Source organism: Erwinia sp. JUb26 (assembly GCF_003751505.1).
Classification (GTDB): domain Bacteria; phylum Pseudomonadota; class Gammaproteobacteria; order Enterobacterales; family Enterobacteriaceae; genus Erwinia.
In genome coordinates this window covers 173,014-213,453 of the sequence record NZ_RJVB01000010.1, presented here as the reverse complement: position 1 = coordinate 213,453, position 40,440 = coordinate 173,014, and the positions used below count along the sequence as shown (strand labels likewise).

Sequence of the window (40,440 nt, the reverse complement as noted above, 5' to 3'; positions counted from 1 at the left end):
GTAGCTCAGGGTTTTCCCTTAGGGATGTTCCAAATTCACCCTGCTTCAGGTAGTGGTAGCTAACCACTACCGACTGCAATACTCAAGATACAAGGGATGTTGGCGTCAGGTGAAGCTGGGGCAGGGATGCACCATCTTCACCGATCCGACAGGCCGGATGCCGAAGCCGAAGGCACCGCACAGCGGCGCGAGGACCGCCCGGAAGCCGCAGAGGCTGTCCCCTCACCCTATAGTTACAGCGACATCAATACCCATTGCTCGATAAGTCAGTCTGCCCCCCAACCCAAAGCCACCCTCGACAATTCCTACCCTCACCCGTAATAAATCTGTTTTACTGATAATCTGCGCCAGCTGGCGTAAAATTCTAATTATGTGGTTTTAATTGTGGCGCAGAGGTTAACGCGTGGTTAATCTGTATGCGCTTTGCATGCATAGAAATCTGTCAGGAATGAATAATTATGAGTAACGCAGAAATCCGTATCGCCGTTGTGGGAGCCGCAGGGCGTATGGGGCGTCAGCTGATTCAGGCTGCTGTTCAGGCTGAAGGCGCGCGTCTGGGTGCCGCCGTTGTGCGTGCCGGTTCTTCACTGGTGGGCAGCGATGCCGGTGAACTGGCCGGCTGTGGCGTACAGGGCGTGAAGATCAGCGACAGCCTGGATGCGGTAGTGAATGACTTCGACGTGTTGATCGATTTCACCCGCCCGGAAGCGACGCTGAACTATCTGGAATTTTGCCGTCAGCATAAAAAAGCGATGGTGATTGGCACCACCGGTTTTGATGACGCCGGAAAAGCCGCGATTAAGGCCGCGGCTGAAGATATCGGCATCGTGTTTGCAGCCAACTTCAGCGTCGGCGTAAATCTGGTACTCAAGCTGCTGGAGAAAGCGGCCAAAGTAATGGGTGAGTACGCGGATATCGAAATCGTTGAGGCGCACCACCGTCATAAGGTCGATGCCCCTTCCGGCACGGCGCTGGCGATGGGAGAGGCAATTGCCGATGCGATGGACTGGGATCTGAATGAGCACGCGGTTTACACGCGTGAAGGAATCACCGGGGAACGTAAGGCGCAGACTATCGGTTTTGCGACCGTCCGCGCGGGCGATATCGTCGGTGAGCACACGGCGATGTTTGCAGATATCGGTGAGCGGGTAGAGATTACCCACAAGGCTTCCAGCCGCATGACCTTTGCTAATGGTGCGGTTAAAGCAGGATTATGGTTGGGTGCGCATAAATCAGGTCTGTTTGATATGAGAAGCGTGCTTAACCTTGATGATTTGTAAGTGTTGTAAACCATCGTGATGTGGTTATTTCAATCATAAGGTTATGATTGGGCGGGCAATAATTTTATTGCCCTTTTTATTTTTTAAAAATGACATCTTTTTGTCATTTATCGTTCGTAATCCATATAATATTGCCTTTACCCCTCCTGTGATCTCCTTTTTATAAGATTTTTGACCATTTGGTCCACTTTTTCACGTTTCGGCATCCGTTTTTATGCATTCACTGGCAGGCAACCGATTTTATTGCCAGGATATGTGTTGTTTTCAGCGTTAATCTTCTGATAAATCGACCAGTGAGTTAAAAAGTGAAGAAAAAGTGCCTCGCAGGGTAGACATTCGCGAGGGCGATCATTAGAATGCGCGCAATTTGCCAAAAACTGAGCAGTCAGGCAGTTTTTGCATTGATTCAGCTCTATTTCTGAATTAATATGCAGATATTGTGACTGTTTATTCCCTGGAGGATGTTTTGATTAAGTCAGCGCTCTTGGTTCTGGAAGACGGAACCCAATTCCACGGTCGGGCCATCGGGGCAACCGGATCGGCAGTGGGAGAAGTTGTTTTCAACACTTCAATGACCGGTTATCAAGAAATCCTCACTGATCCTTCCTATTCCCGCCAAATCGTTACTCTTACTTATCCCCATATCGGCAATGTCGGCACCAACGCCGCTGACGCAGAATCGACTCAGGTACATGCACAGGGTCTGGTGATCCGTGACCTGCCGCTGATTGCCAGCAACTATCGCAGTGAAGAAGGGCTGACCGACTATCTGGTCCGCAACAACATTGTCGCTATTGCCGATATCGATACGCGTAAGCTGACTCGTCTGCTGCGCGAAAAAGGGGCGCAGAACGGCTGCATTATTGCCGGAGATGCACCGGATGCTGCCGTAGCGCTGGAGAAAGCGAAAGCCTTCCCTGGCCTGAAGGGCATGGACCTGGCGAAAGAAGTGACCACCCCGGAAGCCTACGGTTGGCTGCAGGGCAGCTGGACGCTGGAAGGCGACCTGCCTGCGGCAAAAACGGAAGGCGAACTGCCGTTCCACGTGGTGGCCTACGATTACGGCGTGAAACGCAATATCCTGCGCATGCTGGTGGATCGTGGCTGCCGCCTGACCGTGGTGCCTGCACAGACCCCGGCTGAAGATGTACTGAAGCTGAACCCGGACGGTATTTTCCTCTCCAACGGTCCCGGAGACCCGGAGCCGTGTGACTACGCTATCAGCGCGATTAAGCGCTTCCTGGAAACCGACATTCCGGTATTCGGCATCTGCCTCGGTCACCAGCTGCTGGCGCTGGCCAGCGGTGCCAAAACCGTGAAGATGAAACTCGGCCACCACGGCGGCAACCACCCGGTGAAAGATCACGATAAAAATACCGTGATGATCACCGCTCAGAACCACGGCTTCGCCGTTGATGACAGCAACCTGCCAGCGAATCTGCGCGTGACCCATACCTCACTGTTTGACCACACGGTCCAGGGTATTCACCGCACGGATAAAGCAGCCTTCAGCTTCCAGGGACACCCTGAAGCGAGCCCGGGCCCGCACGATGCTGCACCCCTGTTCGATCACTTTATCGAACTGATTGAAGCTTACCGTTCCAGCGCGAAATAAGGTCAGGAGAGAGAGCAATGCCAAAACGTACAGACATAAAAAGTATCCTGATCATTGGCGCAGGTCCTATCGTTATCGGTCAGGCCTGTGAGTTTGACTATTCCGGTGCGCAGGCGTGTAAGGCGCTGCGTGAAGAGGGTTACCGCGTTATCCTGGTGAACTCTAATCCGGCGACCATCATGACCGACCCGGATATGGCCGATGCAACCTATATCGAGCCGATTAACTGGGAAGTCGTGCGCAAAATCATCGAAAAAGAGCGCCCGGATGCCGTGCTGCCAACCATGGGCGGCCAGACCGCGCTGAACTGTGCGCTGGAGCTGGAACGCCGTGGCGTGCTGGCAGAGTTCGGTGTGACCATGATTGGTGCCACCGCCGACGCGATTGATAAAGCAGAAGACCGTCGTCGCTTCGACGTGGCGATGAAAAGCATCGGCCTGGACACCGCGCGTTCCGGTATCGCACATAATATGGAAGAAGCGCTGGCGGTTGCCGCCGACGTGGGCTTCCCGTGCATTATCCGCCCTTCCTTTACCATGGGCGGCACCGGTGGCGGTATTGCCTATAACCGTGAAGAGTTCGAAGAGATCTGCGAACGCGGTCTGGATCTGTCACCAACCAACGAGCTGCTGATTGATGAGTCGCTGATTGGCTGGAAAGAGTACGAGATGGAAGTGGTGCGTGATAAAAACGACAACTGCATCATCGTCTGCTCGATTGAAAACTTCGATGCCATGGGTATCCACACCGGTGACTCGATTACCGTTGCGCCAGCACAGACGCTGACCGACAAAGAGTACCAGATCATGCGTAACGCCTCGCTGGCGGTACTGCGTGAAATCGGCGTGGAAACCGGTGGCTCCAACGTACAGTTCTCCGTTAACCCGGAAAACGGCCGCCTGATTGTTATCGAAATGAACCCGCGCGTATCACGTTCTTCCGCGCTGGCATCAAAAGCGACCGGCTTCCCGATTGCAAAAATCGCCGCCAAGCTGGCGGTGGGCTTCACCCTCGACGAGCTGACCAACGATATCACCGGCGGTCTGACCCCGGCGTCGTTCGAACCGTCTATCGACTACGTTGTTACCAAGATCCCACGCTTCAACTTCGAGAAATTTGCCGGTGCTAACGACCGTCTGACTACGCAGATGAAATCCGTCGGTGAAGTGATGGCGATTGGCCGCACGCTGCAGGAATCCATGCAGAAAGCGCTGCGCGGTCTGGAAGTGGGCGCTAACGGCTTCGACCCGAAAGTTGACCTCAACGATGCGGAAGCGATGACCACCATCCGCCGCGAGCTGAAAGACGCCGGTTCTGACCGTATCTGGTACATCGCCGATGCCTTCCGCGCCGGAATGACCGTAGAAGACGTGTTTGCGCTGACCAACGTGGATCGCTGGTTCCTGGTGCAGATTGAAGAGCTGGTTCAGCTGGAGCAGCAGGTAGCGAAAGTCGGTCTGAACGGCCTGACCTACGATTTCCTGCGCACCCTGAAGCGTAAAGGCTTTGCCGATGCGCGCCTGGCCGACGTTGCCGGTGTCACCGAGTCTGAAATTCGTAAACTGCGCGAGCAGCACAACCTGCATCCGGTGTACAAACGTGTGGATACCTGTGCGGCCGAATTCTCGACCGACACCGCCTACATGTACTCCACCTATGAAGAAGAGTGCGAGGCGAACCCGAATCAGGATCGCGACAAAATCATGGTGCTGGGCGGCGGTCCAAACCGTATCGGCCAGGGTATCGAATTCGACTATTGCTGCGTACACGCCTCGCTGGCGCTGCGCGAAGACGGTTTCGAAACCATCATGGTGAACTGTAACCCGGAAACCGTCTCCACCGATTACGACACCTCAGACCGTCTGTACTTCGAGCCGGTGACGCTGGAAGACGTGCTGGAAATCGTGCGCATCGAGAAGCCGAAAGGCGTCATCGTGCAGTACGGCGGCCAGACTCCGCTGAAGCTGGCGCGTGCGCTGGAAGCGGCAGGCGTACCGGTTATCGGTACCAGCCCGGACGCGATTGACCGTGCCGAAGACCGTGAACGTTTCCAGCAGGCGGTTGACCGCCTGGCGCTGAAGCAGCCGGCTAACGCCACCGTGACCACCATCGAAATGGCGGTAGAGAAAGCGGCAACTATCGGCTATCCGCTGGTGGTTCGTCCTTCCTACGTGCTGGGCGGCCGGGCGATGGAAATCGTTTACGACGAAATCGACCTGAAGCGCTACTTCACCACTGCGGTTTCCGTCTCCAACGACGCACCGGTACTGCTGGACCGCTTCCTGGATGACGCGGTAGAAGTCGACGTGGATGCGATCTGTGACGGCGAGCAGGTGCTGATTGGCGGCATCATGGAACACATCGAACAGGCTGGCGTTCACTCCGGTGACTCCGCCTGCTCCCTGCCAGCCTACACGCTGAGCAAGGAAATTCAGGATGTGATGCGTCAGCAGGTTGAGAAGCTGGCCTTTGAGCTGGGCGTACGCGGTCTGATGAACGTGCAGTTTGCGGTGAAGGATAACGAAGTTTACCTGATTGAGGTGAACCCACGTGCCGCTCGTACCGTACCGTTCGTCTCGAAAGCGACCGGTATGCCGCTGGCGAAAGTGGCCGCGCGCGTGATGGCCGGTAAAACGCTGGCTGCGCAGGGCGTGACCGAAGAAATTATCCCGCCGTACTTCTCGGTGAAAGAAGTGGTGCTGCCGTTCAACAAGTTCCAGGGCGTGGACCCTATCCTTGGCCCGGAAATGCGCTCTACCGGTGAAGTGATGGGCGTTGGCCGCACCTTCGCGGAAGCCTTCAGCAAAGCGATGCTGGGCGCGCAGAGCAACATGAAGAAGAGCGGTCGTGCGCTGCTGTCGGTGCGCGAAGGCGATAAGAAACGTATCGTTGAGCTGGCGCGCCGTCTGCTGGACTTCGGCTTTGAGCTGGATGCCACCGAAGGCACCGCTGCGGTGCTGAAAGCCGCCGGTATCGAAGTGCGTCGCGTCAACAAGGTGCATGAAGGTCGTCCGCACATTCAGGACCGCGTGAAGAACGGTGAGTACGTGTACATCGTCAACACCACCGCAGGCCGTCAGGCGATTGAAGACTCCAAGCTGATCCGCCGCAGTGCGCTGCAGTATAAAGTGCACTATGACACCACGCTGAACGGTGCCTTCGCTACCACCACCTCGCTGAACGCCAGCGCGATCGACCAGGTGATCTCGGTGCAGGAAATGCACGCGCAGATTAACGCGTAATCACCCTCTCGTTGGGACGGGTCAGGCATGCCTGACCGCTACGCAGGCGTTAAAGGGCGACCAGTTTTCTGGTCGCCCTTTTTTTAACCCATTTTTGCCAGCGTCTCCAGCGTGGTGGACTCATTCTCGATCAGGCGGATCAGTAAAATCGCCTGCTTATTAGGTTTTGCCCGCCCCTGCTCCCAGTTCTGATAGGTGGTCAGCCCGGTCTGCAAATACTGCGCAAATACCGCCTGTGAAAGCTGTAAATTTTCACGAATAGTGCGCAGCTCTTCCGGTGCCAGCACGATTTCGGCCCTGGCTGTCAGACGGTGGGTTTTCAGGGTTTTCTTGCCCTGCTGCTGTTCAGCCAGAGCGCCAAACCCTTCAACCAGTTCCGCGTAAAGATCGCGTTTTTCCATGTGATCATCATCCTTTCGTCAGGTATGTCAGCAACGCACGTAAGTGTTCGCGCTGGGACGGCGAGAGATCGCCCATCTCACCTTTGCTGTAAATGGTGAACAGCAAAAAATGTGCCTGTTCCTGCCACCAGTAATAGATTATCCGTGAGCCGCCGCGTTTTCCCTTATGGCGATGGCTGTCGCCCACGCGTATTTTACGCAGCCCCCCGGTGTGTTGGATCACATCACCGCAGGTGGGGCAGAGCATGAGCAAATTCTGCAAACTGCGGAACGCTTCGTCAGTGAGATAGTCAGCACGATGACGTGCAAACGGGGGAAGTTCTACAAAGATAGCATCCACTGCTGTTTCTCCAGGCTCTAAACTATGCCCAAATATGGGTTAGTTCAAGGTTTTTTTGTCGTTTTATTACACACCCTGATTCTGCTCGCTTGCCTCAGACATGTCTCTCACCTTGCTCAATCCCTGCGCAACGCCTCGCAATTCTGCACCTTTCCCGCTCAGAAGATTTTCTTATTAAAGATAAATAACGAGTTAAATCATGAATATAATTTTTGGCACTCTCTTTGCAATGTCTCTGACAGGTTGAGTTGTTGGACCAATTTCAGGAGGCAGCATGTCATTACTTCCCGCCGCACTGGCGCCGATAGCCGTACAGCATAGCGACGTGCTGGTGCTGGATGCGCTAACGCGCTACGTCGCGCAGTCAGGAATGCAGATCGGTGAGCGGCTACCGCCGGAGCGCGTTCTGGCAGAGCAGCTGGCCGTCAGCCGCAACACGGTACGCGAAGCGCTGAAGCGCTGGGAAACGCTGGGCATTATCGTGCGGCGTAAGGGCAGCGGCACCTTTCTGCAGGCCGAGGTCACCAGCAATGACAGCTTCCTGTCGCTGCGTTTTAAAAACGACTCACAAAACATGCTGCACGCGCTGGAGGTCCGCCGGATTATCGAGGCCGAATCCTGCTCGCTGGCGGCGGTGCGTGCCACGGTAGATGACTTGCTGCTGATTGAACGCCGGCTTCAGGAAATGGAGCGCGTCCACCTGGCCGTCGGTTCCGCCGGTGCGGAGGACTGGCTGTTCCACGCCAGTATTTACCAGGCGGCGCACAACCCGCTGTTACTGCATATGGTGGTGGGGCTGTACGACACCCTGCACGCCTTTTTTGAATCCCCGCCCGAGCAGGCGCTGTTCAGCGACTCATTTCCGCTGCACCGCACGCTGTTTGAGGCCATCCACCAGCGCGATGCCGATGAGGCTAAGCGCGTCAGCCATCTGATTCTCGACATAACCGAACGTGACATGAAGGACGTGATCCATGCAGCCAGAAAAGCGTAGTGACCAGACCCAGCTCACCCACGATGCCCGTCATGATAAAGGGGCCGTATCGCCGCCGATTTACCAGTCTTCGCTGTTCAGCTTCAGCGACTACGACAGCATGATTGCCCGCTTTCGCGGCGACAGCGACCAGCCGCTCTATTCCCGCGTGGATAACCCGACGGTCAAAGAGCTGCAGGAAAAAGTGGCGAAGCTGGAGCAGGGTGAAGCCTGCCTGGCGTTCAGCAGCGGCATGGCGGCGATCAGCAACGCCATTCTCAGCGTGGTGTCACCCGGTGACAAAGTGGTATGCATCAATCACGTTTACCCGGATACCTATCGTTTCCTGCGCGGCTTTTGCCAGCGCTTCCGCATCCGCAGCGAGTTCGTCGACGGCGAGTCGCTGGAGTCAGTAAAAGCGGCGCTCTCCGGCGCTAAATTGCTGTATCTGGAAAGCCCGAGCAGCTGGGTTATGGGCGAGCAGGACCTGCGTTCGCTGGCCGAACTGGCGCAGTCGATGGGCGTTACCACGATTATCGACAACAGCTGGGCGTCGCCGCTGTATCAAAAACCGCTGACGTTGGGTATCGATATCGTCGTGCATTCCGCCTCTAAATACATCAGCGGGCACAGTGATGTGGTCGCCGGGCTGGTGATTGCCAGCCGCGAGCGCATTGCCGCTATCACCAGCGGCGTCAGCCCGTTCCTCGGCGGCAAGCTGTCGGCTAACGAAGCCTGGCTGCTGATCCGCGGCCTGCGAACGCTGCCGCTGCGTATGCGTCAGCATCAGGAGAGCGCGCTGACCATTGCCCGCCAGCTATTGACGCATCCTCAGGTGACCCGCGTTTATCACCCTGGCCTGGAACCACTGTCTTCCTCCGCCCTCAGCGGCTACAGCGGGCTGTTCGCCTTCGAGCTGGATGAGTCGGTGGATATCCCTCGTTTCTGCAATGCGCTCGGCCTGTTCCATATGGGCGTGAGCTGGGGCGGTTTTGAAAGCCTGGTGATGCCGGCGATTTCGGTGCTGAACCAGGCCGGAGAATTTAATTCCGCTCGCGATTTTGGCGTATCGCCTCGCGTGGTGCGCGTCTCTATCGGTCTGGAAGAGACGGAAGAGTTGTGGCTCGACCTGCAGCAGGCGATTGCCGCCGCACGCTAACCCCGCCCGGCGGGATATTTCATCTAACCTGAGGTCATCATCATGCAACATCCTATGCGCGCTTTGTTATGCCAGTGCGTGGTCGCCGCCCTGGGAATGGGTGCCGCGGTCTGCAGCCAGGCCGCCACCAAACTGACGCTGGTGGAGGTGATCACCAGCCCGGCAAGGACCGCCGTTTTGCAGGAGATGCTGACGGACTATAAGAAGCAGCATCCGGGAACGGAAATCGAGGTGATCTCGCTGCCGTGGGGCCAGGCGTTTGAAAAGCTGGGCACCATGATGCAGAGCGGCCAGGTGCCGGACGTGGTGGAGATGCCGGATACGTGGCAGGGGCTGTACGCCAGCAACAACATGCTGGAAGACCTGGAGCCGCAGCTGAAAAGCTGGTCCGCCACGCCGCAGCTGACCGACAAGGCGCTGGCGATGGCGCGCGCCGCCAACGGTAAAGCGACGATGATCCCTTACGGCTTCTATCTGCGCGCGATGTTCTGGAACAAGAAATTGTTCCAGCAGGCGGGCCTCAGCGAAGCGCCGAAAACCATGGATGAGTTCGTGGCCGATGCGAAGAAAATCAGCGCGCTGGGCAACGGCATCAGCGGCTACTGCATGCGCGGCGGCGTGGGCGGCACCAACGCCTGGATGATGTTTATGGCGGCGATGAACGGATCGCCGGAATTCTTCGATAAGCAGGGCAACAGCACGCTGACTCAGCCCGGTGCCTTGAAGGGCGCACAGCTGCTGGTGGATATGTATCAGAGCGGCGGCGCGCCTAAAGACAGCGTGAACTGGGGCTTTAACGAGATCGTCTCCGGCTTCTACTCCGGTAAATGCGCGATGCTCGACCAGGATCCGGACGCGCTGATCGCCATCAAAAACAGCATGCCTGCTGAGGACTTTGCCGTGGCACCGATGCCGGTCGGCCCGTCGGGCAAAGCCTTCCCGACGATTGGCTACACCGGCTGGTCGGTGTTCAAGCAGGCGAAACAGAAGGATCAATCCTGGCAGCTGATCCAGTTCCTCAGCAGCGAATCAAACAACCTCACCTGGTCGAAGTTCGTCGGTACGCTGCCAATCTATAAGGGCGCGGAAAACGATCCTTACTACCATTCTCCGCAGTTTGCCGGCTGGTTTGCCGAGCTGAACAGCCCGAACTACGTGCCGCTGACCATGCCGACGCACCTGAAAGGCTGGGGCTACTTTAACTCGGTGATTGTGAAGGAAAGCTCGCAGGAAACCCTGCTGGATCAGAACGATACGGAATCCATGGTCAAGGACTGGGCGAAATACCTGACCAAAGAGCAGAAGGCCTGGCTTGCCACGCAATAACAGTGACTCCCGCGCAGGCGGGAGCCTTTACGGAGACGCCCTATGATGCTTGATACTCCCGCTGGCCGCGTCGCCAGCGCCCCGCGCTTTGCTCGTCTGCGCATGCTGGCCGAGCCGTGGCTTTACCTCAGCCCGACGCTGGTGCTGATCGGGCTGTTTATTTTCGTGCCGATGATGATCGGCATTTCCTATGCCTTCCAGAATATTCAGTTGCTGAATCCCATGGACAGCGGCTGGGTCGGGCTGGATAACTTCCGCCAGATGTTTGACGATCGGCGCTTCTTCAAGGCGCTGGGCCACACCGTCAACTGGACGCTGACCTCGCTGGCGCTGCAGTTCGCGCTGGGTCTGGGCCTGGCGCTGCTGCTGAACCGCGAGTTCCCGCTGCGTCGCTGGGCGCAGGCGCTGGTGTTTCTGCCGTGGGCGGTACCGGCATTTTTATCCGGCCTGACCTGGTCGTGGCTGCTTAACCCGGTAATCGGTATTTTGCCGCACTGGCTGGTGGATCTGCACGTGCTCAGCGAGCCGTACAATATCCTCTCCGACCCGCAGCTGGCACTGTACGGGCCGGTGATCGCCAACGTCTGGTTTGGCATTCCGTTTTTTGCCATCACCCTGCTTGCTGCCCTGCAGTCGATTCCGAAGGATCTCTACGAAGCTGCGTCGATGGACGGTGCCAGCGGCTGGCAGCAGTTTAAGCGCGTTACGTTGCCGTTCCTGGCCCCGATGATCGCCATTACCGTGATGCTGCGAACCATCTGGATCGCCAACTTTGCCGATCTGATCGTGGTGATGACCGACGGCGGCCCCGCCGGTTCCACCTCGATCCTCTCCAGCTATATCTTTACCACCGCCTATCGCAAGCTGGACTTCGGCTATGCCTCGGCGATGGCGGTATTCCTGTTGGTGCTGATGACCTGCTATGCGCTGGTACTGCTGCGCATCCGCCAGCGTCTGTTGAAATAAGGAGGCGACGATGAGTGCGCTGTTACGTTTGATGGGCCATCGTGCCGGTATCCTGTGCTATCTGATCTTTTCGCTGTTCCCGCTGTACTGGGTAATCAAAATATCGCTGACACCGGATGCGCTGCTGTTCAGCGAGGGCGTCCGGCTGTGGCCTGCGGCGCTGACTCTGGATCACTTTCGCCGGGTGCTGGTGGAGAGTGACTTCCCAACGTTTTTCACTAACAGCCTGATAGTTTCATTCGGTACCGCCGCGCTGTCGACGGTGGTGGCGGCCGCTGCGGGCTACGCGTTTTCCCGCTTTGGCTTTCGCGGCAAAACGGTGATGGCCGCGGCGCTGCTGTTTACTCAGATGTTTCCGCTGGTGATGATTCTGGCCCCGATTTACAAAGTCATGGCTCCGCTGGGGCTGACCAACAGCCTGCTGGGGCTGATCCTGGTTTACAGCGCGTTTAACGTGCCGTTTGCCACGTTTCTGATGCAGTCGTTTTTCGATGCCATTCCCAAAGATCTGGAAGAGTCGGCAATGCTGGAAGGCTGCACCCGTTTCCAGGCGCTGTATCGGGTGCTGATGCCGCTGACTCTGCCGGGCATGGCGGCCACGCTGGGGTTCGTCTTTACCGCCGCCTGGAGCGAGCTGCTGTTCTCGCTGATGCTGATTAATAAAAACGAAGTGATGACCTTCCCGGTCGGGCTGCTGAGCTTCGTGTCTAAATTCGCCGTTTCCTGGGGAGATATGATGGCCGCCGCGGTGCTGGCGCTGATCCCCGCCTGTCTGTTTTTCGCCTTCATTCAGCGCTACCTGATCCAGGGGCTGACGGCTGGCGCGGTAAAAGGATAATTATTATGGCTCAAATTTCTCTGTCACAAATCCAGAAGCGCTACGGCAACGTTGAGGTGCTACGCAATATCGATCTGACCATCGCCGACGGTGAGTTTGTGGTACTGGTGGGGCCGTCGGGCTGCGGGAAATCCACGCTGCTGCGCACCATCGCCGGGCTGGAGCTGGCCAGCAGCGGGGATATTCGCATCGGCAGTCGCCTGATGAATCAGGTGGCGCCGAAGGATCGTGATATCTCGATGGTATTTCAGAGCTATGCGCTCTATCCGCACCTGACCGTGGCGCGAAACATGGGCTTTAGCCTGGAGGTGCAAAAGCGCCCGAAGGCGGAAATTGAGGCGGCGGTGCAGCGCGCGGCGGAGATCCTCAGCCTGACGCACCTGCTGGACCGGCGGCCAAAAGAACTGTCCGGTGGACAGCGCCAGCGCGTGGCGATGGGGCGGGCGATTGTGCGCCAGCCGCAGGTGTTTCTGTTTGATGAACCGCTCTCCAACCTCGATGCCCAGCTGCGCGGCCAGATGCGGGTGGAGATAAAAAAACTGCATCAGCAGCTGAGCAACACTATCGTTTACGTCACCCACGATCAGGTGGAGGCGATGACGCTGGCCGACCGCATCGTGGTGCTGAATCACGGGGTGATCCAGCAGGTGGGCACGCCGCTGGAGCTGTATGACACACCGGCGAATAAATTTGTCGCCAGCTTTATTGGTTCACCGCCGATGAACTTTATTAACGGGCGGATGCAGCGGGGGGATTGCGGCGCGTGCGTGGAGGTTAATGGCCGGGTGGTGCTGCCGCTGGGCGAGCGCGACGACATCGTGGCAGGTAAAGAAGTGATTTACGGCATTCGCCCGGAAAACATCACGCTGTGCGATCTGGCCGATGAGGGGGCGCTGCCGCTCCAGGTGTCGCTGGTGGAGCCGACCGGGCTGTCCGAGCTGATACACGGTACGCTGCACGGCATTCCACTGATGATTTACAGCACGCTGCGCTCCGGCGCACAGGCCGGGGATACCCTCGGTATTGCGCTGGATGTGGCAAGAGTGCAGCTGTTTGATGCGGACAGCCAGGTTCGCCTGTAGCCGTCAGGAAAGCGCGACCTTGATGCCCAGCGCGATCAGTACGCCGCCCAGCAGTTTATCAACGATGCGCTGGGCTTTCGCCAGGCCGCGGCGCACCGGTGCGCTCTGGATCAGTACAACCAGCAACGGCCACCACAGTGTTGAAAGGCCGAGGATAATACCGGCATACAGTAGCTTTTCACCGATGTCGGAATTCACGTTCAGCACCTGGGTAAAAATCGACAGGAAGAACAGCGTGGCCTTGGGGTTCAGCAGATTGCACAGATAGCCCTGCAGGAAGGCCTTTTTCAGCGAAGCCTGTTCCGGGGCGACGTTGCTGAGGTCCATCTTGCTGCCGCCGCGCGAAATCAGCGCCTGAATGCCGATATAAATCAGGTAGGCCGCACCGGCGTATTTCAGCAGCATAAACAGCCACGGCGTGGTGGTGATCACCACCGCCAGCCCGGCGACGCAGTAGGCCATATGGGTGGCGACGGCGCAGTTGACGCCGAGCGCGCTCATCAGCGCCGCGCTGCGACGATAGCGGGCGGCGTTTTTGATAATCAGGAAAAAATCGGGTCCGGGAGAGAGCATCCCCAGTGCCGCAATGGTGGCGACAAATAAACTGGTTTCTAACATGAATGTGGTCTGCATCTTAACGAAAGCGGAATTTTAGCACGCCGTTGGGGAATTTCATGGTGAAAATCGCGGGGAAAGTGACGCAATCGATAACCTGATAAACCTTTACTGAATAAGCGACGCTTTGCTATCGACGAAACTTTCGCCTTTCCGTATGATGGCGCCAATTTTACCCCTGTTGAGTTTTATATGATGATTAGCCTGATTGCGGCCCTGGCGGCCGATCGAGTAATTGGGATGGAAAATGCCATGCCGTGGCATCTGCCGGCGGATCTGGCCTGGTTTAAGCGGCACACCCTGAACAAGCCGGTGGTGATGGGGCGTCGCACCTGGGAATCGATTGGTCGCCCGCTGCCGGGTCGTCTGAATATCGTGATCAGCAGTAAAAAAGGCGATGCGGAAGGGGTAACCTGGGTGACCTCTATCGACGATGCGCTGAAGGCTGCCGGTGAAGTCGAGGAGCTGATGGTGATTGGCGGTGGGCGTATTTACGAACAGCTGCTGTCGCGTGCCGACCGTCTGTATCTGACCCATATCGATGCGGAAGTGGAAGGGGATACGCATTTCCCGGACTACGAACCGGACGAATGGCAGTCAACGTTCAGCGAGTTCCACGATGCCGACGAGAAGAACTCCCACAGCTTCTGCTTTGAGATTTTAGATCGCCGCTAACGAACGCCGTTAATCGCGTGAAATAAGAAAGGGCGGACCGTGAGGTCCGCCCTTTGCTTTGATGAGGGCCGTACTTACAGGATCTCGCTTTCGCGGTTTGATACCTGAGTGAAAATCCGCTTATCTTCCCAGCGCAGCATGGTCAGCGTGCCGCCCCAGCAGCAGCCGGTGTCCAGACCGATAATCCCTTCCGGTGTGCCTTTGCCTTCCAGCGACGCCCAGTGACCGAATACGATGGTGTACTCACGCGATACCGGGCCAGGAATGTTAAACCAGGGTTTAAGCGGCGGTGGCGCGCTTTCCGGCGACTCTTTACTGATCATATCCAGCTGGCCGTTGGGGAAGCAGAAGCGCATCCGCGTCAGCGCGTTGCTGCTAAAGCGCAGACGCGCCAGGCCGGTCAGCTCCGGCGACCAGTTGTTCGGCATATCGCCGTACATCGCATCCAGGAACAGCGGGTAGGTATCGCTGCTCAGTACCGATTCCACTTCGCGCGCGCACATTTTTGCGGTTGCAATATCCCACTGCGGCGTGATGCCCGCATGCGCCATCACCAGCTTTTTCTCTTCATCGACCTGCAGCAGCGGCTGGCGACGCAGCCAGTTGATCAGCTCGTCGGCATCATCTGCCTGTAGCAGGGGAGTGATGCGATCTTTCGGCTTGTTGCGGCTGATACCGGCATACACCGCCAGCAGATGCAGATCGTGGTTGCCCAGCACCAGCCTCACGCTGTCGCCCAGCGAGCGCACAAACCGCAGCACATCCAGCGAGGCCGGGCCGCGTGCCACTAAATCACCGGTTAGCCACAACTCGTCCTGTTGCGGGTCGAAAGCCACCTGATCCAGCAGCGAGCGCAGCTCGTCATAGCAGCCGTGAACATCCCCGATTAGATAAGTACTCATGCATCTGTCCTGAAAATAAGCAAGCAGCCCTGGCGTTCCCGGCTGATAAGCAGGGCACTGCGGGCTGAAGGGAAAAGAGCGGATTAATGAATATGGCTGGCGATGGCCAAACGAAATACCGGAATATCCACCCGCAGTTTTTCGCCTTCGCTATCCACCATCTGATAGTGGCCCTGCATGGTCCCCATCGGCGTTTCCAGCACCGCACCGCTGGTGTACTGGTATTCGCCGCCGGGTTCAATATGCGGCTGTTCACCGATAACGCCTTCGCCCCGAACTTCGGTTTCCCGGCCGTTACCGTTGGTGATCAGCCAGTAACGGCCAAGCAGCTGAACTGAACTACGCCCCAGATTACGGATGGTGATGGTGTAGGCATAAACATAGCGATCTTCATCGGGCGCGGACTGCGACTCAATATAGACACTCTGCACCTGGACACATACACGGGGCGTATCATTCATTTTCAGCTCTCCTGCGGCTGTGGATTCGCAGATAACCAGTTAGCCAGCTGGCAGTACTGCGCCACCGTGATGTTCTCGGCGCGCAGGGTGGCATCGATGTTCATCTCTTCCAGCGCTTCCGCCGTGAACAGATGGCCCAGGCTGTTGCGCAGCGTTTTACGGCGCTTGCCGAAGGCTTCGGTGGTGATGCGGCTCAGCACCCGCACGCTCTCAACCGGATGTGGCAGCGTGGCGTATGGCATCAGGCGGACCACGGCGGAATCCACTTTCGGCGCCGGGGTGAAAGACTCCGGCGGCACTTCCAGAACCGGGATCACCTGGCAGTAATACTGCGCCATCACCGTCAGACGACCATACGCCTTACTGCCCGGACCGGCAACCAGACGATTCACCACTTCCTTTTGCAGCATAAAGTGCATGTCGCGAATGGAACCCACGTAGCTGAACAGGTGGAACATCAGCGGCGTGGAAATATTATACGGCAGGTTGCCGAACACGCGCAGCGGCTGACCTTTTTCTGCGGCGAGCGCCGCAAAATCAAAGGTCATGGCATCCTGCTGGAAGATTGTCAGCTTCGGGCCAAGGAACGGATGAGTCTGCAGGCGTGCAGCCAGATCGCGGTCAATTTCCACTACGGTCATTTCATCAATGCGCTCGCCAACCGGTTCGGTCAGTGCGCCAAGACCGGGGCCGATTTCAACAATCGCCTCGCCGCGCTGAGGGTGGATGGCGTTGACAATACAGTCGATAATATACTGATCGTTAAGGAAGTTCTGGCCGAAACGTTTGCGGGCAAAATGGCCCTGATGGACGCGATTATTCATTACTGCTCTTAATCATGGTGATGGCGAGGTTAAGCGCCGTTTTAAAGCTGCCCGCATCGGCCTGACCGCTCCCGGCCAGCTCAAGAGCTGTACCGTGATCGACAGACGTGCGGATAAATGGCAGACCGAGGGTGATGTTCACCGCGCGGCCAAAGCCCTGATATTTTAGCACCGGAAGGCCCTGATCGTGATACATCGCGAGCACGGCGTCCGCCTGTTGCAGATATTTAGGCTGGAACAGCGTGTCGGCAGGAAGCGGGCCGGTCAGGTTAATCCCACGCTGGCGCAGTTCGTCCAGCGCCGGGATAATGGTATCAATTTCTTCGCGACCCATATGGCCGCCTTCTCCGGCGTGGGGATTCAGCCCGCAGACCAGGATATGCGGCTCGCGGCTGCCAAACTTACTTTGCAGGTCGGCATGCAGGATCGTGATCACTTCGTGCAGGCTTTCGCGGGTAATCGCGGCGGACACATCCTTCAGCGGCAGGTGCGTGGTTGCCAGCGCCACACGCAGCTCTTCCGTTGCCAGCATCATTACCACGCGATCGCAGCCCGCGCGTTCGGCAAAGAATTCGGTATGGCCGCTGAACGGGATCCCGGCATCGTTAATCACGCCCTTGTGCACCGGGCCGGTGATTAGCGCGGCAAATTCACCACTAAGGCAGCCGTCACAGGCGCGGGCGAGGGAGGCCAGCACGTAATGGCTGTTGTCCACACACAGCTCACCGGCGGTTACCGCCTGCGCCAGCGGCAGGGGTAATACCGTCAGCGTACCCGCGCTTTGCGGCTGAGCGGGCGTGTCCGGCTGGTATTCACGCAGGGTCAGGGGTAAATGCAAAGCTGCCGCGCGGGTGCGCAGCAGCTCGGAGTCGGCACAGATAACCAGTTCAACCGGCCAGGCCTGCTGGGCCAGCTGAACGATTAAATCGGGACCAATCCCGGCGGGTTCGCCGGGAGTGATAACGACGCGAAGGTTATTGCGCATTGGCATCGAGAATCTTCACGTAGGCAGCGGCGCGCTCTTCCTGCATCCAGGTCTGCGCTTCTTCCGCAAACTTACGGTTGAACAGCAGGCGGTAAGCTCGCTCTTTCTTCGCCGCGTCGGTTTTATCAACCTGGCGTGTGTCCAGCAGCTGGATTAAATGCCAGCCGAAGGAGGAGTGAACCGGGGCGCTCATTTGGCCTTTTTGCAGACGCAGCAGCGCATCACGGAAGGCCGGGTCGAAGGTTTCCGGAGAAGCCCAGCCCAGATCGCCGCCCTGATTCGCCGAACCCGGATCCTGCGACAGCTGTTTCGCCGCATTTGCAAAGGTCAGCTTGCCGCTGTTGATTTCGTTAGCCACTTCCTGCAGCTTCTGGCGCGCCTGGTCGTCGGTCATAATCGGCGATGGCTTCAGCAGAATATGGCGGGCATGCACTTCGGTAACGGAAATGCTCTGGCTGTCGCCGCGCATGTCGTTCACTTTAAGGATATGGAAGCCGACACCGGAACGGATTGGGCCGATAACGTCGCCTTTCTTCGCGGTGATCAGCGCCTGACCAAACAGGGAAGGCAGCTCTTGAATACGGCCCCAGCCCATGTTACCGCCCTTCAGCGCCTGAGGATCGGCGGAGTAGGTGATGGCCATTTTGCCGAAGTCAGCGCCACCCTTAGCTTCTTCAACCAGCTTACGCGCCAGGGCTTCCTGCTCGTCAACCTGCTGCTGGGACGGATTTTCCGGCAGCGGCAGCAGAATGTGGCTGAGGTTCAGCTCGGTGCCCGCGTCGTTCTGCGCGGCCATCTGCGTTGCCAGGGAATCAACTTCCTGCGGCAGAATGGTCACACGGCGGCGCACTTCGTTATTGCGCACTTCAGAGGTCAGCATCTCTTTGCGGATCTGCTCACGATAGGTGGCGTAGTTGATGCCGTCATAAGCCAGACGGCTACGCAGCTGATCGGCGCTCATTTTATTCTGTGCGGCGATATTGCCAATGGCCTGGTCCAGCTGGGCATCGCTGATCTGCACGCCCGCCTGTTTAGCCATCTGCAGGAGAATGTTATCCATAATCAGACGTTCAATAATCTGATGGCGTAACGTTTTGTCATCGGGTAGCTGCTGTCCTGCCTGCTGTGCCTGACCTTTAACGGACTGCATCATGCCGTCCACATCACTTTCTAAGACTACGCCGTTGTTAACAACAGCAGCGACTTTATCAACTACCTGCGGGGCTGCGAACGCGGTGCTGGCTGTCAGAGCTGCACCGAGGATCAGCATTCTCCAGTTCTTCATACTTTTTCCATTCTTCCTATCCGCAATGCGGGTTGGCATATCAAACATTACAACATCAGAAAGCGCGTTGATAAGGCAGGATGCCCTGACGCAGCATTTGACCGGTACCTAAGCCATAACTCGGGCTGAGGCCACGCAGCTCAATGTTGAACGAGACTTTATTATCATACTTACTGCTGTCGTCTTCCCAGCTGGTGATTTTACGTTCATAACCGAGGCGAATCGCATAGCAGCATGAGCTGTACTGAATGCCCACCAGCTGATCGGCTGGCTGATTCGCTTTGGTATCGTAATACCACGCACCGACTACGGACCAGGCATCAGCAATAGGCCAGCTTGCTGTGGCACCCACCTGAGAAATACCTTCCTGGTACAGCGGGTTAGTATACTGAGTCAGCGTTTGCTGAATATACTCTTCGCTGGTATAGCGGTAGTTCAGCTGCACCATGCGGTCAGCATCCCGACGCCATTCCAGCACGGCGTTACCCTGTGAAACGTTGTCCAGACGGGTGTCATACTGCAGTCCACCGCGCGCTGCCCAACGATCGCTGATTTTCCAGTAGGTATCGCCGGCCCACACCAGGCTGCCTCGATCGTCATCATCCGTATAGTTTAATCCGGTGCGTGCCGGGGTAAACGAGTAGATTTGACCAATGGAAGCGTTAAAACGTTCAACCAGATCGTTATCAAAAATTCGCGTAGTCACACCGGTGGTCAGCTGGTTAGCCGACGCGATGCGATCCAGGCCGCTGTAGGTCTTGTCGCGGAACAGGCCGGTGTAGTCGCTTTGCAGCAGCGTGGAGTCATAGGCGTTGATGTTGCTCTGGTCGCGATACGGGATATACAGGTACTGCATCCGCGGTTCCAGCGTCTGCGTGTAGCCCGGCGACCAGTTCATATCGCGGTCAAAGACCATCTTGCCGTCGATCTTAAACTGCGGCATGACGCGGTTAACCGAGTTTTTCAGCTGGTTGTCTTTGTTCTGGCTCAGCGAGTTAAAATAATCGACGTCATTCTGCTCGTAGTGGGTGGCCAGCAGTTTGGCTTCGGTATTCAGGCTGCCCCAGCGGTTAGACAGCGGCAGACCGATGGTCGGTTCCAGATGTAAACGCGTGGCGTCGGGATATTCACCGTTGACGTTGGTGAACTTCACCGCCTGCGCGTAGACATGCGTATCGAACGGACCGATATCATTTTTGTAGTAGTTGAAGTCAAACTGCGGCTCCGCGCGGTAGATATTACGCGTGGAGTTGGTCGAGAAGATCTGGAACTGTTTGGTCGACAGCGTGGCATCCCAGTTCTTTTCCGCATAGCCCACGCTGAATTTCTGCGTCACGTAGCCGTCGGTGGTAGAACCGTAGGTGGAGTCGAGGTCGGTAAAGTAATACGGGTCGCTGACTTTGGTGTAGTCTGCGTTGAAGCGCCAGTTCTGCTCGTAAACGCCGGAATGGCGCCAGTGGAACAGCCAGCGGTTCGAATCTTTATCGTCCGCATGCTCACGATTGTAAACGTCATCGGAGTTCATGTAGTCGAATTCCATCAGGCCGGTGCCCACACCGGTCAGATAGCGGAATTCATTCTGCCACTGCATACCACGGCGGCTGATGTAGTGCGGCGTCAGCGTGGCATCGGCCTGCGGCGCGATATTCCAGTAGTACGGCAGCATAAATTCAAAGCCGCTGCTGCTGCCGTATTTTGCATTTGGGATCAGGAAGCCTGAGCGGCGTTTATCGCCCACCGGCAGCTGCAGGTAAGGGCTGTAGAACACCGGGACCGGGCCGATCTTAAAGCGGGCGTTCCAGATCTCAGCCAGCTGTTCTTCGCGATCGTGGATCACTTCTGAACCCACCACGCTCCAGCTGTTCTGGCCCGGAAGGCAAGACGTAAAGGTGCCGTTTTCCAGAATGGTGTAGCGGTTCTCACCGCGCAGCTTCATCTGATCGGCATCGCCGCGCCCCTGACGGCCCACCATCTGGTAGTTGCCGTTCCAGACGTTGGTGTCTTTAGTATTCAGATTTGACCAGGCTTTTGGACCTTTCAGGATCACCTGATTATCGTCATAGCGCACGTTACCGAGCGCATCCACGGTGCGGGTTGGCGTGGTCTGCCCCTGCACCGTTTTCTGGTGCAGCTGAACTTCGTCGGACTGCAGGCGGCTGTTGCCCTGCTGAATATCGACGTTACCGGTGAATACCGCGTTATCCGGGTAGTTTCCCTGTGCTTTGTCGGCATCAATGGTGACCGGCAGTTCGTTGGTTTTCCCCTGTACCAGAGGACGGTCGTAACTAGGTACACCCAGCATACATTGAGATGCGAGGTCATCGGCCAGTCCTTGCTGGCTGTACAGCGCTGAACCGATTAGGGTTGCCAGCAATGTAGGTAGACTTTTTTTCATACGCGGTATCGAAAATTCCGTGGTCACTGGCATCATGCCGACAAACCGTCAGAGACTAACGTACTCAACTGGATTGCGCCAGTCATACCCACCATCTTTCAGGAGGGCGGCCGCTCGCTTACGTTAACTCTTTGTCTGTCCGCTTCAACCAAACAGGGATACTTCTGGTTGTTTGACCGTGTTGCCAATAGGCTATGGGGTGAATGACAGGTATGATAATGCAATTTTTAGCCTTCAGCATGGCGAATTGAGGAGTATATGCGCTATTGGGGAAAAGTATTGGGTCTTGTGCTGGGTTTGTTATCCGGCGCGGGGTTTTGGGGACTGGTGATCGGTCTGCTGGTTGGCCATCTGGTTGACCGCGCGAGCGCGACCCGGCAGCAGGGATATTTTGCGAATCAGCAGACCCGCCAGGCGCTGTTCTTCCGCACCACCTTCCAGGTTATGGGGCATCTGACCAAGTCAAAAGGGCGGGTGACCGACGCGGATATCCAGATGGCTTCGTTGCTGATGGATCGCATGCAGCTACATGGCGAAGCGCGCACCGCCGCACAGCGTGCCTTTCGCGAAGGCAAAGAGGGCGATTATCCGTTAAGGGATAAGCTTCGCGAACTGCGCAGCGCCTGCTTTGGCCGCTTTGATTTGATTCGCATGTTTCTGGAAATTCAGATTCAGGCGGCGTTTGCCGACGGTTCATTGCATCCCAACGAGCGTCAGGTCCTGTACGTGATTGCAGAAGAACTGGGGATTTCCCGCGTTCAGTTCGATCAGTTCTTACGCATGATGGAAAGCGGCCAGCAGTTTGGCGGCGGTGGTTACCAGGGCGGCGGTTCGTCACAGGGCGGTTACGCACCCGGCAGCCGTGGGCCGACGCTGGACGATGCCTGTAGTGTACTCGGGGTGAAGAGCAGCGATGACGCCACCACTATCAAGCGCGCCTACCGCAAGCTGATGAGCGAGCATCATCCCGACAAGCTGGTGGCCAAAGGATTACCGCCGCAGATGATGGAAATGGCCAAGCAGAAAGCGCAGGAAATTCAGGCCGCGTACGACCTGATCAAGCGCGAGAAAGGATTTAAGTAGTTTTCAGGCCTGGGCGGTGTTAAAAATCCTCACGTACTCCGCATCAAAAATCGGCGGGCTGGCGGAAGGTCATCGGCGTGCCGAACTGCGGATGCGTGATGCTCAGGCTCTCCGCATGCAGCTGCAGGCGGGGGGCCATCTCTCTGGCCTCGTCGTGCGCGTAGAAGCGATCGCCGAGTATTGGGTGCCCCAGCGCCAGCATATGCACGCGCAGCTGGTGGGAGCGCCCGGTAATCGGTTTTAACTGCACGCGCGCGCTGTTGTCGGCAGCATAGTCCAGCACCTGATACTCGGTCTGCGCCGATTTTCCGGTTTCAAAACACACCTTCTGCTTAGGCCGGTTAGGCCAGTCGCAAATCAGCGGCAGATCCACCAGGCCGCTTTCCGGCTGCGGATGCCCCCAGACGCGGGCGACGTAGGTTTTCTGCGGCTCGCGTTCGCGGAACTGGCGCTTCAGCTCACGTTCTGCGTCCTTGTTAAGCGCCACGACGATCACACCGCTGGTGGCCATATCCAGGCGATGCACGGATTCTGCCGCCGGGAAATCACGCTGGACGCGCGTCATCACGCTGTCCTTGTGTTCCTCCAGGCGTCCGGGAACCGACAGCAGGCCGCTGGGCTTATTCACCACCATAATATGCTGATCCTGGTAGAGAATATGTAGCCAGGGCTCAAGCGGCGGGTTGTAGGGTTCCATCATCATTTCTCTGCCTGGGGCCAGCCGGGCTGGCCCGCTCTTTTGACTTACTGGTGGGTGACAACGATCAGACGCAACGCGTCCAGACGCCAGCCGGCCTGATCCAGATTCGCCAGCACCTGCTCACGATTGCTTTCCAGCGCATCAATCTCATCCTGACGGATATTCGGATTGACCGCGCTCAGCGCTTCCAGACGCGACAGTTCGGCGCTCAGCTTCTCGTTCGCTTCTACCCGGGCGGCATCGATCAGCTTGCGCGCTTCCACTTCGGCCTGCTCTTCAGAAAGCTTGATGATCTCGTGCACGTTCTGCTGCACCGCGTTTACCAGCTTGCTGCCGGTATGGCGGTTCACCGCGTTCAACTGGCGGTTAAAGCTTTCGAACTCCACCTTGCTGGCGAGGTTGTTGCCTTTGCTGTCAACCAGCATACGCACCGGCGTTGGCGGCAGGAAGCGGGTCAGCTGCAGATGCTTAGGCGCCTGGGCTTCCACTACGTAGATCAGCTCCAGCAGCAGGGTGCCGACGGGCAGCGCCTTGTTCTTCAGCAGCGACAGCGCGCAGCTGCCGGTATCGCCGGAGAGGATCAGATCCAGGCCGTTGCGGATGATCGGATGCTCCCAGCTGACGTACTGTGCATCTTCACGCGACAGCGCCTGGTTGCGGTCAAAGGTGATGGTGCAGCCGTCTTCCGGCAGCCCTGGGAAGTCCGGCACCAGCATATGATCGCCCGGGGTCAGCACGATCAGGTTGTCGCTGCGGTCTTCCTGATTGATACCGACGATGTCGAACAGGTTCAGCGCGAAGTTAACCAGCTCAACGTCATTATCCTGCTCGGAAATCAGGTCGGCCAGCGCCTGCGCCTGCTCGCCGCCGTTGGAGTTGAGCTCCAGCAGGCGATCGCGGCCCTGCTCCAGCTGGGATTTCAGCGCGTCGTGCTGCTTGCGGCATTCGTGGATAAAGTCATCCATGCCATCCTGATTTTCCGGTGAGGCCAGATAGGCGATCAGCGGATCATAGGCACTGTCATAAATGGTGCGACCGGTCGGGCAGGTGTGCTCAAACGCATCCAGCCCTTCGTGATACCACTTCACCAGCACCGACTGGGCGGTTTTTTCCAGGTAGGGAACGTGGATCTCGATGTCGTGCGCCTGACCGATACGGTCCAGACGGCCGATACGCTGCTCCAGCAGATCCGGGTTAAACGGCAGATCGAACATCACCAGCTTGCTGGCGAACTGGAAGTTACGGCCTTCTGAACCGATTTCGGAGCACAGCAGAACCTGAGCGCCGTCCTCTTCGGAGGCAAACCAGGCCGCCGCGCGGTCACGTTCAATAATCGACAGGCCTTCGTGGAAGACGGCGGCGCGAATACCTTCACGCTCGCGCAGCACCTGCTCCAGCTGCAGCGCGGTGGCGGCTTTGGCACAGATCACCAGCACTTTCTGGTCGCGGTTGCTGGTGAGGTAGCCCATCAGCCATTCAACGCGCGGGTCGAAGTTCCACCAGGTGCCGCTGTCGCCTTCAAATTCCTGATAAATCTGCTCCGGATACAGCATATCGCGGGCGCGTTCGTCGGCGGATTTGCGCGCGCCCATAATGCCGGACACTTTAATCGCCGTCTGATACTGGGTTGGCAGCGGCAGGCGAATTTGATGCAGTTCGCGTTTCGGGAAGCCTTTCACACCGTTACGGGTGTTACGGAACAGTACGCGGCTGGTGCCGTGGCGGTCCATCAGCATGCTGATCAGCTCTTTGCGGGCGGCCTGCTTGCCTTCGCGATCGCTGTTGGCAACCTGCAGCAGTGGCTCGATATCCTGCTCGCCCATCAGGTCGTTGATCAGGTTCATCTCAGCGTTGCCGATGGTTTTATCTGCCAGCAGCATCGATACCGCATCGGCGATCGGGCGGAAGTGCTTCTGCTCTTCGGCAAACTGCGCGAAATCATGGAAGCGGTTCGGGTCCAGCAGGCGCAGACGGGCGAAGTGGCTCTCCATGCCCAGCTGTTCCGGCGTGGCGGTCAGTAGCAGCACGCCCGGGATATGCTCGGCCAGCTGCTCAATCACCTGATATTCACGGCTTGGGGCGTCTTCTGACCACACGAGGTGATGGGCTTCATCAACCACCATCAGATCCCATTCGGCATCGGCCAGCTTCTCAAGACGCTGTTTATTGCGGCGCACGAAGTCCAGCGAACAGATAATCATCTGCTCGGTATCAAACGGGTTATCGCTGTCGAGCTGGGCTTCGGCATAGCGCGCATCGTCAAACAGCGCGAAGCGCAGGTTAAAGCGGCGCAGCATTTCGACCAGCCACTGATGCTGTAGGGTTTCCGGCACCACGATCAGGATGCGTTCGGCGCGGCCTGCCAGCAGCTGCTGGTGGATGATCATACCGGCTTCGATGGTTTTCCCTAACCCCACCTCATCCGCCAGCAGCACGCGCGGCGCATGGCGGCGACCCACATCGTGGGCAATATGCAGCTGGTGTGGGATCAGGCTGGTGCGCATCCCGCGCAGGCCGCTGGTCGCCAGGCGGTATTGCTCGCTCTGGTATTTGCGCGCGCGGAAGCGCAGCGCAAAGCGGTCCATGCGGTCAAGCTGCCCGGCGAACAGGCGATCCTGCGGCTTGCCAAACACCAGCTTGCTGTCCAGCATCACTTCGCTCAGGCGTACGTTTGTTTCACCGGTGTCGAGGCGGGTACCGAAATAACTCACCACGCCGTTATTGGTTTGCACTTCGTCAACTTCCAGCTGCCAGCCCTCGTGGCTGGTAATGGTATCGCCCGGATTAAATACGACGCGAGTGATAGGCGAATCATTTCTGGCATAAAGGCGATTTTCGCCCGTTGCGGGGAATAACAGCGTCACCATTCGGGTATCAACGGCAACCACAGTTCCTAATCCCAGTTCGCTTTCCGTATCGCTTATCCAGCGTTGACCAAGTGTAAAAGGCATAAATATTCGGCTCGATTTTCGTGTAGTCAGTTTCAGGCAATAGTATAACGCCCCGGCAGAATCTGCCCGGCGTGCATGTCAGAACGAGTTATTTGAGGAAGGGCGCTATGGTACTGGAAGGTGGCCCGTTCGTCACCTGTCAAAAAAGCCCCAGCTGTCCGGTGACCAGTGCAGCAAAGTCATCTTCGAGGAACGGCAGGATGCCATCGGCGACCGGCTGCAGCTGACGGGTCAGGTAGTGATCGTAGTCCAGCGGCGTGGTGCGTGCCTCCAGCGGCTCCGGGCCTGAGGTGGCAATCACATAGCGGATCTTGCCGCCGTTCTGATACTGCATCGGGTGCCCAAGCTTCTGATTTACGTCGTCGGCAATGCGGGCGGCGCGTACGTGCGGCGGCACATTTCGCTGATAGTCACCGAGCGGCCGGCGTAGCCGCTTGCTGTAAACCAGCTGCTCATCCAGCTCACCGTCCAGCAGTTTTCTGACCGTTTCGCGAATGTAATCCTGATAGGGCTGCTGTTTGAAAATTTTCAGATACAGCTCCTGCTGGAATTTTTGCGCCAGCGGCGTCCAGTCGGTGCGAACCGTTTCCAGACCTTTAAAAATCATCTTTTCGCCGCCGCTGTTTTTCACCATGCCGGCATAGCGCTTTTTACTGCCCTGTTCCGCGCCGCGGATGGTGGGCATCAGAAAACGGCTGAAGTGGGTTTCATACTCCAGCTCCAGCGCGCTGGTCAGGCCGTATTCCTCACTCACATGCTGCTGCCACCACTGATTCACTTTCTCCACCAGCCGCTGGCCAATGGCGCCGGCCTGTTGTTCATCATGTGGTGATTTCAGCCAGACGAAGGTCGAATCGGTATCGCCGTAGATGACGTCATAGCCTTCCGCTTCGATCAGCTCACGGGTCTGACGCATGATCTCGTGGCCGCGCAGGGTAATGGAGGAGGCGAGGCGCGGATCGAAGAAGCGGCAGGCGCTGGTGCCCAGCACGCCGTAAAACGCATTCATAATGATTTTCAGCGCCTGTGACAGCGGTTTGTTGCCCTGTTTTTTTGCCGCCTCGCGGCCCGCCCAAATCTGGCTGACGATGTCTGGCAGGCAGTGATTGCTGCGGGAGAAGCGCGCGCCGCGAAAGCCGGGCACGGAATCCGCATCGCCGGGATGCGCCATGCCCTCGACCAGGCCCACCGGGTCGATCAGGAAGGTGCGGATAATTGACGGGTACAGGCTTTTATAGTCCAGTACCAGCACAGAATCGTACAGGCCGGGGCGCGAGTCCATGACGTAGCCGCCGGGGCTGGCCTCCGGAGCTATCTCGCCGAGGTTAGGCGCAACGAAGCCGGCGCGGTGCATACGCGGCAGATAGAGATGGCCGAAGGCCGCTACCGAGCCGCCGTGGCGATCCACCGCCAGACCGTTGACCGACGCGCGTTCCAGCAAAAACGGCATCAGATCGGTGTGCTGGAAAATGCGCGTGACCAGCTCGCAGTCCTTGAGGTTGTAGTGCGCCAGCGCCGGTTTATCTTCGGCAAAACGCTGGTTGATCTCCTCCATGCGCTGCCAGGGATTGTTAATCGCCTTGCCCTCGCCGAGCAGCTCGCGGGAAACGGCCTCCAGGCTGAAGGAGTCGAAGTTCCAGAAGGCGGATTTCAGCGCTTCGATGCCGTCGATAATGAGCCGCCCGCTGGCCTGGGCGAAGAATACGCCGGGCTTGAAGCCGTGCTCGCGCCACTCCAGCACGTTACTGCTGCCACGCCCCAGGCGCAGCGGAATGCCGTAGCGGTCGGCGTGCTTTTGCAGCACCCGCAGATCGAACTGCACCACGTTCCAGCCGATCAGCACGTCGGGATCGTGGCGGGCAAACCAGTCGTTGAGTTTTTCCAGCAGCTGCGGGCGGCTGGAAACGTATTCCAGATTAAAGTCGAGCTGGCTGGCGTCGCCGTTCTCCGGGCCAAGCATATACACATCGCGCTGACCGCAGCCCTCAAGGCCGATGCAGTAAAGTTCACCGTGTTGTGTAGTCTCAATATCCAGTGATACCCACTTCAGCGGCGGGCTATAGTCGGGGTGGGGCTTTAAGCGGGTATTCACCAGCCGGGCACCGGCGGGCTGACCGCTGAACCAGACGGCGGCAGTAATAAAGCGCTCCATCAGAAAGCGCTCCGGCGGGCGCACATCCGCCTCAAACAGGGCAATGCCGTTCTCGCGCAGCAGCTTTTCCAGCTTAATCAACTGGCGATGCTGTTTGCAGTACAGGCCGACGACCGGACGCTGGCGGAAATCTTTCAGATTAAGCGGGCCAAAACGCCAGTCGCGCTCACCCACCAACAGTGCGCTGGCGGCAGCCTGCTGTTCGGCGGGGAGAAAGGCAACCGACTCCTGCGGCGGCAGCACCACGCACTGCGGGCCGCTGTCGGTGGCCAGCCACAGGGTGACTTCGCTGCCTGACGGCGTATCGCGCCAGTGGCGGGTTAACAGAAAGCCTGCTTGTGCGTTATTCACCCTGACCTCATCATGCTGTTCATTACGCTATAATAGCATGTTTATTTATACAGTGTTCGCCTGTGGGGCGCTTAATCTCTCGCCGCTATGCATTCTTATACAAATCTGGCCTTGACGCTTTTTAACTCTCTCAGGACAATCCGAAGTCCTGAAATCGGTTTGGAACATTATGGAAGCCTGGCTGCAACACTTAATTACCCAATCGCTGGCGTGGTCGCTGCTGGCCGTTGGGCTGGTGACTTTTTTAGAATCTCTGGCGCTGGTGGGGCTGCTGCTTCCCGGTACCGTGCTGATGGCTTCCTTTGGTGCGCTGATTGGCAGCGGACAGGTGGCGCTGTATCCCGCCTGGGCGGCGGGGATTATTGGCTGCCTGCTTGGAGACTGGATCTCTTACTTTATCGGCTGGCAGTTCAAGGGGCCGCTGCACCGCTGGTCGTTTATCAAACGACACCAGAAACTGATGGATAAAACCGAGCATGCGCTGCACGAGCACAGCATGTTTACCATTATCGTCGGTCGCTTTATCGGACCCACGCGTCCGCTGATCCCGCTGGTTGCCGGCATGCTGGAACTGCCGGTGCGCAAGTTTTTACCGCCGAATATCGTCGGCTGCCTGCTGTGGCCGCCACTCTATTTGCTGCCGGGCATTCTCGCCGGGGTGGCGATTGACGTGCCGAAAGATGCCAGCAGTGCGCTGTTCAAGTGGATTTTACTGCTGGTGGCGATGGTGGTGTGGCTGGGCTTCTGGCTGAGCTGGCGCTGGCTGCGGGTGAAAAAGCAACATGACTGGGCAACGCCGTATCTGCCTGCATCCCGTCTGCGCTGGCTGGCACCTGTTATGCTGGTGTTAGCCATCGGCAGCTTTATTGCCATTCAGTTCCACCCGCTGATGCCGGTGTTCCGTCATCTGCTGTGGCAGGTCTTCTTCTTACCGTGACGGGGATTAACGACGCGTAATCCCCAGAATCCCTGCTTCATCGACTTCGCCCTGCTGTAACTGCGCGGTGCTGCCGTCCCAGTAAACCCTGCCGTCAACAATCAGCAGGCTGCGCGGGGCGATGCGCGCCGCATCTTCAATGCTGTGCGACACCATCAGCAGCGTGATAGTGCGCTCGCTGCACACCTCATCCACCAGTTCCAGCATCTCCTTACGCAGCGCCGGGTCGAGCGCCGAGAAGGGCTCATCCAGCAGCAGGATCGGTTGCTGCCTGACCAGGCTGCGGGCGAGGGCGGCGCGCTGACGCTGGCCGCCGGAGAGCTGATGCGGCAGGCGCTGTAGCTGCTCTTCCAGCCCGACGCGGCGGGTAATCTCCTGCAGAACCTGCTTTTGCTGGTGGCTTAGCTTTAGCCCCGGATGCAGCCCCAGCCCGATATTTTGCGCTACCGTCAAATGTGGGAAAAGATTGTTCTCCTGAAACAGCATCGATACCGGGCGCCTGGCCGGGGGAGAATCACGGTGATCCTGACCATCCAGCAGCAGGCTGCCGCTGCTGGCCGGCAGAAAACCGGCAATCAGGCTGAGCAGCGTACTTTTCCCCGCGCCGCTGGGGCCGAGGATCGCCAGCCGTTCACCGGCCTGCGCGCTGAAGGTAAAGCGCATTGGCAGATGGTTGTAGAGATAGGTCAGATTAGTCAGGCTTAGCATGGCGCCCCGGCAGTTTTTCAATCAGGGTGAATAACAGGAAGCAGAGCAGCAGCAACAGCAGCGCGGTGACCGCGCCTTCGCTGCTGCGGTATGAGCCAATCTGCTGATGAAGATAAAACGGCAGCGTACGGAAGCTTTCATTCCCGAACAGCGCCACCACGCCAAAATCACCAATCGACAGCACGCAGGCAAACGCCAGCGCCTGGGCCAGCGGCCGCTTCAGCGCGCGCAGCTCAATCAGCCGCAGCCGGTTCCAGCCGCGAATATCCAGCGACAGGCACAGGCGGTTGTAGCGTTCGGCGATGTCGCGTAGCGGATTTTCCAGTACCTTCATCGCGTAGGGAATGGCCATCAGCGCGTTGGTAAAAATGACGATGCCGTCCGCCGACTGCGGCAGGCCTACCGTGGCGTTCAGCAGCAGGAAGAATCCGGTCGCCAGCACGATGCCGGGCATGGCGAGGATCAGCATCCCGCTCAGCTCCAGCGTCTGCCCCCAGCGCGTATGCTGGCGCAGGCGCAGTTCACGGCTGCTCCACAACAGCATTACCGTCAGCATCACGCTCAGCAGCCCGGCACCCAGCGCAATGCGCAGTGAAGTAAACGTTGCCTGCCAGAGCGTGGGCTGCACCAGCACGCCGCTCATGCCCTGGCGCAGTCCGTCAACGACGACCGCCAGCAGCGGCGGCAGGATCAGCAGTAGCGCGAGTGTAATCATCAGTCCGTCGAGCAGCCTGGCGCGGCGGCTGTCTTCCGGATTCCGCCAGCCGCCAAGGCTGTCGCTTCCCGCCGGCATCGCCTTGTTCAGCCGCTGACTGAGCAGCACCAGCCCCAGGCAGCAGATCATTTGCAGCAGCGCCAGCAGCGCGGCCCGGCCGGGATCGTAATCAAAGCTCAACGCCTGGAAAATGGCCAGTTCGATGGTGGTGGCGCGCGGTCCGCCGCCCAGCGACAGCACGGTGGCAAAACTGGCGAAACACAGCATGAAAATCAGCGCACCGGCGGGCAGGATCTGTCGACGCAGCCACGGCCATTCCACAATGCGAAAGTGTGCCCAGCCGCGCAGGCCGAGCTGGGCCGCGACCTGCCGCTGTTCACCGGGTATTTGCTGCAGCGCCTGTAGCAACAGCCGACTGGCCAGGGGCAGGTTAAAGAAGATATGCGCCAGCAGAATGCCCTGCAGGCCATACGGGGTAAAGGCGTAGTCAATGCCGATCAGCGCACAGAACTGTGCCAGCCAGCCGCTGCGGCCATACACGCTGAGGATGCCAAAGACGGCGACCAGCACCGGCAGCACCAGAGTCATGGCGCACAGGCGCAGAAGGCTGCTGCGGCCGGGGAAGCGGCGGCGATAGAGTGCGCGAGCCAGCGGGATGGCGGGCAGCACCGACAGCAGGGCGGAGAGCAGCGCCTGCCAGAACGAAAAGCGCAGCACGTGCCAGAGATAGCTGTCTGACAGAGTGCTACGCCAGTCGCTCTCCGGCGCGTTAAACCACAGCGACAGAAACGCCAGCAGGGCGATCCCGGCCAGCAGCAGCGCCGTCAGGCCGCCCGGGATTAGCCAGCCGGGGATCAGCGGCTGACGGCGCGTTGCCATTCACTAATCCACTGGCTGCGCTGGCTGGCCACATCCTGCGGGCTGTACTGCAGCGTGGTCGCCGGAACGGTGAGCGTATCAAAACCGGCAGGCAGGGTGGTTTTGATCGCCGGATACATCCAGTTGCCGGTGGCAATGGTGTTCTGGAACGCCGGAGTCAGCAGGAACTGCATAAATTCCTGCGCAAGCTTAGGCTGTTTACTGGCCTTGAGCTGACCGGCCACTTCCACCTGCAGATAGTGGCCTTCGCTGAAGTTGGCGGCGGCGTACTGGTCTTTCTTCTCTTCAATCAGATGATAGGCGGGGGAGGTGGTGTAGCTGAGCACCATATCGCTTTCGCCCTTTAGGAACAGGCCGTAGGCTTCGCTCCAGCCCTTGGTGACGGTTACCGTTTTCTGCGCCAACTTCTGCCAGGCTGCCGGAGCCTGTTCGCCATACACCTTCTGCATCCACAGCAGCAGGCCCAGGCCCGGCGTGCTGGTGCGTGGATCTTGATAAATCACTTTCAGCGGACGGTCGCTCTCGACCAGTTCCTTCAGGCTTTTCGGCGGGTTTTGCAGCCGGGTTTTGTCGTAGACGAAGGCAAACCAGCCGTAGTCAAAGGGGACGAAGGTGCTGTTTTTCCAGCCGCCGGGAACGCTGCTGCTATCGGTATTGACCTTACTGGCGGCAAACAGGCCGGTTTTTTCTGCCGCATCGAGCAGGTTATTGTCCAGCCCCAGCACCACGTCGGCCTGGCTGTTTTTGCCTTCCATCCGTAGGCGGTTCAGCAACGACACGCCATCCGCCAGCGCGACAAACTTCAGCTCGCAGTTGCACTGCGCCTCAAAGGCTTTTTTGACCGCCGGGCCGGGGCCCCAGTCGGCGGAGAATGAATCGTAGGTATAGACGGTCAGCGCGTCTTTCGCGGCTGCGGCGGGCAGCGAGAACAGCATTAGCAGAGGTAAGATTTTTTTTAACACTTTGCGTTCCTTGAAAAGAAGATGCGCAAAGGATCTGAGCAGACGGCACTCTCAAATCCCTACGCCGGTATGAGCCGGATCAGGTTCGACGGGTTTTCTCTCAGCGGTATCACTCTGCTGTTGCGCAGCAGGTCATCCGCACCCCGTTGAGAACGGCCTATTCTAGTGAGTTCACTCCGCTAACGAAAGCTTTCATGACTCGTCCGGCGGTGCAAACCAGGCGGATTTGAAATCGAACCAGCCCAGCGTGTTCATTCTCACGCCGCGCATGCTGCGCTGGCCATGCAGCTGCAGCCAGTGATGGAACAGGGGATGCAGATAATGGTTGTCGATCAGCCGTTTACTCCACTCGGCCAGCGGCAGCTTCTGCTCCCGCCACTGCTGCGCATCCTGCTGCCAGTCGATAGGGACGCAGTGGTGCATCAGCGGCATTTCGTACAGCAGTGAGAACAGCGAAAACTCCAGCGGCAGCGTAAAGTTGGCGCTGCCCAGCCAGATATCACTGTCGGCATTACCCTGATACCAGCTCTCATAGTCCAGTTCCTGCGTTATCAATTCCACGCCGTGGGCAGCAAGAATGGGCCCCAGCGCGTTGGCAATGCCCTGATGTTCAATCTGGTCGCTGTACCAGGTAATCGTCAGCGAATCCAGTCCCTCGGGCTTCTCGGCAATGTCCGTATCGTGGCGATGGTGCCAGCGCGGCAGCAGTCCCCAGGCCGGGAACCAGTAGCGCTGATAGGCGATGCCGCTGTGGTTAAGCAGGGTAATCGGGTTGAAGATCGCGCTGAGCCAGCGGCGGACGGCTTCGTTACTGCCCAGTGTGGAACGCTGGTCGAACAGCAGGAAATAGCAGCCTTCCTCCAGCCGACTCTCCTGGGGATGTTCATCGGTGTCGTCGCTTTGCAGCTTCACGCCCGAGTAAACCAGCTCGTCGCTGATCTCCGGCAGCACCCAAATATTGACCTCATCAATCAGCGCGCGGTAGCCAAAATAGTCGTCGAAGGCGCTGATGCGCAGCTGGCTTTGCTGGTTGTGCTCAACGGCATACGGGCCGGTTCCCGTCGGCTGGCGGGCGAAATTGCGCATAAACGGCCACTCCTTCGGCAGGATCATTGCGCTGACGCTGGCCAGCAGCCAGGGGATCCAGCTGTCCGGGTGCTTTAGGTGAATATCCAGCGTCCAGGGCGTTTTGGATTCAATATGAGCAAAGTGACTGAACAGCGGCTGATCCTTTAAGCGCTGCAGACTGGCGATAACGTCTTCCATATCCAGCTCGCGCCCGTGGTGAAAACGGATCGCCGGGCGCAGGAAAAACCGCCAGTGCAGTGGGGTCAGCTGCTGCCAGTGGTGGGCGATATCGGGTTCGGCTTCCCCGTTTTCCTCATTTATTCGCGCCAGGCCGCTGAAAATCTGGCGGGCCAGGTGGGTTTCCGATCGCCGCAGCGGCGTGCCCGGCAGCAGGTTAAGCAGAGGACGGTAGTAAAGGACGCGCAGGATATGTTTGCCCTGTCGGAAGCTGCGACCCAGATGGGAGAGCAGCATCTGCCGCACGCGGTTTTTATCTCCCACTAACTGCACCAGCTGATCGATGCGGTCCTGCTCAAGCAGATCCTCCGCGCGCTGCTGCTGCAGGGCCAGCCCGGTGTACAGAAAACTGAGTCGCGAACGCTTACCGCGCCCGGCTTCCGCCTGCCACTCCAGCCAGCCCGCTTCCTGCATCGCATTCAGCAGATTACGCATGTGGCGCCGCGAGCAGCTGAGCCGCACCGCCAGATCGTTAAGGGTGGTCTCCTGCGGCTGGCCGTCGCAGTATTGCCAGAGGCGGATAAATTGCTGCTGCAAACGCGGTGAGGACATAAAAGAGGAACTCCGTAGTGAAAGCGGTCAGTTTTTCCTGCCGTATATTATGGCGATAATGGCAGCAGATGGAAGAGCGGGAGGCACTCTACGGAGTGGCGCTAAGCCATCTTTAGTGGCTGAGGTCACTGATTTCTGAGTATGGTGCTGTTCACCAGCCAGCGGGCAAAAATGTCGCTGGCTTTTTTCGTCGTTTCTCTTCTAAGCTTTTGCATTATTTCCTCCCTTTTTATGCCAGTGAGGCATTGCTATGAAATCGCTGTTGGCGCGTCATCGTTTTAATCCGGTCTATCTGGCGTTTATGGCGATTACGTTTATGGTCGGCATTGCGGGTGCGCTGCAGGCACCGACGCTGAGCCTGTTCCTTAGCCGTGAAGTTGACGTGCGGCCGTTCTGGGTCGGGCTGTTTTATACGGTGAATGCGGTGGCGGGGATTGTGGTCAGCCTGCTGCTGGCGAAGCGTTCCGATAATCGCGGCGATCGCCGTATGCTGATTCTGTTTTGCTGCGCGATTGCGGTGGGGAACGCCGTGCTGTTTGCGTTTAACCGCCACTACCTGACGCTGATTACGCTTGGCGTGCTGCTTTCCGCGATCGCCAGCGTGGCGATGCCGCAGATTTTTGCTCTGGCGCGTGAGTACGCCGACAGTTCGGCACGCGAAGCGGTCATGTTCAGCTCGGTGATGCGTGCGCAGATGTCGCTCGCGTGGGTCATCGGGCCGCCTCTCTCGTTTTCGCTGGTACTGAACTTTGGTTTCACACTGATGTTCAGTATTGCCGCGCTGCTGTTTGTGGTCTGCATTGCGATGATCTGGTTTACCCTGCCGTCGGTACCCAGAGCGCTGCCGACCACGGCCACGCCGCTGACTGAGGTTAGCGGATTAAAGAACAGCGATGTCCGGTTGTTGTTTATCGCTTCGGTGCTGATGTGGTCCTGCAACAGTATGTATATCATTGATATGCCGCTGTATATCAGCAGTACGCTGGGCCTGCCGGACTCGCTGGCGGGGTTACTGATGGGCACCGCCGCCGGGCTGGAGATCCCGGTGATGCTGCTTGCCGGGCGCTATGTCAGGCGGACCGGTAAGCGCAGGATGATGCTGCTGGCGGTTGGCTGCGGCGCGCTGTTCTACCTCGGACTGGTGCTGTTGCAGAATCGCGCGGCGCTGATGGTTTTACAGCTCTTTAACGCGGTATTTATCGGCATTATCGCCGGGATTGGGATGATCTGGTTCCAGGATTTAATGCCGGGGCGGCCTGGGGCGGCGACTACGCTGTTCACTAACAGTATTTCGACCGGGGTGATTCTGGCCGGGATTTTCCAGGGGACGGTGGCTGAAAACTTTGGCCATCACGCGGTGTATATGCTGGCGTTTGCTCTGGTGCTGGTGTCGTTTGCGCTGTCGTGGCGGATTCGGGAAGCGCGGGCGGTATAACGCGGTAGCTAGCTGCATGTTCGGCGCCCGGGCTGACCGTTAAGGGCAGATCGCCGGGTCGCCGTAAATCCTCCCTGGAGGCTTGGCTGCCGCATCCCTGCGGCAGACACCCGGCTAACCTGTCCCGTAACGTTCGGCCTTTCAGGCAGCGGTATTGCTGTTGGATGACAACGCTGTGAACTCGGCGCCCGGGCTGACCGTTAAGGGCAGATCGCCGGGTCGCCGTAAATCCTCCCTGGAGGCTTGGCTGCCGCATCCCTGCGGCAGACACCCGGCTAACCTGTCCCGTAACGTTCAGCCTTTCAGGCAATGGTGTTGCTGCGGGAAACATCGGTTTTTAACGAACAGCAACGAATTTGTTTACAGGCAATCGGTGTGGGCCGGGTTCGCAGACCGTCGGGCGCATGGACGCGCCCGTCGAGGCTACATGGACGTATTCACGCCGAGTCGGCGAACCCGGCCCACACCGATAAGCCAGGCTCTCAACAAGCAGCAACCCCAAATCCCACACCGATACGCCAGACATCAGGCTATCCGCGATCTCAAACCCAAACTGCAATCAGCGTAAAAACACCGGCTGCTTTTCTTCGTAAGCCCCGATCGCCGCATCGTGCTGTAACGTCAGGCCGATCGCATCCAGACCGTTCAGCAAACAGTGACGGCGGAAACTGTCGATCTCAAAACGATACGCCTTGCTGCCCGCCCGCACCTGCTGATTCTCCAGATCGACGGTGATCTGCATCCCCGGATCGGCGGCGACCATACGGAACAGCTCATCCACTTCGTCTTCCGCCAGCGACACCAGCAGCAGCTGATTGTTGAAGGAGTTGTTGGCAAAAATATCGGCAAAATCAGAGCCGACAATCGCCTGAATACCGTAATCGGTCAGCGCCCAGGGCGCATGCTCGCGCGATGAACCGCAGCCGAAGTTTTCGCGGGTCAGCATAATGCTGGCACCGCTGAACTCCGGCTTGTTCAGGATGAAATCCGGGTTATCAATCGTGCCTTCGGCATCGCTGTAGCGCCAGTCGAAAAACAGATTGCGGCCAAAACCGGTACGCGTCACCATCTGCAGGAACTGCTTAGGGATAATCGCATCGGTATCGACGTTGGCCAGATCCATTGGCACCGCCACGCCGGTATGTTGGGTAAATTTCTTTGCCATATTTATTCCTTACGCCAGCTCGCGGATATCTGCAAAGTGACCGGCTACTGCTGCTGCAGCGGCCATTGCGGGGCTGACCAGATGCGTGCGCCCGCCGCGGCCCTGTCGGCCTTCAAAGTTACGGTTGCTGGTGGATGCGCAACGTTCTCCAGGGCTTAAGCGATCGTTGTTCATCGCCAGACACATTGAGCAGCCCGGCAAACGCCACTCAAAACCAGCATCAATAAAGATCTTATCCAGCCCTTCCGCTTCCGCCTGCGCTTTCACCGGGCCGGAACCCGGGACTACATAACCCTGCACGCCCTCGGCAATTTTATGGCCTTTAACTACTGCCGCTGCCGCGCGCAGATCTTCAATCCGCGAGTTGGTGCAGGAGCCGATAAAGACTTTATCGATGCGCACATCGGTCAGGCGAATACCGGGTTTCAGATCCATATAGGCCAGCGCTTTTTCGGCGGAGGCGCGCTCCACCGGATCGCTGAATGAAAACGGGTCGGGAATGGGATCGCTAACGGCAATCACCTGTCCGGGATTGGTTCCCCAGGTGACCTGCGGCGCGATGTCTGCCGCTTCCAGCGTCACCACTTTATCAAAGTGCGCGCCGTCATCAGACTTCAGCGTACGCCAGTAGTCGACTGCCTGCTGCCACTGGTCATCTTTTGGCGCAAAACGGCGGCCCTTAACGTAGTTAAAGGTGGTGTCATCCGGCGCAACCAGGCCCGCTTTCGCACCCAGCTCAATCGCCATGTTGCACAGGGTCATACGACCTTCCATGCTCAGCGCCGCCACCGCCTCACCGCAGAACTCCACCACATGGCCGTTACCGCCGCCGCTGCCGGTTTTACCGATAATCGCCAGCGCGATGTCTTTGGCGGTGATCCCCGGTGCCGTTTTGCCGCGAACTTCCACCTTCATGGTTTTCGCCCGCGCCTGCTTCAGCGTCTGCGTTGCCAGCACGTGTTCCACTTCGGAGGTGCCGATACCAAACGCCAGCGCGCCCAGCGCACCGTGAGTAGATGTGTGGGAATCACCGCAGACGATAGTCATACCCGGCAGCGACAGGCCCTGTTCCGGACCCATCACGTGAACGATACCCTGAAACTGATGGCTGAGATCGAACAGCTGCACGCCAAAGGCCTCACAGTTTTTGATCAGCATCGACATCTGAATTCGCGCCATTTCACCACTGGCGTTAATATCCCGGCTCTGGGTAGAAACGTTATGGTCCATGGTGGCGAAGGTTTTTGACGGCTGGCGCACCGGGCGTCCGTGTGCGCGCAGGCCGTCAAAGGCCTGCGCTGACGTCACCTCATGAACGAGGTGACGGTCGATATAAATCAACGGTGTTTCATTGGGTGCATCGTGCACGACATGCGCATCAAACAGCTTCTCGTACAGTGTTTTCATAATTATGCTTCGCGAATAAACTGGGCAATGATGTCGCCCATTTCATCGGTGCCGATTGCCTTGCCGTTGCCGGCTAAGTCACCGGTGCGATAACCTTCTTCCAGCGCCCGGCTGATGGCCTGCTCAATGGCTTCAGCGGCATTGCCTGCATCCAGGCTGTAGCGCAGCAGTAGCGCCAGCGACAGGATTTGGGCGATCGGGTTAGCGATATTTTTACCGGCAATATCCGGCGCTGAACCCCCCGCCGGTTCAAACAGGCCAAAGCCCTGTTCGTTCAGGCTGGCTGACGGCAGCATACCCATCGAGCCGGTGATCATCGCGCACTCATCGGAAAGAATGTCGCCAAACAGGTTGGAACACAGCATCACGTCGAACTGCGACGGCGCTTTGATCAGCTGCATGGTGGCGTTGTCGATATACATATGGCTCAGCTCAACGTCCGGGTAGTCCTGAGCGACTTCGGTGACGATCTGACGCCAGAGGATCGAAGACTGCAGCACGTTGGCTTTATCGATTGAGGTCACTTTCTTGCGGCGCTTGCGCGCTGACTCGAAGGCGATACGCGCAATACGCTCGATCTCAAAGCGATGATACACCTCGGTGTCGAAGGCGCGCTCGTGCATACCGCTGCCTTCACGGCCTTTCGGCTGGCCGAAGTAGATGCCTCCGGTCAGTTCACGCACCACCAGAATATCAAACCCTTTGTCGGCAATATCGCGGCGCAGCGGGCAGAACTCTTCCAGACCCTGGTACAGGCTGGCCGGTCGCAGGTTGCTAAACAGCTTGAAGTGCTTACGCAGCGGCAGCAGCGCACCGCGCTCAGGCTGCTCGGCCGGTGGCAGATGTTCCCACTTCGGGCCACCCACGGAACCAAACAGGATCGCATCCGCCTGCTCGCAGCCTTTAACCGTGGCTTCCGGCAACGGCACGCCATGGCGGTCGATGGCGATGCCGCCAACGTCATATTCGCTGGTGGTAATGCGCAGGCCGAAGCGCTGGCGAATCGCTTCCAGGACTTTGCCTGCCTGGGCCATCACTTCGGGACCGATGCCGTCACCGGGTAATACAGCGAGATGATAGGTTCTGGACATGATTACACGGTTTCCTTTTGATCCTGTTGAGTCGATTTACGTTGCAGTTCCTGCTCGACCTGGCGGGCACGCCAGATATTGTTCAGCGCATGTACCATGGCTTTAGCGGAAGATTCGACGATATCGGTCGCCAGACCAATGCCGTGGAATTTGCGTCCATTATATTTCACCACGATGTCCACCTGGCCCAGCGCGTCTTTGCCGTGACCTTTTGCGGTCAGCTGATAGTTAATCAGCTCGGCGTCAAAATCGGTAATGCGGTTGATGGCCTGGTATACCGCATCGACCGGGCCGTTGCCCGTTGCCGCTTCGGTTTTCTGCTCTTCGCCACACAGCAGCTGCACGGTGGCGGTAGCGATCACGCTGGAACCGGACTGCACGTTGAAGGTGTCCAGCGAGAAGAACTCCGGCTCTTCCGACTGTTTGTTGATAAACGCCATGGCTTCCAGATCGTAGTCAAACACCTGGCCTTTCTTATCCGCCAGCGCTTTGAAATCTTCGTACAGCGTATCCAGATTATAATCCGATTCGCTGTAGCCCATCTCTTCCATACGGTGCTTCACGGCTGCACGACCAGAGCGTGAGGTCAGATTTAACTGTACCTGCTTCAGGCCAATAGATTCCGGGGTCAGGATCTCGTAGTTTTCACGGTTTTTCAGCACGCCGTCCTGGTGGATACCGGA

At 58.0% G+C, this 40,440-nt stretch carries 33 protein-coding genes and 1 riboswitch (1 of these 34 only partly in view); of the genes, 13 read left to right on the top strand and 20 right to left on the bottom strand.

Annotated elements, in window-relative coordinates:
- Nucleotides 1–458 precede the first annotated feature (458 nt).
- From dapB to carB, 3 genes are all read left to right on the top strand, one after another.
- Nucleotides 459–1,280 (top strand): 4-hydroxy-tetrahydrodipicolinate reductase, encoded by an 822-nt coding sequence (dapB, locus tag EC836_RS22565; protein ID WP_123337325.1) that lies wholly within the window; start codon nucleotides 459–461, stop codon nucleotides 1,278–1,280.
- Between the two features lie 466 nt (nucleotides 1,281–1,746).
- A complete protein-coding gene (carA, locus tag EC836_RS22560) occupies nucleotides 1,747–2,895 on the top strand; it encodes a glutamine-hydrolyzing carbamoyl-phosphate synthase small subunit (protein ID WP_123337323.1) in 1,149 nt (382 codons plus the stop codon).
- Nucleotides 2,896–2,912: 17 nt separating this feature from the next.
- The gene (gene carB / locus EC836_RS22555; protein ID WP_123337321.1) at nucleotides 2,913–6,137 is read left to right on the top strand and encodes a carbamoyl-phosphate synthase large subunit; all 3,225 of its coding nucleotides are present in this window, start codon (nucleotides 2,913–2,915) and stop codon (nucleotides 6,135–6,137) included.
- Nucleotides 6,138–6,220: 83 nt separating this feature from the next.
- On the opposite strand, the gene EC836_RS22550 is transcribed toward carB, so the two are convergent.
- Both EC836_RS22550 and EC836_RS22545 read right to left on the bottom strand, forming a co-directional pair.
- A complete protein-coding gene (locus EC836_RS22550) occupies nucleotides 6,221–6,538 on the bottom strand; it encodes a DNA-binding transcriptional regulator (protein ID WP_123337319.1) in 318 nt (105 codons plus the stop codon).
- Between the two features lie 7 nt (nucleotides 6,539–6,545).
- The gene (locus EC836_RS22545) at nucleotides 6,546–6,878 is read right to left on the bottom strand and encodes a toxin (protein ID WP_123337317.1); all 333 of its coding nucleotides are present in this window, start codon (nucleotides 6,876–6,878) and stop codon (nucleotides 6,546–6,548) included.
- 274 nt (nucleotides 6,879–7,152) lie between these two features.
- Between EC836_RS22545 and EC836_RS22540 the strand changes: the two genes are divergently transcribed.
- From EC836_RS22540 to EC836_RS22515, 6 genes are read left to right on the top strand one after another with little or no spacing between them, the layout of a single operon-like run.
- Nucleotides 7,153–7,872 carry a FadR/GntR family transcriptional regulator gene (locus tag EC836_RS22540; RefSeq protein WP_123337315.1) on the top strand — a complete coding sequence of 240 codons (720 nt, stop codon included), beginning with the start codon at nucleotides 7,153–7,155 and terminating at the stop codon, nucleotides 7,870–7,872.
- Nucleotides 7,853–9,010 carry a PLP-dependent transferase gene (locus tag EC836_RS22535; protein WP_123337313.1) on the top strand — a complete coding sequence of 386 codons (1,158 nt, stop codon included), beginning with the start codon at nucleotides 7,853–7,855 and terminating at the stop codon, nucleotides 9,008–9,010. The genes EC836_RS22540 and EC836_RS22535 overlap by 20 nt, the downstream gene beginning before the upstream one ends.
- A 54-nt stretch (nucleotides 9,011–9,064) precedes the next feature.
- Nucleotides 9,065–10,336, top strand: a complete 1,272-nt coding sequence (locus tag EC836_RS22530) for a sugar ABC transporter substrate-binding protein (RefSeq protein ID WP_233599394.1) — start codon at nucleotides 9,065–9,067, stop codon at nucleotides 10,334–10,336.
- Nucleotides 10,337–10,378: 42 nt separating this feature from the next.
- Entirely contained in the window at nucleotides 10,379–11,302 is a 924-nt protein-coding gene (locus EC836_RS22525; protein WP_123337309.1) for a carbohydrate ABC transporter permease, read from the top strand.
- A 10-nt stretch (nucleotides 11,303–11,312) separates the two neighbouring features.
- Nucleotides 11,313–12,140 carry a carbohydrate ABC transporter permease gene (locus EC836_RS22520; protein WP_123337307.1) on the top strand — a complete coding sequence of 276 codons (828 nt, stop codon included), beginning with the start codon at nucleotides 11,313–11,315 and terminating at the stop codon, nucleotides 12,138–12,140.
- Between the two features lie 5 nt (nucleotides 12,141–12,145).
- Complete coding sequence (locus EC836_RS22515) at nucleotides 12,146–13,222, top strand: ABC transporter ATP-binding protein (RefSeq protein WP_123337305.1); 1,077 nt, start codon at nucleotides 12,146–12,148, stop codon at nucleotides 13,220–13,222.
- A 3-nt stretch (nucleotides 13,223–13,225) separates the two neighbouring features.
- Here the strand turns inward: EC836_RS22515 and EC836_RS22510 are convergent, their stop codons facing one another.
- Nucleotides 13,226–13,840 (bottom strand): LysE family translocator, encoded by a 615-nt coding sequence (locus EC836_RS22510; RefSeq protein WP_123337304.1) that lies wholly within the window; start codon nucleotides 13,838–13,840, stop codon nucleotides 13,226–13,228.
- A 189-nt stretch (nucleotides 13,841–14,029) separates the two neighbouring features.
- Between EC836_RS22510 and folA the strand changes: the two genes are divergently transcribed.
- Entirely contained in the window at nucleotides 14,030–14,512 is a 483-nt protein-coding gene (gene folA / locus EC836_RS22505) for a type 3 dihydrofolate reductase (RefSeq protein WP_199735264.1), read from the top strand.
- A gap of 74 nt (nucleotides 14,513–14,586) precedes the next feature.
- Here the strand turns inward: folA and apaH are convergent, their stop codons facing one another.
- The 6 genes from apaH to lptD form a co-directional block, all read right to left on the bottom strand.
- Complete coding sequence (gene apaH / locus EC836_RS22500) at nucleotides 14,587–15,414, bottom strand: bis(5'-nucleosyl)-tetraphosphatase (symmetrical) ApaH (RefSeq protein WP_123337301.1); 828 nt, start codon at nucleotides 15,412–15,414, stop codon at nucleotides 14,587–14,589.
- 83 nt (nucleotides 15,415–15,497) lie between these two features.
- Nucleotides 15,498–15,875: a Co2+/Mg2+ efflux protein ApaG gene (gene apaG, locus EC836_RS22495; protein ID WP_123337299.1), complete on the bottom strand. Its 378-nt coding sequence runs from the start codon at nucleotides 15,873–15,875 to the stop codon at nucleotides 15,498–15,500.
- A 2-nt stretch (nucleotides 15,876–15,877) separates the two neighbouring features.
- On the bottom strand, nucleotides 15,878–16,699 hold the full coding sequence (gene rsmA, locus EC836_RS22490; RefSeq protein ID WP_123337297.1) for a 16S rRNA (adenine(1518)-N(6)/adenine(1519)-N(6))-dimethyltransferase RsmA: 822 nt from the start codon (nucleotides 16,697–16,699) through the stop codon (nucleotides 15,878–15,880).
- Nucleotides 16,692–17,684: a 4-hydroxythreonine-4-phosphate dehydrogenase PdxA gene (pdxA, locus tag EC836_RS22485; protein WP_123337343.1), complete on the bottom strand. Its 993-nt coding sequence runs from the start codon at nucleotides 17,682–17,684 to the stop codon at nucleotides 16,692–16,694. Before pdxA ends, rsmA begins: the two co-directional genes overlap by 8 nt.
- Nucleotides 17,674–18,969 (bottom strand): peptidylprolyl isomerase SurA, encoded by a 1,296-nt coding sequence (surA, locus tag EC836_RS22480; protein WP_123337295.1) that lies wholly within the window; start codon nucleotides 18,967–18,969, stop codon nucleotides 17,674–17,676. The genes pdxA and surA overlap by 11 nt, the downstream gene beginning before the upstream one ends.
- Before the next feature lie 55 nt (nucleotides 18,970–19,024).
- Complete coding sequence (gene lptD, locus EC836_RS22475) at nucleotides 19,025–21,400, bottom strand: LPS assembly protein LptD (protein WP_123337293.1); 2,376 nt, start codon at nucleotides 21,398–21,400, stop codon at nucleotides 19,025–19,027.
- Between the two features lie 222 nt (nucleotides 21,401–21,622).
- On the opposite strand from lptD, the gene djlA reads away from it, so the two are divergent.
- Nucleotides 21,623–22,447: a co-chaperone DjlA gene (djlA, locus tag EC836_RS22470; RefSeq protein ID WP_123337291.1), complete on the top strand. Its 825-nt coding sequence runs from the start codon at nucleotides 21,623–21,625 to the stop codon at nucleotides 22,445–22,447.
- 43 nt (nucleotides 22,448–22,490) lie between these two features.
- On the opposite strand, the gene rluA is transcribed toward djlA, so the two are convergent.
- From rluA to polB, 3 genes are all read right to left on the bottom strand, one after another.
- Entirely contained in the window at nucleotides 22,491–23,150 is a 660-nt protein-coding gene (rluA, locus tag EC836_RS22465; RefSeq protein ID WP_123337289.1) for a bifunctional tRNA pseudouridine(32) synthase/23S rRNA pseudouridine(746) synthase RluA, read from the bottom strand.
- A 41-nt stretch (nucleotides 23,151–23,191) separates the two neighbouring features.
- Nucleotides 23,192–26,098 (bottom strand): RNA polymerase-associated protein RapA, encoded by a 2,907-nt coding sequence (rapA, locus tag EC836_RS22460; RefSeq protein ID WP_123337287.1) that lies wholly within the window; start codon nucleotides 26,096–26,098, stop codon nucleotides 23,192–23,194.
- Between the two features lie 139 nt (nucleotides 26,099–26,237).
- Complete coding sequence (gene polB, locus EC836_RS22455; protein WP_123337285.1) at nucleotides 26,238–28,601, bottom strand: DNA polymerase II; 2,364 nt, start codon at nucleotides 28,599–28,601, stop codon at nucleotides 26,238–26,240.
- Nucleotides 28,602–28,770: 169 nt separating this feature from the next.
- Between polB and EC836_RS22450 the strand changes: the two genes are divergently transcribed.
- Complete coding sequence (locus tag EC836_RS22450; RefSeq protein ID WP_123337283.1) at nucleotides 28,771–29,538, top strand: DedA family protein; 768 nt, start codon at nucleotides 28,771–28,773, stop codon at nucleotides 29,536–29,538.
- Nucleotides 29,539–29,544: 6 nt separating this feature from the next.
- Here EC836_RS22450 and thiQ read toward each other — a convergent pair whose 3' ends face one another.
- From thiQ to sgrR, 4 genes are all read right to left on the bottom strand, one after another.
- Complete coding sequence (gene thiQ / locus EC836_RS22445) at nucleotides 29,545–30,246, bottom strand: thiamine ABC transporter ATP-binding protein ThiQ (RefSeq protein WP_123337281.1); 702 nt, start codon at nucleotides 30,244–30,246, stop codon at nucleotides 29,545–29,547.
- Nucleotides 30,230–31,840: a thiamine/thiamine pyrophosphate ABC transporter permease ThiP gene (thiP, locus tag EC836_RS22440; RefSeq protein WP_123337279.1), complete on the bottom strand. Its 1,611-nt coding sequence runs from the start codon at nucleotides 31,838–31,840 to the stop codon at nucleotides 30,230–30,232. The genes thiQ and thiP overlap by 17 nt, the downstream gene beginning before the upstream one ends.
- Nucleotides 31,816–32,802 carry a thiamine ABC transporter substrate binding subunit gene (thiB, locus tag EC836_RS22435; RefSeq protein WP_123337276.1) on the bottom strand — a complete coding sequence of 329 codons (987 nt, stop codon included), beginning with the start codon at nucleotides 32,800–32,802 and terminating at the stop codon, nucleotides 31,816–31,818. The genes thiP and thiB overlap by 25 nt, the downstream gene beginning before the upstream one ends.
- A gap of 38 nt (nucleotides 32,803–32,840) precedes the next feature.
- Nucleotides 32,841–32,958, bottom strand: a riboswitch (TPP riboswitch).
- A gap of 36 nt (nucleotides 32,959–32,994) precedes the next feature.
- Entirely contained in the window at nucleotides 32,995–34,659 is a 1,665-nt protein-coding gene (gene sgrR, locus EC836_RS22430; protein WP_123337274.1) for an HTH-type transcriptional regulator SgrR, read from the bottom strand.
- A 250-nt stretch (nucleotides 34,660–34,909) separates the two neighbouring features.
- Between sgrR and EC836_RS22425 the strand changes: the two genes are divergently transcribed.
- Complete coding sequence (locus tag EC836_RS22425) at nucleotides 34,910–36,094, top strand: MFS transporter (protein WP_123337272.1); 1,185 nt, start codon at nucleotides 34,910–34,912, stop codon at nucleotides 36,092–36,094.
- Between the two features lie 559 nt (nucleotides 36,095–36,653).
- On the opposite strand, the gene leuD is transcribed toward EC836_RS22425, so the two are convergent.
- The 4 genes in view from leuD to leuA are tightly spaced (at most 9 nt apart) and all read right to left on the bottom strand, a layout consistent with a single transcriptional unit that may run on beyond the window.
- The gene (gene leuD / locus EC836_RS22420; protein ID WP_123337270.1) at nucleotides 36,654–37,259 is read right to left on the bottom strand and encodes a 3-isopropylmalate dehydratase small subunit; all 606 of its coding nucleotides are present in this window, start codon (nucleotides 37,257–37,259) and stop codon (nucleotides 36,654–36,656) included.
- A gap of 9 nt (nucleotides 37,260–37,268) precedes the next feature.
- On the bottom strand, nucleotides 37,269–38,669 hold the full coding sequence (gene leuC, locus EC836_RS22415; RefSeq protein ID WP_199735266.1) for a 3-isopropylmalate dehydratase large subunit: 1,401 nt from the start codon (nucleotides 38,667–38,669) through the stop codon (nucleotides 37,269–37,271).
- Nucleotides 38,669–39,757: a 3-isopropylmalate dehydrogenase gene (gene leuB, locus EC836_RS22410; protein ID WP_123337266.1), complete on the bottom strand. Its 1,089-nt coding sequence runs from the start codon at nucleotides 39,755–39,757 to the stop codon at nucleotides 38,669–38,671. The genes leuC and leuB overlap by 1 nt, the downstream gene beginning before the upstream one ends.
- A 2-nt stretch (nucleotides 39,758–39,759) precedes the next feature.
- Nucleotides 39,760–40,440, bottom strand: the 3' portion of a protein-coding gene (gene leuA / locus EC836_RS22405; RefSeq protein ID WP_123337264.1) for a 2-isopropylmalate synthase. It continues 888 nt past the right edge of the window; the window shows 681 of its 1,569 coding nt (coding positions 889–1,569); the start codon falls outside the window, past its right edge; the stop codon is at nucleotides 39,760–39,762.

Coding starts and splice junctions, on each gene's coding strand:
- thiP (WP_123337279.1), bottom strand. CDS start 31,840: ATGGCAACGCGCCGTCAGCCGCTGATCCCCGGCTGGCTAATCCCGGGC.
- rapA (WP_123337287.1), bottom strand. CDS start 26,098: ATGCCTTTTACACTTGGTCAACGCTGGATAAGCGATACGGAAAGCGAA.
- thiQ (WP_123337281.1), bottom strand. CDS start 30,246: ATGCTAAGCCTGACTAATCTGACCTATCTCTACAACCATCTGCCAATG.
- carB (WP_123337321.1), top strand. CDS start 2,913: ATGCCAAAACGTACAGACATAAAAAGTATCCTGATCATTGGCGCAGGT.
- EC836_RS22550 (WP_123337319.1), bottom strand. CDS start 6,538: ATGGAAAAACGCGATCTTTACGCGGAACTGGTTGAAGGGTTTGGCGCT.
- folA (WP_199735264.1), top strand. CDS start 14,030: ATGATGATTAGCCTGATTGCGGCCCTGGCGGCCGATCGAGTAATTGGG.
- EC836_RS22450 (WP_123337283.1), top strand. CDS start 28,771: ATGGAAGCCTGGCTGCAACACTTAATTACCCAATCGCTGGCGTGGTCG.
- dapB (WP_123337325.1), top strand. CDS start 459: ATGAGTAACGCAGAAATCCGTATCGCCGTTGTGGGAGCCGCAGGGCGT.
- EC836_RS22530 (WP_233599394.1), top strand. CDS start 9,065: ATGCGCGCTTTGTTATGCCAGTGCGTGGTCGCCGCCCTGGGAATGGGT.
- EC836_RS22425 (WP_123337272.1), top strand. CDS start 34,910: ATGAAATCGCTGTTGGCGCGTCATCGTTTTAATCCGGTCTATCTGGCG.
- apaH (WP_123337301.1), bottom strand. CDS start 15,414: ATGAGTACTTATCTAATCGGGGATGTTCACGGCTGCTATGACGAGCTG.
- EC836_RS22520 (WP_123337307.1), top strand. CDS start 11,313: ATGAGTGCGCTGTTACGTTTGATGGGCCATCGTGCCGGTATCCTGTGC.
- EC836_RS22525 (WP_123337309.1), top strand. CDS start 10,379: ATGATGCTTGATACTCCCGCTGGCCGCGTCGCCAGCGCCCCGCGCTTT.
- rsmA (WP_123337297.1), bottom strand. CDS start 16,699: ATGAATAATCGCGTCCATCAGGGCCATTTTGCCCGCAAACGTTTCGGC.
- sgrR (WP_123337274.1), bottom strand. CDS start 34,659: ATGTCCTCACCGCGTTTGCAGCAGCAATTTATCCGCCTCTGGCAATAC.
- apaG (WP_123337299.1), bottom strand. CDS start 15,875: ATGAATGATACGCCCCGTGTATGTGTCCAGGTGCAGAGTGTCTATATT.
- djlA (WP_123337291.1), top strand. CDS start 21,623: ATGCGCTATTGGGGAAAAGTATTGGGTCTTGTGCTGGGTTTGTTATCC.
- pdxA (WP_123337343.1), bottom strand. CDS start 17,684: ATGCGCAATAACCTTCGCGTCGTTATCACTCCCGGCGAACCCGCCGGG.
- EC836_RS22540 (WP_123337315.1), top strand. CDS start 7,153: ATGTCATTACTTCCCGCCGCACTGGCGCCGATAGCCGTACAGCATAGC.
- lptD (WP_123337293.1), bottom strand. CDS start 21,400: ATGATGCCAGTGACCACGGAATTTTCGATACCGCGTATGAAAAAAAGT.
- EC836_RS22515 (WP_123337305.1), top strand. CDS start 12,146: ATGGCTCAAATTTCTCTGTCACAAATCCAGAAGCGCTACGGCAACGTT.
- leuB (WP_123337266.1), bottom strand. CDS start 39,757: ATGTCCAGAACCTATCATCTCGCTGTATTACCCGGTGACGGCATCGGT.
- rluA (WP_123337289.1), bottom strand. CDS start 23,150: ATGATGATGGAACCCTACAACCCGCCGCTTGAGCCCTGGCTACATATT.
- leuD (WP_123337270.1), bottom strand. CDS start 37,259: ATGGCAAAGAAATTTACCCAACATACCGGCGTGGCGGTGCCAATGGAT.
- surA (WP_123337295.1), bottom strand. CDS start 18,969: ATGAAGAACTGGAGAATGCTGATCCTCGGTGCAGCTCTGACAGCCAGC.
- EC836_RS22535 (WP_123337313.1), top strand. CDS start 7,853: ATGCAGCCAGAAAAGCGTAGTGACCAGACCCAGCTCACCCACGATGCC.
- EC836_RS22510 (WP_123337304.1), bottom strand. CDS start 13,840: ATGTTAGAAACCAGTTTATTTGTCGCCACCATTGCGGCACTGGGGATG.